Genomic DNA, 53,835 nt, shown 5'->3' with positions numbered 1-53,835 from the left:
AGCTTGTAGAATTGGTGGACGCGCAGCAGCCCCCGCACGTCGCGCCCGGCGCTCCCCGCCTCGCGGCGGAAGCAGGGCGAATAGCCGGCATAGAGGATCGGGAGCTTGTCCGCCTCGATGATCTCGCCGCTGTGCAGCGAGGTGAGCGCGATCTCCCCCGTGCCCGCCAGATAGAGATCGTCGGCGGGCATGTGATAGGCCTCTTCCTCATGGCCCGGGAAATGCCCGGTCGCGACGAAGGCCTGCGGCCGGGCCAGCGCCGGCACGGTCATCAACGTAAAGCCGTCCGCCGCCAGCCTTTGCTGGGCCCAGAGCATCAGCGCCTGTTCGAGCATCGCCAGCCGGCCCTTGAGGCAATATTGCCGCGAACCCGCCACCTGGGTGATCCGCGCCAGGTCCGCCCAGTCGTTCTTCTCGATCAGGGCGACATGGTCGAGCGGCTCGAAGTCGAAGCGTGGGATCGTCCCTTCGGTCCGCACGACGACATTGGCGGTCTCGTCCGGCCCGACCGGCGCCCCCTCCCAGGGGATGTTCGGCACGCGCAGCAGCAGGGCGTCGAGCTCCCCTTGCAGCTCGCCCAGCGCGCCCTCCACCTCGCCGATCTCGGCGCCGATCGCCTTCGCCTTCGCGCCAAGCGCCGGCCGCTCCTCGGGCGCCGCGCTCTTGAAGCCGTCGCTGATCGCGTTGCGCTCGGCCCTGAGGCCGTCCACCCGCGTCTTCAGCCCGCGCACCTCGCCGTCCAGCGCCAGCAAAGCGTCGAGATCGAGCGCCACGTTCTTCTGCGCGATGGCGGTGCGGACGGCGTCGGGATTGTCACGGATGAAGGCAAGGCTCAGCATGCGCTTCGCGTAGCCGCCATTCGTCCGCCTGCCAACAGCGCGAAACCGTGCGCGCTTGGTTGAACGATCCGAAACTGCCTTATATAGGCCGTGGCTCTGGCCATCTTCCGGAGACGTGGGTGAGTGGCTGAAACCAGCGGTTTGCTAAACCGCCGTAGGGGGATTACTCCTACCGAGGGTTCGAATCCCTCCGTCTCCGCCAGCATTCCGCTCCCCTGAATCCCGCAAAAATTGCCTCCGCGGACTCGCTCTGGCGCGTGATCGACTCGTCTCGCCGCCGATTCATGGACTGGCAAGGTTCGCCGGCGCTAATTTGGCGCGGAGAGCGAGTGGGGGTTTTGCCATGTTGAAATCGCTGATGAATCTGGCCGCGGCCGGTGCGTTGTTCGCGCTTGTCGGGCCGGCGACCGCGCAGGAGATCCGCGAGGTCGATCCGAGCGCGCCCAGCAGCTGGAACAATCCGGAGACACCGGACAGCAATGCGCCCGCCGCAGCGGAAACCGCCGGCGAACCCACCAGCGATGCGCCCGAATGGACGCCGACCGAGGGCCAGGCGCCCGCCGAGGCCGATGCGGCGGCGACGCCCGCAATCACCGACATCAACTCCGTCCCGGTCACCGGCCGCGCCGGCACCGTGCCGCGGCGCGACGTGTTCAACGCCGCCGAGGGCGTGTTCGGCCGCGGCGCCCGCGGCCTCGCCGGCATCCTCGAGAACATCCTGCGCGACCAGGGCGAGCCGATCGCCTACATCGCCGGGCAGGAGGCGAGCGGCGCCTTCATCTTCGGCGTCCGCTACGGCTCGGGCGTCATGCACCATTCGATCGAGGGCGCGCGCGACGTCTACTGGACGGGCCCGTCGCTCGGCTTCGACTTCGGCGGCGACGTCAACAAGGTGTTCGTGCTGGTCTACAACCTGCACGACAGCCAGCAGCTCTTCCGCCGCTATCCGGGCGGCGAGGGCCATGCCTATTTCGTCGGCGGCTTCTCGGCCACCTATCTGCGCCGCGGCGACGTCGTGCTGATCCCGGTCCGCCTGGGCGGCGGCCTCAGGCTCGGCGTCAACGTCAACTACATGCGCTTCTCGGAGCGCAATCGCTGGCTTCCCTTCTGACCGAAGCGGGGCGCAAGCCCCGCCGGTTGCCCGCAATCCGGCGCGTCGCCGCGCTTGCGCTGCTGCTGGCCAGCGCGGCGCCGGCGCTCGCGCAGATTCCGTTCCGCACGCCGCATGCGGGCTCGCAGCACATCCTGATCGAGGGCGAGCTCGGCGGGCGCGGCCCGTTCACGCTGCTGCTCGATACCGGTTATGTCGCGCCCTTCACCATCGCCCTGTCGCAGGGCGCGGCCGAGCGCGCCGGCGCCCGTCCGGCCGGAGGCGAGCCGTTCATCTCGCGCGCGGCGGTGGGCGGTCCCGTCCGGCTGGACCGCTATTCGCTGCCGCGGCTCGCGCTCGGCCCGGTGCGCGTCGCCAATCCGACTGTCGGCGTCACGGAGGCGATCGACATCGTCTCGCGCGCCTTCGGCGTCCGGATCGACGGAATCGTCGGCCATGACTTTCTCCGCGGCCGGGTGATCGCGATCGACTATGCCTGCCGCAACGTCGACCTCGAGGCGGCAGCGCCCAATGCACCGCCGACCGCGGCCTTCACGATCGCGCCGGTCCGGCCGGTGATCCTGGTCCGGGCCCGCATCAACGGCCGCGGCCCCTATCAGCTCGTGCTCGACACCGGCGCCGGCCACACCATCCTCTCGCCCGGCGCCGCGGCCGCGGCGGCGGTCGCGACCGGCGGGCCCACCTCGCTCACGGGCGCCGGCGGTGAGGAGGGCGGGGCCTGGCACGGCCGCGCCGAGGTCGCGGTCGGCAGCGCCCCGGCCCGCCGGATCGCCCTGATCGTCGCACCTTTGGTCGACCGCGTCGCCCGCGAGGCCGGAACCAGGATCGACGGCATCGCCGGCACCAATTTGTTCGGCCAGGGCCGCCTGGTCCTCGATTATCCCGGCCGCCGCGCCTGGCTGCAGCCGGCGCGGCCCTGCGCCGCTCGCTAGCGCCTCAAAACGGGTCTCGCTCCTTGTGCTCCTGCGAAGGCAGGAGCGTTGCGAGTTTCGTCCGGCCAGGTGGCCAGGGCTCCTGCCTTCGCAGGAGCACAAGGGTCAGGCGACGAACCGCCAGCTCAGCGTCTCGCCGGCCTGAAAGGGGATAAGGCTGGTGCCGGCGGCGGGCAGGCGGTCCGGCACGACGGTCCCGGACCGCTCCAGCGTCACCGTCCCCTCGTTGAGCGGCAGCCCGTAGAAACGCGGCCCGTGCTCGGAGGCGAAGCCCTCGAGCCGGTCGAGCGCGTCCTCCGCCTCGAACACGCCGGCATAGGCCTCCAGCGCATAGGGCGCGTTGAAGATGCCGGCGCAGCCGCAGGCCCCCTCCTTCTTCTCCACGGCGTGCGGCGCGCTGTCCGTGCCGAGGAAGAATTTGGGCGAGCCCGACACCGCCGCCCGCCGGACTGCCAACCGGTGCCGCTCGCGCTTCGCGACGGGCAGGCAATAAGCATGCGGCCGGATCCCGTCCGCGAAGATCGCGTTGCGGTTGAGGAGCAGATGCTGGGGAGTCACCGTCGCGGCGACATTCGGGCCGGCGCCCTCGACGAAGGCGACCGCCTCCGCCGTGGTGATATGCTCGAACACGATCTTCAGCGCCGGGAAATCGCGCACCACGCCGGCCAGCACGCGCTCGATGAACACGGCCTCGCGGTCGAAAATATCCACCTCCGGGTCGGTGACCTCGCCATGGACGAGCAGGGGCATGCCGATCCTCTGCATCGCCTCCAGCGCCGGGCGGAGCGTCCTGATCTCGGTGACGCCATAAGCGCTGTTGGTCGTCGCATGGGCGGGATAGAGCTTGGCCGCCGCCCAGGCGCCGCTCTCGAAGCCGCGCACCAGCTCGGCCGGCTCGGCGCGGTCGATCAGATAGCAGGTCATCAAGGGCGTGAAGTCCGACCCGGTCGGCAGAGCGGAGAGAATGCGGGTGCGATAGGCCTCGGCGGAGGCGACGCTGATGATCGGCGGCGCCAGGTTCGGCATCACGATGGCGCGGGCGAACTGGCGCGCGGTATAGGATGCCACCGCCTCCAGCATGTCGCCGTCGCGCAGATGCACGTGCCAGTCGTCGGGGCGGCGGATCGTCAGGCGGGTTGGCGCGGTCACGCCGACTCCCTAACTGGAGTATATGGCCGGCACCACCCTTCCCGAACGCGCCTTGCTCCGTCTGTCCGGCGAGGATGTGACCGGCTTCCTGCAGGGGCTGGTCACGAACGACGTCGCCTTGCTGGCGCCGGACAAGCCGCTCTGGGCCGGTTTGCTCACCGCGCAGGGCAAGGCCCTGTTCGACTTCATCCTCTGGGCGCCCGAAGGTCCCGACCGTGCCGATGACATCCTCATCGATTGCGAGGCCGACCAGGCCGGGGCGCTCGCCCGCCGCCTCTCCCTCTATCGCCTGCGCAGGCAGATCAGCATCGCCCCCGAGGCGAGCCTCGCGGTGCACTGGCGTGCTCCGGCGAAGGCCGGAGCGCCGGACGAAGGGGTGCCCGATCCACGGCTGCCGGAACTCGGCAAACGCTGGCTCGCCCCGGCCGGCGACGCCGCTGCCGGCTGGTTGGAGCACCGTCTTCGCCTCGGCGTCACCGAAGGGATCGCGGAGCTCGGCAGCGACAAGACGCTCTGGCTCGAATGCAATGCCGCCGAATTGCAGGGCGTCAGCTTCGGCAAGGGCTGCTATGTCGGCCAGGAGAATACGGCGCGGATGAACTGGCGGAACAAGGTCAACCGCCGGCTGGTCGTGGTCCCCGCCGACGCGCCCGGCCCCCGGGCCCGCATCCACTATCCGGACCTCGGCCTGGCGGTCGAGCATCGCCGCACCGACGATCTGGCGGACGCGCTGATTCCCTCCTGGCTCGCCGACGCCCTTGCCTGATCGCCCGCGCGCCGGATAGGCTCGCCCCCGGGGCATTGGGGGGAAAGCTCATGGCAGGCGGCAAGACCGATCATCCGCTGGAGCGGCTGGTCTTCTTCTCGGACGCGGTGTTCGCGATCGCGATCACCCTGCTGGTCATCGAGATCCACCCGCCGCATCTGGAGCAGGACGGCGCCCGCCCGACGCTGGAGGCGCTGGCCCGGCTGATCCCGAGCTTCATCGGCTTCGTGATCAGCTTCGCGGTGATCGGCGCCTTCTGGTCCGGCCACCACCGCGCCTTCAGCCTCGCCGCCCGGCTCGGCCCCGGCATCCTCGTCTGGAACCTGCTGCTGCTCGGCACGATCGCCTTCATGCCCTTCGTCACCGGCTTCATGAGCGGCAATTACGGCAAGGTCGGCCCCGCCGTCTTCTACTGGTCCTGGCTGGTGCTGACCGCCCTGCTCAACCTCAGGGTCAACCGTATCGCGACCGGCCCGGCGATGCGCGCCGACGGGGTGAGCGAGACGGAGGCCGCGACGGTCCCGCGCCGCAGCCTCGCCGTCCTGTTCGGGGCAATCACCGCGCTCGCGCTCAGCTTTTTCGTGCCGCTCTACGCGCCGGTCGGGATGGCGACGATCCCGCTCTGGCTGCTGCTGTTCAGGCTGCGGGGTTCGGCGGCCTGACCGCCAGTTTCGCCATCGCCGCCGCCCGCCGCTCGAGGCTCGCCGCCGGCCAGAGCGCGGCGCTGTCATAATAGGCCTCGAAGGCGGGCACGCCGTCCGGCAGCTGTACCCATGGCAGCTTCGAGCGCGTGTAGATATGGACGTCGGGCGGCAGCGAAGCGGGCGCGTCGAGCGTGCCGATCCGGACGAAGCGGAGCACGTCCACCGCCCCGCCATAATTGCTCCAGAGCGCCACCTTGCAGTCCGGGCAGCGCCAGACCTGCTGCCCGCGCCCGCTTTCCGAGGGAGTCAGCACCGGCTCCGGCGCGCCCTGCAATGTCTCGACCCGCTCGCTCTCGAGCAAGGCGTTGAGCACGAAGGCCGACCCCGTCTCGGTCTGGCAGCAGGTGCAATGGCAGCAATGGACGAACATCGGCGCGTCGTTGAGCCGGTAGCGCACGCCGCCGCACGCGCAACCCCCTTCGAGTCCCGTCATGGCCATGCTCCGTTCATTTCCCGCGGCCCAGTCTGCCACAGGCGTGACGGCAGGAAAACGGGCCCCCGCGAAAACAATGGCCTTGACCATGGACCCGCCGGCCCCGCCGCTCGTTGCGCCCCCGTCAGGGAAATGATGCGATCAGGGAGATTGACCCGATGAGGATCCTGAAGCTTGCCATCGCCGCCGCCATCGCCTGCACCGGCCTGGCCGCGGCCAGCGCGCCGGCCGCCGCGACTGCGGCCGCCGCCACCGCCGACCAGCGCGGCGACCGCTGGGATCGCGACGACCGCCGCGACCGCCGCTGGCGCGGCCAGCGCAGCCGCCGCGACCGCTGGCGGGGCCATCGCGGCCGCTACGGCTACAACCGCAGCTGGAACCGCGGCCGCCACCACGGCTGGAACCGCGGCCGCCACCGGGTGTGCCAGTGGCGCTGGCGCTACGGCGCAAGGCGGCGGGTGTGCTGGTATACCGGGCGGCGGTGGCGCTGAGCCCGCCGAGCCGATGAGCGCCGGCGTGCAGCGCCGCCGTTCATCGGCGTAGAGCCGGGCGAAGCCGGACGGCCTGCGCTCCGGGACTCGTCCCGGGGCGACAGGACCAACGTCACGAATTTACTTCGTGACGGCCCCTATCTCGTCATTGCGAGGAGCCCGGCGAAAGCCGGGGGACGAAGCAATCCAGTGAGCCCCGGAAGCAATCTGGCTTGCTTCGCTCCGCTCGCAATGACGGTCGAGTGCACATCTCACCCCCAGGCCCAATCCCTCCAATCCCGACCAATCCCCGCCTTGCAATGTAGGATAATAAGCTATTCCTGACTCGCTCCCTTCGCCCCCGAAAGGAGCGCCCCGATGCCTGAACCCATCCCCGTCATCTGCGACCGCTGCGCCGCCCGCGGCCGCATCGGCGACGAGCTCTACGCCACGTTCCGCGACCTGGTCGACTTCAAGCCCGTCCCGCGCAAGCAGCCGCGCGCCGACGGCTGGACCCCCGAAGTCCAGCGCTTCTACGTCGCCGCCCTGGCCCTCACCGGCTCGGAGCGCCAGGCCGCCCATGCCGTCGGCAAGGCCCCGTACGGCGTCACCCAGCTGAAGAAGGCGAAGGGCAATGAAGGCTTCCTCGCCGCCTGCGCGAAGGCCATGGCCTTCTTCGGGGAGGAGCAGGGCCGCCGCCTCTCCGAAGGCCTGCTCGCCGCCGCCAGCTATGCCGGCCATCGCCACGCGCCCGTGCCCGCGGCCTGGTCCGGCGCGGCGACGCGCCGGCGCGCCTTGCCCGCCCCCGCCGGGAAGGGCGCGAAGACCCCGGAAGAGGAGGAAAGGGACCGCAAGGAGCTGCTCCGCGTGCTTCTCGTCAAATATTATCGCAAGCTGAAGGCCGAGCGCGAGGCGCGCCTGCGCGGCGAGATCGTCGCCGCCGATTTCTACCTGCGCCAGCTCACCCATATCGAGGTCGCGGTGGACGTGGTCACCCAGGGCGACGGCATGGCCATCCTCAGCGAGGCCCGCCTCGACGGCCACGACCTGCTCCGCATCGCCGAGACCAATATGTCGCGGCTGCTCGACAAGGCCCGCCACCTCTACTGGATCCGGCAGGGCGACCCGCCCCGCCCGGACGTCCCGCCCCACCATCTGCTCCAGGAGCATGACGGCTTCGCCACCGAATATGGCGAGAACGACCCCGGGCTGCGGCCGGGGCATGAGGAGAAAAGGCGGGAGATTACGGAGCAGATGGAGCGGGATGCGGAGGCTCAGGTGAAGTGGGAAGCGCTGGCGCGCCAAGATTACGAGCGCCGACGCGACAGCGACGCCGCATCGTAATCGGAGAGCCGGGCCGAGCCGGACGGCCTGCGCCCTCGAGGGCGACAGGACCGACGTCACGGATTCACTCCGTGATGGCTGCCGATGCCTCGCCGGAAACACGCAGACGCGTGAACTGTCCCAGCCTTTGAGCCGAGGCCCGCCGAGACTATGAGGCCCGACGCGATAGCGGCGCGGCCTCATAGGCGAAGAGCCGGGCTCGGCCGGCCAGCCTGCGCCCGACGGGTGACAGGACTGACGTCACGGGACAATGGTCCCGCGGCGGCCCCCGGGTTCCAACGACAGGGCACTGAACTCCGCACCTCTCAAGCGTTCGGAGGCGCGGCGGGATTACGAGCGCCGACGCGACAGCGATGGTTCGTCGTAGTCGGAGAGCCGCGCCGATCCGGACGGTCTGCGGCCGCTAGACTAATATTGATGCGCCACCTACGATTCGCGCCATTGAGACGCGGGGCTTCTGTTTGATAAATCTCCTTGAACCCATTCTTGGAAAACTCACGCAAGGGGTCATTTTTTCATGTGCCCTCGCGGAGCGATATCCGAATGATCCCGCATACGGGTTGGTCATTACAGCTCGGTGTGATGTCGCTCAAGATAAGGCGCCTGTCCTGAATTATGTCCCAATCGTGCCGCTAACTGCGTGGCTTCATTGCGATGGCTTGCAAGTGCTGCTCGATAGAGCCCGAAGGGATGTCGATGGCCGCCTATCAAGTTCATTACGAGCCGCCGGTCTTCCTCAGAGTCTTCTATTTGCTCAAAGCCCGAGAGCGATCCTAGAGAGGATCTACCGAGCACCCGACGCTCCTAGAGCGCTCAGTAAAGCTGAGCCGAAATTTGCAGCGTCGGTCGACTTATGTGAGGCGCTTCACAACCCGACAGACGGACCGGAAACCCTGCTGGAGTTTCTGTGCGCCAATTTCTCAGGTCTGAAGTCTGGCCTTCTCCGCGAGCTTCTGGCCGGCGCACTTCTAGGTTATTATTTCTTACCGAGGGTGCATCATGATGAGGCGCCGCTCGGATATGTGGCACTCTTGCGAGAAGTATCGCGCCTCCCCAGCTCTCTAGGTCAGCGTGTTGCGTCGGGCGTTGAGGAAAGCGAACTGTATGGTGAGGTAGCGCAGGCGACGCAGCACCTTAGCTTTGCGTGCAATAAATTTGCCATGCCCGTCGGTGAGGTGCCGTCCCCGCAGATTGAGCACATCATGCAGGCTCTCTCTAATCTCTTTGGCCGGATTGGTCTAAGAGATTACCGACAAGAATATATCGACGAAATCTGCGCCTTTATGCCCGAGGGGGTTAAGCAATGAGATATATCTCAATTGAAATGAGCGCGGTTGATGAAATTGTCTCGAACAGACTACTTCAATCCGTTGACTTTGAGCACGGGAAATCACTTACATTGCTAATAACAGGCGGAATTAAGACCGCCACACTTTCCCCAAATCTCGTTCTCACCTGGATTGGAGACGGCCTATTTATAACCGGTACTGAAGTGCCTAATGATGCGCGTTTTTTTGTAATCGATATTGAGCAATCTGCGATGTTCACAGGTCTCACGGAAACTGAGGCTTTGATGGCATTTCAGAAATCCGTGCGGTTTGCCAAGAAGCTGTGGCAGGGAATGTCGTTTACGTTTTCGGAATTGATGATTAGTGGCTCTACTAAAGCAGTTTTGTTTCCTTTCCGCGCATACAGACCAACCCCGTACAAACTTGTAATTGAGCGCGAACCGATGGCGGATCGCTTGAGCAAGAGGGGACATGCAGGTCGCTTCCTGCTTCTCTACAAGTCTGGTCAGGAACAAGGGGACGCCAAGCGAGAGGAGGCTGGTCTCACCAATTTTCGTAAGGCTTACGACGCGGTTAACGACGTTCGAAAAATGGTCCGAGAGGCGCATACGCCGGCGGAGCGCAGCGCCGGAACCGAGCAGTTGCAGGTTACGGAACTCAGAGAGGACGGATTCTCGGGATCCCTTTATCGCAGGTATGAGGACTGGCTTCCCCTTCTTACCACCCAGCAACTCAAGTTTGTCCAGGCCGGAATCTCGGGACCCGTGCGAATTGAAGGGGCCGCGGGCACCGGCAAAACACTCTGTCTCATGCTTAAGGCGGTTCATGCCCTTAGGTTTGCAAAACAGGAGGGATGGGCCAGCCACGTCGTATTCATCACCCATAGCGACGCAACAAAGCGCGCAGTCCATGAGGTACTGTCGGTGATGGATTCCGATGGCTTTGTCGATGCCGACAGGACCCTATCTTTGCACTCCCTCAAAGTTTGTACGCTTAGTGAGTTATGTGCAGAGCACCTTCGCCAATCAATTAGCGAAAGTGAATTTATCGACCGAGACGCGATGGAATCCAAAGAACTCCAATTGCTCTATATTAGCGAGGCACTAGAGCGCACTAACCGGGACGATCTCTCGGCTCACTCGCGATTCCTGAGTGCGGAGTTTCTTGAATTTCTACGCACAGAGGACAGCTGGAAAATCGTAGAAATGCTACAGCACGAGTTCAGTGTACTGATAAAGGGGCGCGCAGCGGAGAATTTTGATAACTACAAAAAGGCTAAATCGATAACCTATGGACTTCCTGTAATAAACGACGCTGATAAGGGGTATGTATTTACAATCTTCCGCGCATATCAGCAGCAATTAGGAGACGCGGGGCAATTTGACACGGACGATGTCGTGCTTACAACGATTGGCCAGTTGGATACGCCAATTTGGAGACGTCGTCGTCTTCGTGACGGATATGATGGCGTTTTCATTGATGAAACACATCTGTTCAACATAAATGAACTTCACCTGTTTCATTATTTTACTAGATCAGAAGGCCCCTATCCCATCATATATTCCGTGGACCGGTCTCAGGCTGTGGGCGACCGAGGTTGGACCTCCCAAGAAATCTCCGAAACACTGGAGGGGCATGCTGCCGGGGGCGGAATTGCTCGACAGAAAGTAAACACCGTCTTTCGGTCTTCTCCCGACATTGTGAATCTTTCCTTTTCCATTCTCACATCCGGCGCCACGTTGTTCACTAACTTTGACAACCCGATGGAAGCAGCGTCATCCGGCTTCACGGAAGAAGACGAAAGGCTTGCCTGCCCACCAGTCTATATTGAGGTGCCGAACGAGGCAGCGCTGATTGAGGAGGCGTTCGATCGTGCTGAAGCCCTTCATCGAGACATGGAATGCCGGCGAAGCGACATATTATTGGTGGCGCTTGATCCCGTGATCGTGGCCCAGCTTCATAGCTATGCTACTGAACGCAATAAGGCGGTGGTACTCCTGAAGCGACGAGGGGACCTACAGGCGGTTGAAGCTGCGCGCCAATCGGGCCAGCTTGTGATAGGGCATGCGGACTATGTAGGTGGTCTGGAATTCGCCGCCGTTGTCTTGGTCGGGATAGATGCAGGGAGAGTTCCGCCAAGCGGCATTGACAAGAATGAAAGCAGCAAGAATTTTCTTCTCTATGCTGCCCACAATCGACTCTACGTGGCTGTCAGCCGCGCCAAATATAGAGTGGAGATTATGGGTGAGAAGGCTCGAGGGCCAAGTCGACTGATTGTGCCCGCAATGGAAGCCGGCTTGCTCCAACGAAGTGGAGAGACTCTCGGAAACTAAGCATTTCCTTCGGCCCCGACGCTCATCGCGGGCCAGGTTGGCGCCGATAGCAACTTTGTTGAGACAAGCGACGCTTCTCAGTAGTGAGAGGCGCCGGTGGCGCAAGCTGCCGGGAAATCTCCCTACTCCTCCCCCATCCGAAGCGCCGCGATAAACGCCTCCTGCGGGATGCTGACCGAGCCATACTCTCTCATCCGCTTCTTCCCCTCCTTCTGCTTCTCCAGCAGCTTGCGCTTGCGGGTGATGTCGCCGCCGTAGCATTTGGCGGTGACGTCCTTGCGGAGGGCGGCGATGGTTTCGCGGGCGATGATCTTGCCGCCGATCGCGGCCTGGATCGGGACCTTGAACATGTGGCGGGGGATGAGGTCCTTGAGCCGCTCGCAGAGCTGGCGGCCGCGGGCCTCCGCGGCGCCGCGGTGGACGATCATCGACAGCGCGTCGACGGGCTCCGCATTGACGAGGATGTTCATCTTGACGAGGTCGCCCTCGCGGTGGCCGATCTGGTGATAGTCGAAGCTCGCATAGCCGCGCGAGATGCTCTTCAGCCGGTCGTAGAAATCGAACACCACCTCGTTCAGCGGCAGCTCGTAGGTGACCTGCGCCCGCCCCGCGACATAGGTCAGATTCTTCTGGATGCCGCGCCGGTCCTGGCAGAGCTTGAGGATCGGCCCGAGATGCTCGTCCGGCACGTAGATGGTCGCCTCGATCCACGGCTCCTCGACCGCCGCGATGCGGTTCTGGTCCGGCCAGTCGGCGGGATTGTGGATCTCGATCACCTCGAGCCCGGCCGCGTCCGTCCCCACCTTGCGCTGCGAGCCGACCGAGGCGGTGGCGTCCTTCGATTTGGTGAGATGCACCTCGTAGACGACGGACGGCGCGGTGGTGATCAGGTCGAGGTCGTACTCGCGGGTCAGCCGCTCCTGGATGATCTCGAGGTGCAAGAGGCCGAGAAAGCCGCAGCGGAAGCCGAAGCCGAGCGCGGCGCTGGTCTCCATCTCGAAGGAGAAGCTGGCATCGTTCAGCCGCAGCTTGGCGAGCGAATCCCGGAGCTTCTCGAAATCATTGGCGTCGGCGGGGAACAGCCCGCAGAACACCACCGGCTGCACCTCCTTGAAGCCCGGCAGCGCCGCGGCCGCCGGCCGCTTCGCGTCGGTGATCGTGTCGCCGACCCTGGTCTCGCCGATATCCTTGATCTGCGCGGTGATGAAGCCGATCTCGCCGGGGCCGAGCTGGCCCATCTGCTCGATCTTCGGCCGGAACACGCCGACCCGGTCGACCAGGTGGCGCGTGCCCGCCTGCATGAAGGCGATCTCCTGGCCCTTGCGGATGCTGCCGTCGATCACGCGGATCAGGATGACGACGCCGAGATAGGGGTCGTACCAGCTGTCGACGAGCATCGCCTTGAGCGGCGCCGCGGGATCGCCTCTGGGCGGCGGGATCCGCGCCACGATCGCCTCCAGCACCTCGCTTATGCCGATGCCCGACTTGGCGCTGGTCAGCACGGCGTCGTCCGCGGGCAGGCCGACAATGTCCTCGATCTCGCGCCGCACCTTCTCGACGTCGGCCGCCGGCAGGTCGATCTTGTTGATCACCGGCACGATCTCATGGTCGTGCTCGATCGACTGGTAGACGTTGGCGAGGGTCTGCGCCTCCACCCCCTGCGCCGCATCGACGACCAGCAGCGCCCCCTCGCAGGCGGCCAGCGAGCGCGAGACCTCATAGGCGAAGTCGACATGCCCCGGCGTGTCCATCAGGTTCAGGACATAATCCTGCCCGTCCGCGGCGCGGTAATCGAGCCGCACCGTCTGCGCCTTGATCGTGATCCCCCGCTCCTGCTCGAGCTCCATATTGTCGAGCACCTGCCCGTGCGTCATCTCCCGCGCGGAGAGCCCGCCCGTGGCCTGGATCAGCCGGTCGGCGAGGGTCGACTTGCCATGATCGATGTGAGCTATAATGCTGAAGTTGCGGAGTTTTTTCAGGTCAGTCATGTTTGGCGTTTCTGCGGGTACGGGCGCGCCCTAGCAGGGGCGGCCGGCGGTGGCAAAGGCGGCAGGCAGCCGGTGGCCTGTCGGCGCGGGGGATGTGCCGCCACAACCCGCAACGGATCAATAAGCACTTTCAGGTTTGTGGCTCGTTTCAGTCCGTTGTTTGCTGATGGTCACGTTGGCGGTATGTCGACCCAGCCACATTTCAGATTCTGGGGTGAGCACATGAAGCCCGGGATGAAGCTGACCACTCACGATGCTCTCGTCGTCGCGGCAATCTACGTCATCATTTTGATCGCTGGGGCCACCGCTTGGTTCCATGTCTTTCGCCAAGGTCAGGCGGCTCCATCCGTTGATTTGCTGACCTCGGTGCTGACGGCTGTCTGCGCTGCCGCTGCGTTCTGCGGTCTGTTTTACATCCGCAAGCTGTACAAAGACGTCTTCGCCTCCCTGTCGCCTGAGCATGACGACGCAAGGACTTCGCGAGCTGCAACTTACATTTATTACCGACGTTTATCTAGTTAGGCCGTGAAGGACTCTCACCGGCCACGACTTCCCCCAGCGCGATTGCCCGCGGACCCTCCTTCTCCGGAGTCGACGGAGTATGCTGACCCCGGCCCCTGCCGGGGCAGGCCCAAGTTTGGCTGGAGGGAAGGTGGGCCTGAGGCGAGGGGAAAGGACGTCACGGACCATTGTCCGTGACGTCGATCCGGTCACTGGCGCGCCGGTCGGCCGGCCTTTCGCGGCTCTTCGCCTACAACGGCGCCGCTGCGCGCCGGCGCCGTTAGGCTCGGCGCTCAGGCGTCAAACTCCACCACCCGCCACCATTTCCCCAGCGCGATCGCCTGCGGTGGCTCCCCCGCCCGGAACCGGCCGACCGTGCCGACGAAATACATGTCGGCGAAGCGGGCGGACTCGAGGATGGCGAGCACCGGATCGCCTTTCGCCCCATTCGGCAGGTCCTCGCCGACGGTGAAATAGGGCTCCGGCTCCTCGTCGTCTTGGTCCCACCAGACAATGCCTTTGATGCGGCGGTCGGTGACCGGGCGGCCGAGCCTTTCGAGTTGCAGCCGGATCAGGCCGCGGAACGTTGCCGCGGTGCGGCGAAAGCTGGCCTCGTCGGATGTCATCACGCCCGCACCCGGCGGGCGCCGCTGGCGGTGCCTTCGCTGTCGTCGAAGTCCACGATCCGCCAGAGCGGGTCGAGCCGGATCATGCGGGGCGCCTTTTCCGTCAGCATGTCGCAGAGCGTGACGACGTGGACGAGGTCCGGCTCGTCCGCATCCTCGAGGATGAGCAGCACCGGACAGTCCCGGCCATCCTGACAATCGCGGACGCTGGCCCCGACGAGGATGATTTCATCCTGCTCGCCATCGTCCCAGACCAGCGCCCGGATGCGGCGCGCCGTGAAGGCGCGGCCGTGCGCGGCGAGGCGCTCCTCGATCATCAGCAGGAGCAGGTCGGCCTGTTCGTTGAGCCGCGGGTCGGGGACGTAGAAGTTCATGGCGCCGGGTCCGGGTCGTTGTCGTTACCGGGCGCCCCGGCCTCCCGCCGGGCCCTGTCCTCCCACTCGCGCTGCGCCTCGGCCGCCAGCCGGCGCTGCTCCTCCCGTCGCCGCTCCCACTCCTTCCGGTCCCCGTCCCGCTCAGGATCGTAATCGTCGCGGCCGGTGGCGAAGCGCTCGTTGTGCCGGCCGAGCGGGGCCGGGGGCGGGCGGTCGGCTTCGCCTCTTTCCTGCCAGAGGGCGCGGCGGCGCTTCTCGAGCAGGACGCTGCCGGGCGTGGCGCTGACCTGGAGCAGGTCGACGCCTTTCGGGCTGAGGGCGGCGAGCAGCTCCCGGGTGCGGCCGCCAATGTCGAGGATGAGCTCGATGAAGGTGAGCTGGCGGACATAATAATCCGCCTCGACGATCCGCCCCTCCAGCCGGGAGATGCGCTCGGCCTGGAGCTTGATCAGATAGCGCCTGAAGATCTCGTCGAGCAGCCCGTTCTTCTCCGCCTCGTCGAGGTCGGGTTCGTTCGCGGCCTGGCGGGCACGGGCCTCGCGCAGCTCGCGCGGGTGGCGCGGTTCGGGGCGGGGCGGATCGGGACGGACGGGCGCGCGCAGGAGGGGCGGCGGATCGGCGGCAACGCGGCGCATGTGGTAAAGCGCGAGCGCCCGGTCCCACGCGGCGGTGAACTCGCCCGGCTCGTCGGAATTGCGCAGCGACCAGGCGCCGCTCTCCCTTTTGCCGACGGCGCGGGCGGCGACCGGAACCTTTCCCCTGACCGCGAGCCAGGCGATGAAGCCGCGCTGGATGTGCGGGTGCCAGCCGTCGTGGCGGACGGTCTTGCGGACCACCGGCGTGAAGTTCAGCAGTGCGGCGATTTCGGGGTCGTCCGCGGCCCAGTCGGGTTCCTCGTCCATCGACCAGCCTAGACGATACGAACTCCTACATTGCAAGGCTGCGGCGGCGGGGAGATTGATCCGTTCTGGAGGGAGTCTCGTCATTGCGAGCGGAGCGCGGCAAACCAGTGCTGCCTCTGCGGTCCGCTGGGTTGCCGCGTCCCCCGGCCTATGCCGGGGTCCTCGCAATGACGGGGAAGGGGCTGGATACGGGGTTTCATCCGTCTGGCGCAGGCCCGGGCGGCGGCGCTATGAAAGGGGCCGCAGCAAAAGGGGACCGGGATGCGCAGGCCGACCGCTCCATATATGCCCGAACCGTCCGCGCCCGCGGAGGCGCCGGAGACATTCCCCAACGCGCCGGACCCGCTCGCCGATTTCCTGCCCTGGGCGAAACGGCTGCACGACGAATGGTCGGTGTTCCGGCGGACCGTCGAGGCGGGCTCGATCCGGATGTGGGAGCATGGCCATGAGCGCACGCAGGAGTGGCGGGACGTGCTCGAGGCGCGGATCGCCGAGTGCGAGGCCCTGATCAGGAAATGGGAGAGGTAGGCAGGGCAGGCCGTCACGGTACCATTGTGCCGTGACGTCAGTCCTGTCGCCCGATGGGCGCAGGCTGGCCGGCCGATCCCGGCTCTTCGCCCAGGCGCGGCGCCGCTTTCGCGTCGGCGCGCTCAGGCTCGGCGGGATTCGGCTTTACCCCGGCCCGCCCGGAATTGGCGGCGGACCTGCCGGCTGCTGCTGCTGTTGCACGCGCGGGCCCTGGCCGGGCGGGCGGAAGCTCCAGGTGAGGGAGAGCTGGATGCGCTGCGGCGAGGGCGGGGCGAAGAGGTCGCGGGACTGGGTGAAGAGGCCGGTGGTGATCTGCTCGCGGCCCTTCACGAAGCGGAGGTTCTGGACGGTGAGCACGCCCGACAGCCGGTCGGTGATCTGGTGCGACCAGGTGAAGGTGCCGAGCGAGAAGGCGTTCACCCGGGTGAAGCCAGTGTCGGTCGGGCCGAAATAGCGGAAGGTGAAGTTGATCCGGTCGGACCCCGCCCGGCCGTCCTGGCCGTCGCGATATTCGAGCTGGGCGGTGCCCGACCAGGTGGCGCTGTGCCGGCTCGGCAGCGGGCCGCCGGCATCCTCGTCGAGGCTCTGGTCGGAGACGTTGGCGGTGAGCACGTAGCGCAGGCCGTTCAGGACCGGGCCGCGCGCCGAGAGCTCGGCGCCGGTCAGCGCCTGCGAGCCGAAGTTGAACGGCCGCGTGACCAGCACGCCGTCGGCATTGACCTCGCCGCGGAACGACCAGATGTCGGTGGTCGTCCGCCGGTAGGCGGTGAGCTCCAGATTGTGGCGCGCGACCTGGCCGCGCAGGCGGACCTCGTAGCTGTCGGTGAATTGCGGCTCGAGCGCCGGATTGCCGGCCTGGGCGGTGGTCGCGTCCTGGAAGGTCAGCGCCGGGTTGAGCTGCTGGATCGGCGGATAGGTGATCCGCCGCGAATAGCTGGCGGTGCCGGTCAGCCAGGGCGCGAGCTGGCGCTCGGCATGGAAGCTCGGGAAGAGGTTGGTGGTCTTGAGGTCGGGCACGCCGGTGGTGCCGCCGAGATCATATTCGCGGCCCTCGAGGCGCAGGCCGGGCATGATCGTGAAGCCGGCCAGCTCGAACTGCCAGGTGACGTAGCCCGCATATTCGAACCAGGAACCGTCGACCAAAGTGGTGGTGGCGAACGGAGCGCCATTGGGGAGGGTGCCGGTCGCGGCCTGGAACAGCCGGTTGCTGGTGGTGACGAGCTGGGCGCCGACCGAGAGCCTGTTGGCCCCGCCGAACGGGCGCACATAATCCACCTTCCCGGTCCAGTTCTCGTCGGACATGGTCTGCAGCTGGGCGAAGATGTTGGCCGGGCCGCCGACCGGATCGGTTGAGAACATCCGGTCGAAATCGCCCGAGAAGCGCGCCCATTTCACCGAGGCGGTCAGCAGCTCGCCCTGGCGGGCGGTGGTGCCGCGATAGTCGAGGCCGAGGTCGCGATAGTTGAAGTTCGCCGCGTTGGACGAGAAGATGTCGGCGCTGCCGCCGGGCACGGCCGCCGCGGTCAGCACCGAATCCCTCGTGCCGAGGAAGTCGGTATGGGCGAGGGTGCCGGAGAGGGTGATCGTGCGCCTGTCGTCCGGCCGGTAGCTGGCCGAGCCGTTGCCGTAATAATAGCGGCCCTGGTCGATCTGCTCCCCGTCCTCGGAGGAGAGGAGCAGGGGGCCGCCGGGCTGCAGCAGGAAGCGGTCGCGCTCGAAATCGGCATGCTGCTCGAAGCGGCCATGGCCGACATTGGCCTGGAAGGTCCAGTTGCCGGCGCCGTAGGTCGGCGAGACGCGGACGTCGTAGCTGCCATAGGAGCCGACGCTCGCCGTCGCCGAGCCGCCGAGGCCGTTCTGGGTGTTGCGCCGGGTGATGATGTTGACGATCCCCCCCGTCCCCTGCGCCGGAAATTGCGCGCCGGGGTTGGTCAGCACCTCGATCCGCTCGATCTGGTTGCCCGTCATGTTGCGGAGCTGGGTCTGCGGATCGGCGACGCGCCGGCCGTCAATCAGGATCGTCGCCTGGCCGGCGCCGATCAGCCGGACGCTGCCGTCCGCCTGCACCTCGACGGAGGGAATCCGGCCGAGAATGTCAGTCGTCGTCGTGCTGCGCGCCTCGGGCGTGTCGCGGACGATATAGGTCTGCCGGTCGATCGAGCTCTGCTGGGTCGGCGCGGTGACGACGATGTCGTCCTGGCCGGGCTGCGGCTCGGGCTCGGCCTCAGCCTCGGGGGCCGGCGTCGGTGCGGGCGCGGGCGCCGGTGCGGGCGCAGGCGGCGGGGTTGGCGTCGGCGGCGGCGCCCCCTGCGCCCAGGCGGCCGCCTCAGGCGCCAGCAGGCCGAGCGCCACGCCGGCGCACAGCATCATCTTGCGGTTCTTCCCCCACCCCTTGGTCACGCTTTTACTACCTACTCAGTTGGAAACTGATCCAGCTGTATCAGCGGAGCAATACACCCGCAATTGATTTGTCTTGCGCAAAACGGAGGAAAGAATGTGCAGGACGGATGGAGAAGCTGTGCAGGGCGGACGGGAAGGCCGTCACGGGACCATTGTCCCGTGACGTCGATCCGGTCGCTGACGCGCCGGTCGGCCGGCCTTCGCGCTCTCTTCGCGCAGCAGCGGCGCTGCTGCGCTCGGGCGCTCAGGCGTAGCGCGAGCTGCTGCAGGGGCTCGTCGCCCCGCGGCCGTCGGCGCCCCATTTGCGGAAGCCGTTCGAATCCACGTGGAAGCGCTCCCCGTTGTAGAAGCCGAGCCCGGTATTATAGGCGCGGCCGTCGCGGGCATGGGCGGCGCAGACCTGGCGGATCATCTGGGCACGGGTCACGCGCGGGTTCACCGGCGCAAGGTCCAGCGCGAAGAAGTTGCGGTGGGCGCTCTGCGGGGCGCCGGCCGAGCAGCGGTTGAGGCGGTCGTTGCGATAGCCGGAGACGGCCTCGACGTCGCCGAGCGCGGGCTCCACCTCATCGCGGATGAAGCGCAGGGTGGTCGTGATATGCGCCCACTTGTCGCGCGGCGCCACCTCGAAGCGGTCGGCATTGCAGGCGCGCCAGGACGAGGAGGTCCGGACCAGCTGCCAGATCGGCACGACATTATCGAGCCCCTGGGCGGCGAGATGGGCGCGGAACGCCTCAACCTCGGCCCGGTGGCGCGGATTGCCGGCGAGCCAGGCATAATAATCGGCGCGCGACTGGCCGGGGGCCATGTCGCCGCGCGTCTCCGGAGCCGGCGCGGCCACGGTCGGCACCGCCGGGCGAGACGGCAATTCGCGGGCCTCCAGCGCGGTGCGCGGGGCACCGGCCGGGGTCCCCGCGGGCGCAGCCGGAACCGGGATGTCGAGACGGGCATGGGCCGAAATCGGCACGAAAAGGAGCATCGCCGCAATCGCGGCCGCTCGAACAAATTGTCGCATGGGGGCCACGTGGCGGCGGCGGCTGGCGGGATCAACCCGAGTCCATGCTGCAGCGCGGTAAGTCGAGGCCAACGCAGGTTAAATCGAGGAACGTTCAGGCAGATTCGCACGCCCCCGTCCCTTTCGGCCCCGGCCGGCATCACTCCCTGGGAAGAGGACGAAATGGGGCCCTGCGGCGAGCCGGACGTCAGGGGCGGTGAGCCGTTTTCGGCGCTTCGGGCTTTGGCGATTCGGGCGCGGGAACCGGCGCGGAGGCAGGCGGGAGGGCCGGCTGCGTCAGGACCGGAGTGACTGGCGGCGGCAGCGGCGGGGCCTCCGGGTCGCCGCCGCGTTCCAGCACCGCGCAGGGGCTCTCGTTGCCGGCCGGGCCGGCGCTGCCCCAGCGGCGGAAACTGCGCGCGTCGATATGGAAGCGGGTGAAGGAATAGAAGCCGAGCCCGATCCCGCCCGCTGCGCCCCACCGGCTGTGCGCCGGGCAGATTTCCTCGAACAATTGCCGGCGCGTGGTGGGCCTGAGCGGGATCAGGTCGAGCGCGAAGAAATCGAGATGCGAGCTGCGGCCGGCGCCGCGCGCGCAGGCGTTCAGCGCCGGGTTGCGATAGCCCGAAACCGCCTGGACCGGGCCGACCGCGGGGATCACCCGGTCGCGGATGAAGCGCAGGGTCTTCACCATGCCGGGCCAGAAGGTGAAGGGCGGCACCTCGAACGGCTCGCCATGGCATTCGCGCCACATCGAGGCGGTGCGGATCACCTGCCAGGTGGGCAGCACGCCCTTGACCCCGGTCACCTCCTGCCAGTTCTCGAAGGACAGGACCTGCGCGCGCCGCCCCGGTCCCCCGGCGGCGAGCCAGCGAACGTAATCGGCCTCGTCCTGCCCGACGGGGATTTCCTGGGCGTGGAGCGAGGTCGCAAACCCCCCCGTCATTGCGAGGAGCGAAGCGACGAAGCAAACCAGCCGGCGCCGGTGTTTCCCTCTGGATTGCCGTGCTACGCTCGCAATGACGGACTGACTCATAGTCCCTTCATATAAGCAAGATCGATAAGTGACAGCCCCGCCCGCCGCCGGTTACCCTCGGGCGAGGAGACTGCCCATGAAGCTGCCCTTCGCGCTCGCCGCCGCCCTGCTGCTCGCCGGGCCCGCCGCCGCGCAGACGCTGCTGATCGGCAACAAGGGCGAGAATACGCTTTCCTTCGTCGACCTGCGCACGGGGCGGGAGCTGGGGCGGACGCCGACCGGCGCCATGCCCCACGAAATCGCGGTCTCGCCCGACGGGCGGCAGGCGGCGGTGGTCGCCTATGGCGGGCGCACGATCGACATTTTCGACGTGGCGACGCGGTCCAGGCTCCGCACGATCGATCTCGCGCCGAACCAGGGGCCGCACGGCCTGATCTGGCTGCCGGACGGGCGGATCCTGGCGACGACCGAGCGCAGCCGCTCGCTGACCATCGTCGACACGCGCGCGGGCGACCGGGTCTCGGCGATCGAGACCGCGCAGGAGGGCACGCACATGGTCGCGGTGACCCCGGACCGGCGCCGCGCCTTCACCGCCAATATCGGCTCGGGCACGGTCAGTGTGCTCGACCTCGCCGCGGGGCGGAAGCTGTCGGACATCGCCGTCGGTGGGCAGCCCGAGGGCATCGCCTTGACCCCGGACGGGCGCACGCTCTGGGTCGGCGACCTGCAGGGCGCGCGGGTGCAGGCCTATGACGCCCGGACGCTTCAGCGGCTGGCGGAGGTGCGCACCGGCGCGGTGCCGATCCGGGTGCTCGCCAGCCCGGACGGACGCTGGATCGTCACCTCCAATCTCGGCGACGGCTCGCTCTCCGTGATCGACGCGCGGAGCCGGCAGGTTGCGCGCACGATCAGCGTCAGCGGCGACCGCGCGGCTGGTCAGGTCACCATCCTCTTCTCCGCCGACGGGCGCCGGCTCTACGCCGCCGAGACCGGGCGCAACCAGGTCGCCGAGATCGACCTGGCGAGCGGGCGGGTGCTGCGCCGGCTGCCGGCCGGGGCCCAGGGAGACGGGCTCGCCATCGCCCCCTGAGCCTGCGCCGCGCCGCAGGGGCGATGTAAAGGCCGTGGCAAGGATGATCGGCCGTTAACCATATGCCTTGGGCGAAGATTAGCTTTGATCTGACATGAGCGAGCCTTCGAAGAGTCCCCGTGGGGGCCTGGAGGACCAGAAGCATGTTCGGATTTGGCCGCAGGAAAGCCGCGAATTCGCGTCGCGGCGGAGGTTTCCTGAGCAGGCTCGCCCGCGATTCGCGCGGCAACACGCTCGCCATAGTCGGTGCCGCCCTGATCCCGCTCGCCGCGATGATCGGCTCGGGCGTCGACATGAGCCGCGCCTATATGGCGAAGACGCGCCTGCAGATGGCCTGCGACGCCGCCGCACTCGCCGGCCGACGGGTGATGCAGAACGACCAGATGTCGAGCGAGGTCACCACCGAGGCGACACGCTTCTTCAACTACAATTTCAACCAGGGCCAATATGGCACCGCCGCCTTCACGCCCGCGGTCTCGCGGCCATCTTCGGGCACGGTGCGGGTCAGCGCCTCGACGACGATCCCGACGACGGTCATGAAGATGTTCGGGTTCACCAGCCTGCCGCTCAGCGTCACCTGCGACGCCCAGCTGAGCTTTGTGAACACCGACGTGATGCTGGTGCTCGACGTCACCGGCTCGATGGACCAGTTTATCGATGGCACCAAGAAGATCGTCTCGCTGCGCGAGGCGGTGATGGCGCTCTATGACGAGCTCTCGCCGATCCAGACCCAGCTCGAGGCCAATGGCATGCGGCTGCGCTACGGCATCGTGCCCTATTCGACGACGGTCAATGTCGGCGCGCTGATCCGCGCGGTGAACTCCGATTATCTGGTCAACACGATGACCTACAATTCGCGCGTCGCCAATTTCGACCGGCAGGTCGCCGAATATACGTCAACGCCGCAGCCCCCGGAGGCGCCGGTCACCCAGACCTTCGGCAGCTCCATCTCGCAGTCAAATTGCGACAGATATGGCCGCAACGTCAGCTTCTCCGGCTTCACGCCGAGCGCGACGGCGGGCGGCGGGCCGCCGCCGGCCGCGACCTGGACGCGCACCTACTCGAACAACGAGAGCGCCGGCGTGGACTGGGGCTGGTCCGGCGCGTCCGACACGAGCGGCGACAACCGCTCCTGCCGGCGCCGCTATGTCGAGACCGACACGACCTATGTGGTCTCGGGCTATCATTATGAATCGTCGGGCTGGATCTACCAGGAAGAGCCGCTGGACGTGAGCCAGTACAAGATGGGCAACACGATCAGCTATGCGACCTCGATCCCGCGCCACGACCAGTCCGGCTCGGCCGAGGCCGAGACGGGCGGCACCTATGACATGATCGAGGCGGTCGCCAACAACGTGAGCGGCATCTCGACCACCAACATCACGTGGAACGGCTGCATTCAGGAGCGCGACACGGTCAACACGATCACCGCCAGCTCGGGCTATACGATCCCGGCCGACGCCTATGACCTCAACATCAACCTGATCCCCCATAACGACGCCACGCGCTGGCGGCCGATGCTTCCGCAGCTCTACTGGCGGGCGGACAACCACGCCAATATCGGCAGCGCGCCCTGCCCCTGGGCCTCGCAGCGCCTGACGGCCATGAACCGCGGTCAGATGGAGAGCTATGTCCAGATGCTGACGCCGACGGGCAACACCTATCACGACATCGGCATGATCTGGGGCGCCCGCCTGCTCTCCAACCAGGGCATCTTCTCGGCCGACAATCCGGACACGTTCAACGGCATGCCGGTGTCACGCCACATCATCTTCATGACCGACGGCGAGATGGACACCGAGAACGACCTGATGGCCTTCCAGGGGGTCGAGGGCGACGAGCACCGGATCGGCGGTACGCCGACGCCGTCGGACAACGATACCGGACTCTCCAACCCGTCCAGCATGGAAAGCCGGCACGTCCAGCGGATGCGCATGGTCTGCAATGCCGCCAAGGCGCAGGGCTTCTCGATCTGGGTGATCGCCTTCGGCACGGCGCTCCAGCCGCACCTGCTGGAATGCGCGAGCAACGCCAACCAGGCGTCGGTGGCGAGCAACCGCACCCAGCTGATCGAGCGCTTCCGCGAGATCGGCTCCAACATCGGCGCCCTGAGGCTGACGCAATGAGGCGGCTCATGACCTTCTCCCTGCTCCGCCGCCTGGGGCGCGACAGCAAGGCCGTCACGATCGTCGAGTTCGCGATGGTGGCGCCGGTGATGCTGCTGCTGCTGCTCGGCCTGTTCGATCTCGGCTACCGTGCCTACGCCTCGTCGGTGCTGCAGGGCTCGCTGCACGACGCGGCGCGCATGGCGACGGTCGGCGGCTACAGCATGAACCAGATCGACAGCAGGGTGAAGACCCGGCTGTCGAACTTCGCGACGCGCTCCACGGTGACCACGGCGGCGGCCAGCTATTACGAATTTTCGGGGGTTTCCCAGCCCGAGAAGATCGTCGGCGATACCGTGCCGCTCAACAGCTACAATAGCGGCGATTGCTTCGAGGACGTGAACGGCAACAACGCCTATGACACCGACCGCGGCCGCAGCGGCACCGGGAATGCGGACGACATCGTCCGCTACCGGGTGACGATCAGCTTCCCGCGCATCTTCCCGCTCGGCTACCTGATGGGCTGGCCCAGCACGCAGACGCTGAGCCAGGAGACGGTGCTGCGCAACCAGCCCTATGCCGGCCGCAACATGACGACGAACCGGATCAGCGTCGCAGTCAACGGAACGGTGACCCAATGCTGAAGCCCTCGCCGCTTGCCCTCCGCTTCGCCGGCTCGCTCCGCGATTGCCGCAGCGGCGTCGCCTTCCTGGAGTTCGCCTTCGCGCTGCCGGTCGTGCTGGCGCTCGGCCTGCTCGGGCTCGAGACCGCCAATTATGCGATGTCCAACCTGCGCGTCAGCAACATCGCGATGCTGACCGCCGACAATGCCGCGCGCGTGCGCGAGTCGATCGACGAGGGCGACATCGTCGAGCTGATGACCGGCGCGAAGATGAGCGGCAGCAACATCAATTTCGCGCAGAACGGGCGGATCATCCTGACCGACCTGGAGCGGCACTCCACCGCGAACCTCCAGTGGGTCCGCTGGCAGCGCTGCGACGGCGCGCTCAACCACACCGCCACGCCGGCGGCGCTGCGGCCGATGACCTCTGGCGGCACCGTGATCAGCAACGGCACCGAAATCTACAATAGCGACCGCTTCACGGCGTCGAGCAACCCGAGCAGCGAGGCCAAGGCGTCGCTGACCCAGGTCGGCAGCGGCAGCAACGTGATCTCCGCCGCCGCCGGCACCGCGGTGATGGTCGTCGAGGTCGCCTACAACTACCAGCCGGTCATCCCGAACAGCTTCCTGACGGGCCGGCGGATCACCTATGTGAGCGCGTTCAACGTGCGCCAGCGGACCGACCAGACCCTGCGCAACATCAACCGCATCACGCCGAAGAGCTGCAACACCTTCGCCGCCTGACATCGGGCGCGGCCTCGGCTAGGCTGGCCGCATGAGCCAGCCGATCAGCGTCGACGTGCCCCACAATCTCGGCGCCGCCGAGGCGCGACGGCGCATCCAGGCCAATCTCCACAAGCTGGAGGGCAAGCTGCCGGCCGGCGCGACCGTGACTCCGGCCTGGGAGGGCGAGCGGCTGCGGCTCGACGTCGCGATGCTCGGCCAGCAGGTTCAGGCGAACCTGGAGGTCTTCGACACGCGCGTCACCATCACCGTCCTGCTCCCGCCCGCGCTCGCTTTCTTCGGCGAGGCGATCAGGGCAGGGCTGCGCCAGTCCGGCGCCGCCCTGCTCGAGGACCGGACGAGGACGGACTAGCGTCGACGGCGCGGGGGCGGGCCCTCGGCGCGGGTCAGCGAGCTGATCCGGCAGCGCTCGCCGCTGCCGACGATCAGGGTCGACGTATTGTCCAGCGTGCTGCCGTTGAAGCGCGTGTCGAAGCCGATCCTGAGCGCGGCCGGCAGGCTGATGCAGGGGCCGTTCAGCTCGGCCCGGTACCAGCGCCGGTGGGTGCCCTGCAGATAGACGACATCGTCGCCGACGGGGCGGAAATTGCGGATCGTCCCGAAGGACGCGAACGGAATGCGGACCTGCTCGGCCTGCGCGTTCGGCGCGGAGACGCGCTGCGCTTCCAGGGGATGCGCCGTGGCCGGTACGGCGGCGGCGAGCAGAGCGGCGGTGAGAGGCAGAAACAGACCCTTCATGGCGCATTCCTCCTGCAATGGTAGCCTTGCCTGGACGGGCCGGGCTGAACGGCGGCTGACCGAGGCTTGCCACGCCCGGGCGGGGCGCTAACCTCCCGCCGTCCTAGGAGAGGAAGCGGATGCGCCATATTGCGGTGATCGGGTCCGGGCCGGCCGGCTATTACAGCGCCGAGGCCCTGCAGAAGCTCTATGGCGACGAGGTCCGCATCGACGTGATCGATCGCATGCCCGTGCCCTATGGCCTGATCCGCTTCGGGGTCGCCCCGGACCACCAGTCGATCAAGGCTGTGCAGAAGCGTTACGAGAAGGTCGCGCTCTCGGACAATGTCCGCTTCTGCGGCAACGTGCTGGTCGGCCGCGACGTCTCCATCCCCGAGCTGCTCTCGCTCTACGACGCGGTGATCCTCGCCACCGGCGCGCCGGCCGATGCGCCGCTTGAGATACCGGGCGGGGACCTGCCCGGGGTGATCGGCTCGGCCGGCTTCGTCGGCTGGTATAACGGCCATCCGGAATTTGCCGGCCTCGCCCCGCCGCTCCATGTCGAGACGGCGGTGGTGGTCGGCAATGGCAATGTCGCGCTCGACGTCGCCCGGATCCTGTCCAAGACGCCGGCCGAGTTCGTCGGCTCGGACATCGTCGCCCATGCCTTCGAGACGCTGGGCAATGCCTCGATCCGCACGATCCACATCCTCGGCCGGCGCGGCCCGCACCAGATCGCGATGACCCCGAAGGAGCTGGGCGAGCTCGGCCATCTCGAGGCGGCGGCGCCGCAGGTCGACCTCGAGGACTTCCCGCCCGAGATGGACGATGCCCTGCTCGAGCCGGGGCAGCGCAAGTCCGTCACCCATTTGCGCGAATTCGCCTCGCTGCCCCGGGACAAGCCCAAGACGGTGATCTTCGACTTCTTCGCCAGGCCGGTTCGGGTCGAGGGCGACGGCCGGGTCGAGCGGATCGTGGTCGAGAAGACGCGGCTCGACGAGCGCGGCGCGGCGGTCGGCACCGGCGAAACCTACGAGATTCCCTGCGGCCTGATCGTCACCTGCATCGGCTACAAGACGCCGCCGATCGAGGGCGTGCCCTATGAGAAGGATCGCGGCCGCTTCGCCAATCATGAGGGCGTCGTCGGCGGCGGCCTCTATGCGGTCGGCTGGGCGCGGCGCGGGCCCTCGGGCACGATCGGCACCAACCGGCCGGACGGCTACGAGGTGGCGGAGAAGATCCAGGCCGATCTCGCCAGCGTCACCGGCCGCAAGGAGGGCCGGGCGGGGCTCGACAAATTGCTCGCCGCGCGCAATGTCGATCTCGTCACCTTCAGGGACTGGCAGAAGATCGAGGCGGCCGAGGCGGCGCGCGCCCGCGAGGGCAGCCCGCGCGAGAAGTTCGTCGCGATCGAGGACATGCTCGGCGCCCGCAACGGATAGGACATAAATGAGCACCGAACCGACCAAGACCCCGTCCGCCCCGTCCTCCGGTCCGCAAGGGCTGCTGATGGGCGGCGTCATCCTCGTTCTCGTCGCGCTGGGCGCCATCGTCTGGCTGATCGTCAGCGGAACGGGCGCCTCGCCGGCGAACAATACGGCCGAGGCCGCCACCAACGGCGCCGCCCCCGCCGCCAGCGCCATGCCGAACCGCGGCCGGCTGCTGCCCTCGGGCCTCAGGATCGAGACGATCCGCGAGGGCAGCGGGCCGCTCGTCACGCGCACCGATACGCCGCTCGTCCGCTACGAGCTGCGCGTCGCCGGCCGCGACCAGGTGATCGAGAGCAATTTCGATCAGCCGCAGCCCATCCCGATGCCGCTCGACGCGGTCATCCCGGGCTTCGCCGAGGCGCTGACCCAGATGCGCCCGGGCGGCGAGGCGCGCTTCTGGGTGCCGCCGAACCTCGGCTATGGCGCCAATACCCAGCCCGGCGCGCCGTTCGGGCCGAACGACGTGCTGGAGTTCCGGGTCCGGGTCGAGGGGCTCGCTCCTGCCGGAGGGCGGAGCGGCACGCCTGCGCCGACCGGGAATGTTGCGGAGGCGCCGCCGGCCGGCAACAGCGCCCGTTAGGGCCGGGGCAGATCGGCATTGCCAAACGTTTCTTGGCGAAAGATAGTCGTCGCGCTTGGTCTTTCCGGGGGGGCGACGAAGTGCGCGGGGGATCAGTTCGGTTTTTTACTTCAGCTTTTGCTGTTGATCCGCGAGGCGGCGCGTGAGCACTGTACCGCCGCCCAATCTCGGTCCGCTGGCGAAGCCGATCCGGAACTGGGGCAATGACGATCTGCTGCTGAGCGACGAGGCGCTGCAGGCCTTCAGCCGGGAGCATCCATCGGCCGTCCCCGTGTTCAGCTGGCAGGCCCTGCGGGATCTGTTCAGCGAGCATGAGAAGGTCGCCAACAGCTTCCGCACGAAGAACCGGGCGCGGGGGCTGATCGGCGCCGCCTGCGGCTTTTCGAGCCTGCTGATCACGGCCCTCACTCCGGTGGTCGCCACCCAGGATGGGCGTGCTGCCTGGGGGCTGGGCCTGGCTGCAATCATCCTCGCCCTGGCCGGCGGCGTCATTGGCTATTCCGGCGTGCTGATCGGGCGCAGCAAATGGACCTGGCTCAGCCATCGCTTTCTGACGGAGCGGAGCCGCCAGCTCCACTTCCAGTTCATCGTCAACAATATCGGGCTCGCGGCACAGGTCGTGGCCGGCGATACGGCGGCCAGGACGGCATGGGACGATCTGCGCGCCGACACGATGAGGCGGTTCATGCAGCGCGTGAGCCGGGACCGGGAGATGTCCCTCGAGCGCATGCGGGAGGACATAGCCGAGGACAATCCCTGGCTGGAGCCGAACTGGGCGACTCCCTCCCGCGTGCCGCCAAAGTCGGCTGCGCTGGACAAGGTCTTCGCGCTGCTGGACCAGCAGCGTTTCGGCATCCAGATCGACTATACGCAGCGCAAATTGCCAAGAAGAAGCATCCACTCCCCGCGCATCCGGCTCACGGTCCTGCGCTGGACGATGGAGGCGCTGACCGTCTCGGCGCTGGCGCTGGCCGTCGCTCTCGGCGTGCTGCTGCTGGGTGGTGCGATGCCGTCGACCGAGGCGGTGCGCATCATCGTCGCGATCAGCGGCGGCATGACCGCCGCGGTGATGACGTTGAGGATGCTGGAGGAGGGGCTGCAGCTGCGGGCCGAGGCCGAGCGCTACGAATGGTATCTGGCCGCAGTGAAGCTGCTCGAGGGTCGCTATGATGTCGCTTCGACAGCGCGGAAGGTGGAGCTGCTGCGCGACATGGAGAGGCTGTCCTACCAGGAGTTGCGCCGATTCACCGACAGCTTCGCCAACGCCCGTTTCGTGATGTGAGGCGGGCCGCCCCAGCCTTGCCAAGCCGGGCCGCCTGCCTATAGCCTTGCCGCCGGCACTATGAGGGGCGCATGGCCGGCCACGTCTTCATCAGTCACGGCTCGGAGAATAGCGACGAGGCCAATGCGCTCTGCGCCTTCATCGAGGCGCGGGGCGTCAAATGCTGGATCGCGCCGCGCGACGTCAGGCCCGGCATCGATTATTCGGAGGAACTGCAGGGGGCGATCGAGAATTGTGCGGCCTTCGTCGTCCTGGTCACCGACATGGCGAACAAATCGCCTTATGTCCGCGCCGAGACCGAGATGGCCTTTTCCTGCCACAAGCCGATCTTCCCGGTGCGGCAGGCGGACATCAAGCCCGCCGCGGGGCTCGCGCTCTTCCTGAAGATCCGCCACTGGACCGACGCCTTCGGCAAGCATCGCGACGCGGCTATGGACCGGCTGGCGCTCGAGCTGCAGACCGTCGTCGGTATCGCCCCCTCGGCGCCGGTGCCGGTGCCCGCTCCGCCACCGATCGCCGCCGCGCCTCCGCCTTTGGCAGCGGCGCCGGCGCAGGAGCGGCCGGCGGCGGCCGGATCGCGGGCGGGGCGACGGCTGACGGGCGGGCAGGCGGTGCTGCTTGCCCTGCTCGCTGTCGTGCTGGTCGGCGGCGCGATTTTCCTGGCGACACGTCCGGGACAGAAGCCGGATCAGAATGTTGTCGCGGAGCAGCCGGTCTCGCCGCGCGTCGGCGACAATCCCGCCGCCAACACGACCCGCATGGCGCCGGTGCAGACCTTCGATCCCGTCGTCCCGAACGGCGAGATCGACGAGCAGGCGATGCGCAACGCGCTGAACGAGGCGCGCAACCTGCTCGAGCAGGGCCGCGATCCGATCGGCGAGGCGCTCTCCGTTCCGAGCCAGTGAGGCGCGCTGCCCCGCCCTCAGCAAAGGCCGCTTGCGCTCCCGGAAACCCCTCCCTATAGACGCCCGGCCCCGCGGGCCTTCATGAGGCCCCGCGTATCGGTCGGGGAGTAGCTCAGCCTGGTAGAGCACTGTCTTCGGGAGGCAGGGGCCGGAGGTTCGAATCCTCTCTCCCCGACCAAATACGTTTTGTCGTTTAATTTCAACGACTTACGATGACAACGAGCGGGGCGACTGTAACAGCTTTCCGTAACAGTCGCGGTGAGCGGCCACGCCCAGAAAAATATCCCGAGGACCGCGCTCCTCGACCTTTCGAAGCGCGTGCTGACGACCTACATGCCGCCCTCCCGATACGCCTTCAACTCGCATGACCTACAAGAAGCTTTCTCCCCGCCGCTTGGCGCACCTTGCCGGTCCGCGCCGAGGGAAACCGCCCGTTCGAGCACAGACCCGGGAGGTCCGTCAGCTGGTCGATGACGAGCACGAGCTGTTGCAATCGCTTATCCGGGACGCGGACGTCAGACGGGCCTTCTGGCGCGGCGCGGGCCGTCAGCTTGAGCCGCTCGTAGTATGGACGGATTTTGACCACACCTATCTTCACACCGAGCTGAACCCGAAACACCTGCGACCATGGGAAGACCTGAGCGAGTATCTGAAGATGCAGCTCGGGTTCCTCGTGTGCATGGAGTTCGGCGGATATAGCTTCACGGTGAACTTGCCGGAACCGTTGGTGGCGGACTGGAAGCAGCATGGTCGGTCTGTCGAACGCATGATCCAACGGCGCCTGGGGGAACAGCTCAAGGCCTCTGGGCTGGTCGAGCTACCCTATGCCTACGCGATTGAAACTCGCTCCAAGAGCACGAAGTCACGGACGCACCTTCATCTCTATGGCTTCTTCCTCGCTGAGGATCCGCTTGTCTCCGTCCGGTTCAAGGTGGCCGCCGAGAATGGTCTGCGCCGCCTCCATGGTCGGCTGGTCGGCAAGGGCTCGGATGTGGATGTCGAGAGGTCCTATGACGTGGACACCGGCGATGGCCGCGGTCGAGGCCGGTGGGTCGGCTACTACCTAAAGAGCGTTGAACGCTGGGACGCTCGGGTTCCCGGCCGCCGGCTATACATGAGCCGACCCCTTACCCAGGCAGCACGCGAGTTCTGGGAGCTGCTGCGCATGGATGTCGTAGTGGAGGTGCCCTGACCGCTGCTGACACGCATGACGGTGGGCAACGCAGTCAACCTAATGAAGCCACCCGCATGCCATCGACCGGGCTGTCAGAACCTCATTATCGTCAACATGAGATCGGGGTTACCGAATGAAACTCTATACCGCTCAAATCAGCGCGACAGGCGAAGAGCTCTGCATCGCAGCGCGCACTATGAACCATGCCGCGGACGTGTTCGTCACCTTCTGGATCGCGCGCACTGGGGACGCGCCCGGCCAGTTCTACATTAGCGATGGGGCTCCCAGTGAATACCAGAACAATGTCGTGGTCGAGGCTGTGGCCCAAGGTGAAGGGTCAGGGGTTATCGTGCGTCAGAATGACGGTTCGATGTTCTTCGACCCGGCGATGGGACGCTGAACATGGGAAAGCGTCGCCAGAAGCGATCGAAGGGCTCGGTGGTCTATAACGTCTACAGGGTCGTCAGCCCTGCCCACGAGACGCAAATCGTGTTTGCTGGGGGTATTTGGGGCGCGGTGGGCGTGTTGCTGCAATGGCGAGCAGCAATGGGGATCGGTGAAGTGCCCTTCACGATTGATCCAAATTGGGCAGCGACGCTCTGCCGGATTGGGCGGCAGCACATCGATGAAGCCCGAGCGGCGTGTCGCGGGCCTTGCCTAGGTGTGCGCTACCGTGCGGATGATGGCTGGGGCCTCGCCGAGCCGCCCTACGACCCCGACGAGGGCCTTTGGGCGCCCGGATGAACGGCCGCTCATTAGGCGTCTCGCGAGAGCCTTGCCTGAAATTGGTATTCCATTTTCGTGCAAGGTGCGCGCTCGCTGGCGAAGCTTGGCGAACCGCGCCTACTACAGGAAGGCAGCGCGCGCGGAGCAATGCGAAAGTCGGCGGATTTCGCTGCTGACATTCTCACCCGCGCTGTTTACGGTGCATTGGAACAAAGAGGGGACGAAATGTCCGCAAGCCTGTCTCCCTTCGCCGCAAAGCGAGTTGGAACGCTCAACAAGTTCTATACGCGGGCCGAGATTGGCGAGCTTCTGGCGACGGAGCTCGGGTCGATCACACCTCGATCTGCGGTTGATCTCGGGGCCGGAGAAGGATCGCTCTCCCTCGCAGTAGTTCGAAGATGGCCACACTTAAACGTCACCACCGTTGACATTGACGACGCCTGCGTTGGTGCCCTTCACGAGCGGCTCCTTAGCGAAGGCGTTCAGTCTCACACGCATCGAAGACTGGACATCCTCGACGACGATTTGCCCGCGCATTTAGATCAGGCTCCGTTTGACATCGCAGTTTGTAATCCGCCCTTCTATCGACCGAAGTGGGACCGGGCGTTCGCGCGCATCCTTCAAGCGGCGGATTTCGCGGAGGCATGCCCTGCGGTCACCGACGTAACTGCGGAAATCCTGTTCTTTGCGCAAAACCTCCGTCTGGTTCGAGAGGGTGGAACACTGGCCCTAATCGTCCCTGCTGGGCTCGCCACAGGCTGGAGCGCGGTCGCATTTCGACGAGCTATCCTCGAGAAGCATACGCTCAGGACAGCCATCCAGCTTCCGCCATACTCCTTCGCGGATACAGAAGCTCACTGCTTCATATTGATCCTCACCAAGGGTCAAGCGGATCCTCAGGAGATCAAGCTCTTGCGGATGGATGACCGCAACGAGGTCTCTGACGCCCTTTGGATTGACCGGCCAGCCGCAGTGAAACGGCTAGACTGGAGCTACCATGCCGCTCACCGTGAATCGCGGGATGCGTCGTTTACCCTCCGTGAGCTAGGTGCGCAGGTTCGTCGAGGATCTATCACTACGGTTGAAAGGAGAGCCGCGAGCTATCCGGTGTTTCACACTGGAGACTTTCCGTCGCCTGGCGAATTGGTTGCCCTGCCTGAGGTCGCTGGGAAGTTCCTAGGCTCGAGGTTAGTGATCGCGCAGACGGGCGACATTTTGATGGCGCGGGTTGACCGAGACCTGCATCAAAAAATTACCATGGCCGCGGCTGGCGAGGCGGCGATCACGGATTGCCTCTACCGGGTCCGTCTCCCCGAGGAACACCGAATGCGCGCTTTCAAGGCATTATCTTCCGCTGACGGAAGGGAACGCATTCGGGCCGTTACAAAAGGTGTTGGAGCGCGCCTGCTTGGCAAAGGCGAATTGCTCGATCTCCCGCTTTTTCCCCAGCCCTAGGGTTCACCGAAATACCCCTTGAGAAACTGGAGCGCCTCGCGCTTGTCGCGCTCGCCAACAGATTGAAGGATCCCCAGCACGTTGATCTTTCCGGTGCCGGAGTCCCAATAGTTCTTCTTCATCACCTGGTGGCGACCGCATAATGCCTGCCAGCAAGCGGGATCATCGGGATCGGCGTTTGGATTGATCGAATGTGGGGTGACGTGATCCGGCGTCAGCTTGACCGTGCCGCCACCGATAGGGTCGCGGTCTCCTTCTCTTAGGCCGCAACGTTGTCCATCCTCAGTCCACTCGCAGGCGTCGCCGGCGCGCTGCAATACCGCGCTCCAACAAGGCCGAGAAGCAACGGTCCGCCTGCTTGCACGTTCGCGTCGTTCAGCGTGAGGCATGACATACTCTTGCGGCGCCAGCTGCTTCCAATCGCGCCAAGATAGAATCGTATATCCCTTGTCCGTTCTGAGTTCAGACAGCCGCTGATGCCAATTTTCAGGAGCGCGGCCGGTCTTCGGATCGATGGCTGCTTTGATTATCTGGTCGCGAGTTACCACCAGGCCGATGTTGTTCAAGAACAGAGCTTCAATACGTTGGCTGACCGTCTTCTGGTCGTAGTGGCCCTCATCATCGCTGTAGACCTTCTCCGCTGGAATCATGCCTAATGTCCTCCGGCCGGAGGGATGGCAGGCGCGGACGTTCAAGTCCATCGCGATAGCGAGCTGGACTCGCACTACCCCTCGAAGGGCCAAACACGCGCCGGGGGTAGGACCATGTCTGTGGAAACTGGGGACATTCCCGTAATCGGCGTTGACCGTGTCGCGCTCGCCATGTAGCAAGTTCTCCAAATGTTCAGGTTCGTGGCGTCGCTCGGCACCCATCTGACATTCCTTCAGGTGAGAGAATATGTCGCTCGCGGGAGAGAAGATCGATACGATGGGCGCTGCAGTCGAGGGGCGCGCGATGTCCATTGCCGATCTATCTGAAGCGGAGTTCGTATCGATCCTTCAGCGGCATTTGTCGCCGAGCAGCCCGATTAACGAGCTACAGCTCTTGAAGGGTCGCGCCGATCAGGTCGAACAGATTAGGCGGGCGTTCCATTCTCCAGGTCGTCAGGTCTTCATCCACGGAGATCGTGGCGTCGGGAAGAGTTCGCTCGCGATTACGATGGGAAACTACTTGTGCGGAGACGCGCGTCGTCCCGTTCAGGTCGCCTGCAACGGCCAGACCTTCTTTAGCCTCATCCGCGACATCGGCAACCAGCTGCTTAACTTTACACCGGCCTCGCCCAGCCGGCTCAGCAGGGGTTCCGTCGGCGTCCAGAGCTTCGGCATATCCGCGACGCTGGAGTCTCAGCTACAGACTCGCGCTGTTCCCGAGCTATCGTCCTTGAACGAAGCTTTATCGGTCATTCGCTATTGCGCCGACCTGTCGTTCGAAGAGCCCGTCATCATCGTCGATGAGTTCGACAAAATCTCAGGCCCTGAGGACCGCGAGATGTTCGCCGACTTTATTAAGCAGCTCGGGGACCAACGTGTTCCGGTCAAGGTCTTCTTCACCGGTATCGGGCAATCGCTGGATGGGCTACTGGCGGACCATCACTCTTGCTACCGATACCTTGCGTCGGTTCACCTGAAGCCGCTGCCTTGGCAAGGTCGTCTCGACATTATCGATGACGCTGCCTTTGCTCTCGGTATCGAGGTGGACCCCGCATCAAGATTTCGGATCGGTGCCCTGAGCGACGGTTTCCCGCATTATATCCATCTCGTCTGCGAGAAGCTTTTTTGGCGCGCGTTCGATGACGAAAGCCAGGTCAAGGCCACGACACCAGACATGTATATCGACGCCGTCCACGACGCCGTCCGAGACATAGAGCCAACGCTGGAGAAACTCTATGAGGAGGCGACGCAGAAGTATAACGACGACTATCAGTCGGTGCTCTGGGCAGTGGCCGACCACCACGAGTTCAAGAGGCGCAGCGTGGACATCTACACGAGCTACTGTGACATCATGGCACAGAAGGGGAGTGAACCGCTCGATCGGACGAAATTCAACGCTCGAATGGCTTACCTGAAACAGCCAAGTCATGGCGAGATTCTGATCGGTTCTCGCCAAGGATGGTATGAGCTCCGCGAGCCGATCCTCAGGGGTTACATTCGGCTCCGTGCCGAGGCTGAAGGCATCGAGCTGGCGCAAGATCATCCACAGCAAGAGGGCGCGCGACGGTTGCGGCTCTACGGTCAGGCCAAGCTTCCCGGCGTCTAATGGACTGCCACCGGTGCGCCGAAACAAGCGGCCGCCTCCTCACATGGGTATACCCCGGCGAGACGCGCAAAGGAGACACCGGCCTCTTACACCGTGTGTCTCGATAGGGTTGACTCCGTCATTTTGGAACAGCATGACGAGATGGTCTAGAAGCTATTGAGACAGGAGTAGGCCATGTTGGTCGGGTATGCGCGAGTCAGTTCGGTCGGTCAGTCGCTTGAGGTTCAGCTTGAAGCGCTCACCGCAGCCGGGTGCGAGAAGCTATTCTCGGAGAAGCGGAGCGGCACCAGCACCGACGGTAGGGACGCTCTGTCCGACGCGCTGTCATTCGTTCGTGATGGAGATACGCTGGTCGTAACGCGCCTCGACCGCCTAGCTCGTTCAGCCGGTGATCTGCACAACATCGTCAAGCAGCTGACTGCGAAGCAGGTCTCGTTCCAATGCCTGCAACAGGCAGGAATGGACACCACCAGCTCGACAGGAAAGCTGCTCCTCGGTGTGCTCGCGTCGATCGCCGAGTTCGAGGCTGACATCCGCCGCGAGCGTCAACGCGAGGGTATCGATCGCGCCAAGGCGGCCGGGGTCTACAAGGGCCGCAAACCCACCGTGGACCCTGCCGCGGTGCGAGCGCTGCGCGACGAAGGTCTAGGGGGCAGCGAGATCGCGAAGCGCCTCGGGATCGGTCGCGCCAGTGTGTATCGAGCATTGGGCGGGTAAGGCCGCGCTCCGCACGCTCTCAGCCGGTTGCAAGAGAAAGTCCTAGACCCCGGCGAGCCCTGCCACCCGGATGGCGCCTAACAGGCGCTCCGCCGCGTGATCACCCATCCACCGGGTCTGATCTGGTTGTAGTTTTGTTGTATGTTTGTTGTGTGAAAACGGCCTCTCTTGCGAGAGCCATTAACCGGGGAATCCCATTTTCCGCAGATTTCCGCCATTTTTCGACGTTGACGAAAATTGACCGTGGTTGACTCATTCAACTAGGTGGGCGTCCGCTTACGACCCATTGCGGACGTTCAGCGAAGAGACGTAAAGTCGCGCCATGTCTGAACCGACAGCTTTGGTGCGATGTGGCGTGATCTCGATTGCGCTTGGGTGCCTTGCTATCGGCGCGACCCCGGCCAACGGCCGCACATGGCCCGGAAGCTGGTGCCAAATGCCCGCTTCTCAGCATCACTGGACAGCCCCACAGGCGCGCGAGCGCGACGACATAAATGTGTCCTATATCAGGAGGAGCGAACTGGCCGGGGCATTGCGGCGGCTGAGCCGGCAATCTGTCATCCGGATTCAACCGCAGGAATTTCGGCGCTTAGCTCGCGACAGTGAGCCTCCTTCCAATCGCTTCCTGTATCTAGCGCGTGCGGGAGTGCAGACGCGGATCGGGATGCCCGAAAATGAGTTCTTCGATGTGGCCGAGAATGCGGGCCACCAGGTTACCGATCGCGGCTTCCCCGACGGCTTCAAGATCGTCTCCTTGATGATGTCAGGATATATCGCGAACCGTAGAAAATACGCGGTGCTGCTTGCCTCACCGGAGCGCATACCTGCTCTAACCGTTCACTGCCTAGGCGGCACATAGTCAGGCTTGGCTGACTGGAGAGATGTCCGCTTTCCACCCTTAGCTGCCGGGCAGCTAACGACCCATTGCAGACGTTGGCTTTGTGACTGTATCCATGCGGCCGCGATGAAGCCAAGGAAGCATCCGGCTCGTGGAGCGGTCAAATGACACCGGAGGGCAAGCGCGCGCGAGCGCGGCGCATTCGAGAGTGCGCTTTAGGCTTCGAAGATGAAATCTCGCGAACCATGATCGAACTGGCCGAGACTCTGGAGGTCGCCGCCGCACAGCAGGAGGCGGCAGAAGCTGACGCGAGAGCGCAGCGCAATCAATCCGGCAAGCAACGTTCCGCCTGAACGATTCCGACCTTTCTCCTCCCCTGCCAGACCTCGATGCGGTGCTTGTGGCCGTCCATGCGTGCCTGTTCTAGTGCCGCTCCATCTGTGTCAGCATCTATATATCCCGGTCCCAAAGAATATGGCCCTCTTCGTTGAGCAGATAAAGTCGATAATCGGGCATGTCGCAGCCTCGCCAGCTGAGTGAACATACCCGTTACAGGGCCGTTGCGATAGCGGTATCACGCTGTCATTCCCCTTCGCTCGGAGGCGCTCGCATCTGCTCAATCTCTTTAGTGCCACGCTGTTCGAGCCCGATCAGAGCGTTGCGAGCCTCACTGTTCGACTTGATCAACTCGTCGAGCTTCACCTGAAGGGCGGCCCCGTCTCGATCTTGAGTCGCCTGGAGCACCGGAAGAAGGAGGAGCGTCACAATACTAATGAGGAGGTTCGCGCCGGCCAGCCATTGGGGGTTTGCGCTGAAATAGGCTGCCACGCCTAGCGCGGCGAGGACTAGACAAATGCCAAACATCGCTATGCTGCCGGCAAAGCGCGCGCAGCCCGTGGTGAAGCGGTCAAACACCCTAACGAAACCTGGCCATGACGCGCTTCACCGTCGCGATTGACGAAGCGGTGATGCCCCGATCGAGAACAGCAACCGGGCTCGCGCGCAACAATGCTAAAGGGCCATCGGCCGGGGGTCCGGCTCTTCCTCGGGAGCTGACACCTTACCAAGGCCCAGATAAGCCGGGTCGAGCCGTGCCACTTGGAGAAGCCTCTGCATATCTGGAATTCGCAGAGTGCGTCCGCCCTGCACGATCAAGCCATCGCGCCTGAGCAGCTGGAGCATCCGATTAACATGGACCGGCGTGAGCCCAACCAATTCTGCCAGGTCGCTCTGCGTTATCAGGAAAGGACAGCTATCATTTTCCGTGTAGCCACGTGCCTGCATCCGCAAGAAGATCTCCGCGAGGACATGCGCGAGACGCTCGTGGGCGGGTTTGGTCCCGATCGCGGTTGTGAGCTGTCGAAGCATTGCCGCCTGAAGCAGTTCCTGCCGCCAGACGGCGCGTGCAAGTGCCGGGTGCCCCTCGGTCAGCCCGTCGAACAGCTCGCGCGGCAGGCAGGCGAGCCGAACCCGAGATAGGGCCATTACGGAATAATCGAGAACGCCCGTGTGCGATACGCCGCTGTCGCAGAGATCGCCCGGCAGGAAGATCGTGTGAAGCTGCCGGGGGCCATGGCTAAGCTGTGTGTATGACGCCGCCCAGCCGTCAATGACCATGGTTACATAAGGAGACCGCTCGCCCTTGCGAAGAATGTCGTGGCGCTGACCCGCGCCGACTTCCTGAGCGGAGCCTCTCGCGGAGCCCTCGAAGAAAGCCTGATAGATCAGCTTGCTTAGCATCGGACCGGTTCAACGAGCACTTTAACATATTGGTTCCGAAACGATCCGGTGGCGCACGCCATGCCCCTCCAAAACTGCGATGATCTTCCTAATCTATGTTGTGGAACATGTGGCCACTAAGCTAAAGCAGTTCCATCGCTGGCACTCACTCGGTAGCCAGCGACTGAGAGACCTGAGCACCCGCCATCGACGGGAGAGCCCATGCCAGATCCGAGGAAGTCCGCGCTGGAACCAATGCTCCGCAAACTCGAATATGGGGCATTCCTGAACGGGGAGGACCGGGATGCGCTGCTCTCGCTCCCGCATATGAACAAGACCGTCGAAGCCCACACTTATATTCTTCGCGAGGGCGATAAGCCGACCCACGCCTGCCTGATGCTGAGCGGCCTCACCTACCGCCACAAGATCGTCGCGAACGGGGCGAGGCAGATCGTCTCTCTCCATATGGCCGGCGATCTTGTCGATCTTCAAAACGCATTGCTTGGAACGGCAGATCATCATGTGCAGGCGCTGACGCGGTCCGACGTGGCGTTCATCCCTTTAGAGGCCATCAAGAATATCGCTTTCGACCGTCCGGCCATCGGTCAGGCTATGTGGTATGACACGCTGGTCGACGGCTCCATCTTCCGCGAGTGGATCGCCAATGTCGGTCGACGCGACGCCCGCACGAGACTGGCCCATCTGTTCTGCGAATATGCCCTGCGAATGGAGGCGGCTGGCCTCGGTGATCATAACGAGTGGGAACTCCCGATGACCCAGGAGGTCCTTGCCGATTGCACGGGTTTAACTCCGGTCCACGTCAACCGCATGTTGAAGAGCCTGGAGCAGGACGGCCTGATCAGCCGCACCCGCAGGTCTGTCACCGTGCGCGATTGGAAGGCCCTTGCCGCCGCTGGCGATTTCCAAAGCGCATATCTCCATTTGCCTGCGCATAAGCTCGCGCTGACTCAATGACTGCTTTCCACTCGCAGCGGCCGGTCAGCTTTCGACCCAAAGCAGACATTCAACTAATCTTCTGAAGATCGTTCAGGAGTGATCGTGCGGCAGTCCCGAGAGGGCGGTTCCGCTGATGAACGACATAAATGGGTATCGATCCGGGCAGGACCGCGGGATCATCTATCGGCAATCGCTTCAGTGCGCCGCTCTTCAGATACTGCTTCACGACGTGGAGCGGCATGGTCGCCCAGCCGAACCCGGCGATCAGGAAGTCCAGCCGCCTCCCCAGATCAACGAACCGCCAGACACGCGGGCTGACGACGCTGTAGCTTGGCCCGCCCTGGTTCTCAGGGTCGGTCAGCACGAGTTGCACATGCTCGGCAAGCACCTCGCGTTCCAGCCGCCGCTTCTCTTGTGCCAGCGGGTGCGAAGGCGCCGCAACCGGCACCAGTTCGATGGACGTGACGGGATAAGCCTGCAGATCCTGCGCCCGGTTCGGCATCAGCAAGCACAGGCCAAGGGTAGCGGCTCCCGACCTCACCCGCCTTTCCGCACCCCCCAAAGCTTCCGTGAACAGGGTGACCGCCAAGTCCGGAAACCGCGCCTGTAATGCCGCGAGGCTCTCAATCACGGGCTCGCTCGGAACCATATTGTCGACGGCGAAGGTGAGTTCCGGCTCCAATCCTTCGGCAATTGCGCTGGCGGTTCGCTCGAAAAGCTCGGCCTGCCAGAGCACCTGGCGCGCCTGGGAAGCGAGCGCGCGTCCCGCCTCTGTCAGCACCGGCGCACGTCCCGATCGATCGAACAGCTGGACCCGCTGCATGTTTTCCAGTGTCTGCACCGCGTGGCTGATGGCTGATTGCGCGCGTTGGAGCTTCCTTCCAGCCGCGGAGAAGCTTCCCGTCTCTTCGATCGTAACCAGCACCCGCAGCTGGTCTAACGTCAATGTCCCGAGCACTACCTATCTCCGTAATAGATGGATCGCATCGATTTTTTATCTCTCACGCAGCATGTCTGTCGAGCCTATCTCCCGTTCAACAAAGAATACGGAGACGTTCGATGACCACCCATTCTACCACCGCCACGGTGCCTACGAGCAACGCCAGCCGCTACCTTCAGCAGCTCTGCAAGCACTGGTCGCACAACCTGGCGGTGACGTTCACGGCTCAAGAGGGGACGATCACCTTCCCCGCGGATGTGCGTGGAAAAAGCTTCCCTGGGGAAGCCACCGTGACCCTTCAAGCGCGCGAGACCGCTTTGGACGTGCTTGTGGAGGCTACGGCTCCCGATCAGCTCGAGGGTCTGAAGGGGGCCGTTGCAAGCCACCTCGACCGCTTCGCCTTTCGTGAAGCGCCGCTCGCTTTCGACTGGTGCTGAACTCCGAGAATTTGGAGAAATATGATGACGACACGTCTGCCCACCTATTTCATCAGTCATGGCGGCGGCCCCTGGCCCTATCTGGATGGCCCGTTCCGCCGCATGTTCGATCAGCTGGAACAGTCGCTGGTCGATATTCGCCGTGAACTCGGCGATGCGCCTCGAGCGGTGCTCGTCATCTCCGGCCATTGGGAGGAGAAAGGCTTTGCCATTTCCTCCAGCCAACAGCCGGGGATGGAATATGATTATTCAGGCTTCCCGCCGCACACCTACCAGATCAAATACAAGGCGCCCGGCTCCCCCGAGCTGGCTGCACGCGTTCAGGAGCTGCTGGCGGACGGTGGCATCCCCGCCCGCCTCGATCCGCAACGCGGCTTCGACCACGGAACTTTCAGCATAATGAAGCCGCTCTATCCGGGCGAGGATATTCCGTTGGTCCAGCTCTCTATCGATGTTGGCTACGATCCCGAAGTTCACCTGCAACTCGGACGGTTGCTGACGCCGCTGCGGGACGAAGGTGTGCTGATCATCGGAAGCGGCCTCAGCTATCATAATCTGACGGATGCGAGGAGCAGCGAAGGCATGGAGCCGTCACGCCAGTTCGATCAGTGGCTTCGGGAAACCTTGGTTCGCTCATCTTCTGAAGAGCGAACTGACCGGCTCATGAAATGGGAGCAAGCGCCCCTCGCCAGAGCTGCTCACCCGCGAGAGGATCATCTTATCCCGCTGATGGCCGTGGTCGGTGCTGCCGAGGATGAGCCTGGTGCGGTCGTATACCACCAGAAGGATTTGTTCGGCGGCATCACTGCCTCAAGCTTCCGCTTCGGCAATGTCCCGACCGCTCACTGAAACAACGGAAACAGGAGAAACAAAAATGTCCAAGCTCGACAAATGGTCTCCGTATGCTCTCGCGGCTCTACGGATCATGACCGCCTTGCTGATGCTCCAGCATGCTTTCATGAAGTTCTTCGCCTTCCCCGCCCCCATGCCCATGCCAGGCCCTCTTCCAGGCATCATCGTCGCATCAGGGGTAATCGAGCTGGTGACCGGAACGCTCATTGCTTTGGGCCTGTTCACCCGGCCTGCCGCCTTCCTGGCCTCGGGGACCATGGCCGCCGCTTACTTCATGGGCCACGCCACGCAGGGCTTTTGGCCGGTGCTCAACCAGGGGGAGACAGCCATCATGTTCTGCTTCGCTTTCTTCTACCTAATCTTCGCCGGCCCCGGCGCATGGAGCCTCGATGCGCTCCGCAACCACCGCAACAGCGACACGGCGGCCGCCTGAACCACCTCTCCCCAACCCGGATCGAAAAGGATCATGACAATGAAGATCGCAATCATCGGTGCAGGCAATGTCGGCACAGCATTGAAGACCGGCCTCTCCCGCACCGGGCACGACGTCGGCACCGTCGGCCGGGACGATAACGCCGCTCACGCCGCTCAGGCCGCAGAGCTGATCATCCTCGCCGTTCCGTTCGCAGAAGTCGGCAATGTGGCCAGTCAGCTCGGTAGCGCAGCATCTGGCAAGATCGTCATCGATGCCACGAACGCGCTCTCGCCGGCAATGGAGCTCGCGGTCGATACCTCGACCACCAGCGGTGCCGAGGAGCTTCAGAAGAAGCTACCTGAGGCGAGAGTGGTGAAGGCGTTCAACACCACGTTCGCGACCGCGATGGCAACAGGCCAGATCAACGGTGAAAAACTCGCAGGTCTGGTCGCTGCTGACGATGCTGAAGCCAAGGCGGCGGTGCTGGGTCTGGTGCAGGAGCTCGGTTTCGATCCGATCGACGCAGGTCCCCTGTCGGCAGCGAGACTTCTGGAACCGCTCGCGCTGCTCAACATCAAGCTGGGGTTCGTCCAAGGCTACGGCCCTGCCAGCGGTTTTCGCCTCGTCCACTAGGGCCAGTCTCTTCAAGGATAGCAGGATGAAAGTTGAAGGAATCACCTGGCACGCCGTTACGCTCGACGAGGGTGCCTTCGCCGCCTCAAAGAAGCTTTACACGGAGACCTTCGGCCTCACGCCGATGATGGAAATGGAAGGCGTTGCCGTTTTCCAGATGCCAAGCGGGTCGCTACTGGAGCTTTATCTCCCCACAACGGTCCCGCCTTACGGCTATAATGACAGCCTGGCCTTCGGATTCCGCGTAGACGATATCGAGGCTGCCTCTGCGGAGATTGAAGCAGCAGGCGGTGAGCTTCTCGGCCAGATCACCCGCGTTGAAGAGATGGGTTACGCTTACCGGCACTTCCGCGGTCCAGATGGCCGCGTCTACGGCCTGAACGAGCAGAAGTAGATTAGTCGGACTGAGTGTTCGCGGTGGAACCGCAGACACTCGCCCGCTCCCTGCGTGTGAATATTGAGATGAATGTCTGCCTTCCACCCATAGCGGACGTGGCAGCACTCGACTCTCCGCTCGCCCGTCATACTGGCTAATGGCGCAGCCGGCGGCTTACCTACCTCGGATGAAGGCGTCCGTGTTGACCGTCATTTCGCAATGCTGGTCGCGGCCGATTAGCTGCCAGCATCCCGGATAAATTCGGTCGTAGGCGCGCTTCTGCTCCAAAATGCCAGGAACGAACGCTGCCATGAGACCGGCCACAACAATCGCTACGGCGAGGATCCATGTCTGTTTTCGGCGAGACTGCCCCTCGCCGGTCGGCTGGGTCAATGCTTTTCGTTCCCGGGTCACCTGCGATGCATTTTCTTCCACGAGTCACTCCCCAAAATATGGAAAAGTGTCATATGGAATAACCACATATACTTCAATGGCGCATGCCGAAGACGATCTTCTCAGGCGCCAATCAGGTGGTCGTCGAAGCGCTTCGGCAAGTTCGTCGCGATGCTGGGCTCACCCAGAAGCAGCTCGCCGACCGCGTGCATCGAGATCAGAGCTGGGTCAGTCTCATCGAAGGTTCGCAGCGTCGAGTGGACGTCGTGGAGTTCATCGACATAGCGAGGGCTATGGGTGTCGATCCTTCCGAGCTGCTGACTCAGATCGCTGAGAAAATGCCGCCGAGCCGGCCCGGCTAGGTAGCGACGCTCGGCACAATAGGCGAAGCAAATGCCAACCGGGAAAGGTCACTCGTCGAGGAGACGGAGAGCTATCGCAGCCGATGCGGTAGGCTGGATTTACAACAGCAAGGCTGTTCATTCGGTCCCATGGACGCCCCAATACGTGAGCGAGTCGATCGCGGCGCGACGTTCATTGAGGTTGCCAACGTCGAGCGTCCCGTAATGACCTGTAATCGAGTTGTCGGCATGCCCGAGCAGGGCCTTCAGGACGTCCTTGTTGACCCCCTTTCGGCGGCACTCGTCGGCGAATGAATGTCGGAAGCTGTGCAAAGCCAGACCGCGTCGCTTAACTTTGATCCGGTCGAGATAGCGCTGCCAGAAGCGCGAGGGCCGATAGCTCATGTCACCACGCGGGCCGGGCTTGATCTCGGGAAAGAGCTGTGTGTGGCCGAACTGGCACGTCTGGTTGCGATAGTCGATCAACCCAAGCTCGATCAAAGTGCGATGCACAGGCACCACGCGGCGGGATGAGCTGGTCTTGAGGCTCTTCGTGACTACGCCAGCATCTTCATTGAAATCGAAGACCCAAACGCCCTCCTCTTGCCGGAGGTCCGTGCAAGTCAATTGGGCAATTTCTCCGGCGCGCGCGCCTGAATACAGGGCACAGAGCGGCAGCCAGTAGCGCCAGTCTCGCACTCGGTGATGGCCAGCGACATGCTCCTTTTGCTCATGGCACGAAGCGAAGAGCGGGCTGGAGAAGACGGCGCTCAGTTCGGCCTGAGTATAGGGCGGGTATTTCGCCTTCGCCTTGTCAATTTTGGGAAAGAACCCCCGCGTGGGATTGTCCTCGACGTATGCGTTCTCGATCATCCACACGAAGAGCGAGCTGACCGCGGAAAGCTCGCGCGCGACTGTGCGAAGCGAGCGAACGTCTCCACCGATTTGCTGCCACCGTGCAGCCGCTTCGGCGAGCGTCAATCCCTCCAGTTCTGGGCGCGTGACCCACCGATGCGGAATCTGCGACAGCACTCTCTTGAAGTCACGAATGTCCGCGCGACCGATCTCGGCGACCGCACGCTGTTGACCAACAAAACCTGCAAACTGCTCAATCACTTTGCGTTCGGTGGCGAGCGTGTCGCAGTTCTTGCCCGCGCGCTCCATGTCCGTCTGATAGAGCGCGAATAGGTCAAGTAGGGCCTCCCCAGGCTTCGCTCGCTTCAGCCGGCCGCCGCCAATGCGCTCCAACACCACCTCGCGGCTGGTGGCCACCGGACGACCATCTAGCGTCTGCGCGATCGTCCCTCGCGCGTGCTGGACGGCCTTGGTCACGAAGACGACCAATTCGCCCCACAGCTCGCCTCTGACGCCTTCAACGGGCGCAAGATCCCACTGCATCTTGCGGCACACCGCGGCGGCCAGCCGCTCCATGTCTGCCACGTCTTGCTCACTGGGGAGAAGCTCGACCTGGGCGATCTTTCCAAGCCGAAGCCGCGCCTCACTGGCGGCATCGAGGCCCTGCGACAGCTTCTGGCTCAGGGCTCGCCGGTGGACCTGCACGAAACGATCATGCACGAAATCAATGACGGCCTCCGCCAAGTCGAAAGAGCTTGGCAGGGCCGCGACAGGCGTGACACTCGATCTGATGGAGTCCCATTCCCGGTGCTGCTCAGCGCGGGCGCTCACCAAACGTGCAGCTGCGACGCGCCTGTCTGGCGTTCCCAGCGACAGCCACACCTCCCGCGGAGCGTGACCCGCCCTACCGACCAGGATCGATCGCACATCGCCCGGTGTGCTCTCGCGATAATACCAATTGACCGAGCCCCTCCGCTGCGCCAGATACTGCAAAACCGCGACCTCTCGTAACACGTTGCCGTAGCAGCTCGTGCTTCGAAAGCTCCTGAAAATCAATAGCATATTGCGATCAGAGCGTTAGATCAGCTTTGAGTTCGTATCCTCTCTCCCCGACCAGTTACGCTTGAAAAGGACGCGGGGCGTCCTTTTCACCGTAACTCCGCCGGAGGCCACCACCACAAATCCCCCCTAGCGACACTACCAACGAATCCGCTTGCGCCAAGTGGATTAGTGTATTAATACACTGAGTCGGTTATGTAGACAGGGAGGGGACCATGCCTGGCTCGATCCGCATTCGCTCATCCTTATTTCTCGCGCTGCTCGCCCTGGTGCTTTTCACCGGCTTCGCGGCCACGTCGCGCGCCCAGACCCCCGCCACGCACGGCGTCGAATATCGCGGCGGCCGCTGGTTCGACGGCACCCGCTTCGTGCCGCGGACTGTCTATGTGGTGGACGGGCTCTTCCGCAGCCGCGCGCCGGCCCGGGTGGATCGGGTGGTCGATCTCGCGGGCGGCTTTGTGGTGCCGCCCTTCGCCGACGCGCACCAGCATCTCTACGCGCCGATCGAGCCCACCATCCGCGCCTATCTTCGCGACGGCATCTTCTACGTGAAGGACCAGGCCAATGCCCCGCTCGGCCGGCAGGCCATCCATGCGGCGCTCAACCGGCCGACCTCGTTCGACTATCTCAGCGCCAACCAGGGCTGGACCTCGCCCGGCGGGCATCCGGTCGAGGTGATCCTGCGCGCCGCACCGGCGGGCACGCCGATGGGCGACATGATCCGGCAGCGCATGGATCCCGATTTCGCGATGCTGGTCGACACGCCGGCGGACGTCGCGCGCCATTGGCCGCTGTTCATGGCCGGCACGCCCAGGCCGGATTTCGTGAAGGTCTTCCTGTTCTATTCGGAGGATCATGCCCGTCGGCGTGCGGATGCGCGCTTCGAGGGGAATCGGGGGATGGATCCGGCGCTGGTGCCGGTGATCGTGCGGCTCGCGCACCGGGCCGGGCTGCAGGTCTCCGCCCATGTCTATACCGCCGCCGATTTCCGCGCCGCGGTCGAGGGCGGGGTGGACCAGATCGCGCACCTTCCCGGCGGCCATCTCTCTCCCGACGCCACCTTCCTGCTCACCGACGCGGATGCGCGGCGCGCCGCGCGGCGCGGCGTAACGGTGATCACCACCATTACCCAGCATGGCGACGCCGCGCTCACCGACCGGCTGGTCCGCAACCAGTTCGCGCACAACATCCGGCTGCTGCGCCGGGCCGGCGTGCCGCTGCTGCTCGGCAGCGACCGCTTCGGCGACACCGCCGTCACCGAGGCCGCCGCGCTGGCGCGCTCCGGCCTGTTCACCAACCTCGAGCTGCTGCGTCTGTGGAGCGTGACCACGCCGCGGGCCATCTTCCCCAGCCGGCGGATCGGGCGCCTGGCGGACGGCTACGAGGCCAGCTTCCTGGTCCTCGGCGGCGACCCGCTCGCCGATTTCGCCAATACGCGCCGGATCGTGCGCCGCGTCCGGCAGGGTGTCGAGCTGCCGCCCGCGCGCTAGCTGTGGCGATGAATTATTGAATTTTATTAGGGCGCCCCGGTAAAACCCGCAGGACTATGCTAACCACGTCTTGAAACCATGCGGGCTATTGCCGTCATCACCGGGTGGTTTCTGGTCCGACCTGGCGGCGGCGGGTCTCGCATATGCGGGCCCGCCGCTTTTCATTCGGCCCGTCGCATTTACGCAAGAGACCGAAATGGACGATCCGGTCCTTATCCGGTCCATCTCAAGTAGATATGAGAATTAACCAAATTAATACAGTAATATAGGTAGGTTGACTTGCCGACGGCCGCGGCCTTTCTTCCTTTCGTCTTCGATCCGAAGACAAATGAAGGGAGGAAGCAATGCGGAAAATTGCCTTGTCCTTTATCGCGCTGGTTATGGCCCTGGCGATGCCGGTCATGCGGGCCGAGGCCCAGCAAACCTGTCAGCCAGGCATGGACTATATCGTCTACCAGCATGACGGTCCCCCGCCGGGCGGGCCGATCGTCGGCTATTATGTCGTGTGGTGCAACGGCAGTTCCCAGCTTTATGGCGCCTGGGGCACGCACGAGGACTTCCAATGGTGCGGGTGCCCGGCCTGACCGTCACGGGGCTCCTCCGCCCCCGGCGGGGGAGCCCCTCAGGCCAGCAGATGCTTCTGGATCTTGCCCGCGGAGGTGCGCGGGAATTCGGCGACGAAGTCGAAGCGGCGCGGCACCTTGTAGGGCGCCAGCCGGGCGCGGCAGAAGGCGTCGAGCGCCGCGCCGTCCGGGCGGGCGCCGTTCGGGGCGAGCTGGACGAAGGCGCGGCCGACCTCGCCCCATTTCGGGTCCGCCTCGGCCAGCACCGCCGCATCAAGGACGTCGGGATGGGCGGAAAGGACGTTCTCGACCTCGGCCGGATAGACATTCTCGCCGCCCGAGATGAACATCTCCTTCCGCCGCCCGGCGATCCAGTAAAAGCCGTCCGCGTCGCGCCGGGCCAGATCGCCCGAGCGCAGCCAGCCGTCGGCGGTGAAGGCGGCGCGCGTCGCCTCCTCGTTGCGCCAGTAGCCGGGCGTGATTCCGGGCCCGGCGAACTGCAGGTCGCCGACGGTGCCATCGGGCAGCGGCCGGTCCTGCTCGTCGACGATGCGGGCACTGCACAATAATTGCGGGGTGCCGACCGAGCCGATCCGCTCCCAGGCGTCGGCCGGGTCGACGAGGAAGGCGGTGGGCCCGGTCTCGGTCATGCCCATGCCGTTGCAGACGCGTACGCCGAGGTCGCGGCAGCGGACCGCCAGCGCATCGGGCAGCGGCGCGCCGCCGCAGCCCCAGTGGCGGACATGGCCCAGGGGCGCCGCCGCGAAGCGCGGATGGTCGAGCAGACTCTGATAGACGGTCGGCACGGCGAAGAGCGTGTCCAGCCGCCGCGCCTCCAGCAGCGCGATCATGGCGTCGCCGTCATAGCCATGCATGACGATCACCCGCCCGCCCGCGATCAGAGTGGGCAAGGCGTGGAGGTTGATCCCGGCGGTGTGGAAATTGGGCAGGAAGCTCAAGGTCGTGTCGGTCGAGGCGAGGCCGATGGCCGCGCCGATATTGACGTAGTTCGCGACGGCCATGCGGTAGGTGTAGATCACGCCCTTGGGCCGCCCGGTCGTGCCCGACGTATAGATCAGATACCAGGTCTCCGCGGCGGGCCAGAGTCCGCGCCAAGTCCCCGCCGGCGCGGCTTCGAGCGCCGCCGGATAGTCGCGGTCGAGATGCACGGCGGGCGGCGGCGCGGCGAGGCCGGCGGCGGCTTCTTCCTCCTCCGCGCCGTGGAACAGCAGGCTCGGCCCGGCATCCGCGATCAGGCCGTCCAGCTCCGCCGGCGGCATCCGCCAGTTGAGCGGCACCAGGATCGCGCCGAGCCTGGCGCAGCCGAACAGCAATTCGAAAAACTCGAGGCGGTTGCGGCTGAGGATCGCAACCCGGTCGCCCTTGCCGACGCCGCGCGCCGCCAGCAGCGCGGCGGCACGGGCGGCGCGCGCGTCCAGCGCGGCATAAGTGAGCGTCCGCCCCGTTGCTGCATCCTCGAGCGCGACCTTGTCTGCGCTCAGCGAGGCGCGCTTGGCGATCAAATCGGGGATGTCGACGATCATCCGGGCCGCCTCCGGAGCCCGTCCGATACCAGGTCGATGGCGCCGTCGGCGACCTCGGCGGGCGTCATGTCCTCGTTCCAGATGCCGTAGCGCATGCCGAGGAACACGCTCATCCCGATCAGGGCCCAGGCGCGCAGCTCGTCCGGCCCCTCGACGATCTGCCCCTTCGCCGCGGCGCCGGCGAGGCCCTCGCGATAGCCGTCGACGAAGGTCAGGTAATGCTCCCGGTAGACGTCCTCGGCGACGAACTGCGCCTCCTCGATGATCCGGTAGAGCTCGGGATGTTTGCGGGTGAAGGCGATGAAGGCCGCGAGCCCGATGCGCTCGGCCGCGAGCCGGTCCGGCGCGCCGCGCACCGCCTCGGCGACATGGGCGCGGGTCGCCTGGCTCATGTCGCGGACGAGGGCCCGGAACAATTCCTCCTTGCTCTCGAAATAGGTGTAGAAGGTGCCGAGCGCGACGCCGGCGCGCTGCGTGATGCCGGTGATCGCCGCCTCGTGGAACCCGCGCCGGCCGAATTCCTGCGCCGCCGCCTCCAGCAGCTTGCGCACGGTCCGTCGCCCGCGCTCCGTGCGCGGCGCCTTGTCCGCCGATACCGCGGCCTGGCCGAGATCGTTCATGCACCCCTCCGAAGCGGGAAATTGAACCGCCTTTCAACTCAGCGCAAGCGGCCTTTGAAAGCGCCTCGTTTTTCCCTTATTCATATTGGCCCGATTGCGGTGGAGGTGGTGATGCGACTCCTGACCTATCTGCTGCTTCCCGCTCTGGCCCTCGTCGCCGCCATGCCCGCGTCTGCGCAGACGCAGGATCCGATGCAGATCATCGCCGCCTTCCGCGAGGCGACCGGCGGTGCCGCCTGGGACGGAATGGAGGGCGTGCAGCGCACCGACACGCACAGCGGGAACACGGTGCTGACCTGGGTCGACCTTCGCCGCCCCGCCTTGCGGACGGAAAGCCAGGACAGCCAGGACCGGCATGTCGAAGCCTATAACGGGCGCGACGTCTGGTCGCGCGGCGGTCCGGTCGAGGGCGGCGTCGAGGTGAGTCGCGGCCTGCTCGATCAATATCAGGCGGCCACCGACGCCTTCATCGCCGCCCAGGGCTATTTCTTCCCGGACCGCTTCCCCTTCGCCGCGCGCTGGGTGCGCGAGGAGCGCGACGGCAGCGCCGTCCTCGACGTGGTCGAGCTGGCGCCCGACCGCGGCTTCGTGCGCGATTACTGGTTCGACCGGGCGAGCGGGCTGCTTGTCCGGATCACCGTCCCGGACGATCCCTATGCGACGCGAATCGAGCTGGGCGACTATCGCCCGGTCGGGCCGGTGCGCGTCGCCCACAGCCGGACCGTCCGGTCCTGGCGTGGCGGCGTGCTCGATCGCGGCCGGCTGCAGCGGCTCGAATTCCGGCCGATCCCGGCGCGGATGTTCGAGCCTGGCGCGGCACCCTGAGAGGAATGAGGATGAAGATGATTTGGGCCCGGTACCTGGTATTCTGTGCAGTGGCGCTGGCCGCCACGCCCGCGCAGGCGCAGCGGAATGGCTCGTCCGCCGCATTGAGCTGGCAAAACCCCATCGAGGCCGGCTCCTGGGGCGGCATCGTCCGCAACGGCCCGGGCCAGAGTCATGCCCGCCTCGCCTCGCTTCGTGAAGGCGAGCGAGTCACCCTGCTGGCCAATACCGGGGTGGTCTGGAACGACTATCCGTGGTTCCTGATCCGCTTCCGCGACGGCCAGCTCGGCTTCATGTGGGGCGGCATATTGTGCAGCCGCGGCCCGCAGGTCGAGGGGACCTACCAGCGCTGCGGACGCTAGGCGATCCTCTCCTGCACCTGCAGGGGAGGATCCTCAGGCCTCAGTCATCGTCATAACCGTTGCTCTCGGTCGCGGTAGTCGCCGCGGTCGCGCCCGGGCCGTCCACTTCCCAGAAATAAGGCTGGCGCTGGCGGTTGCCGGTGACGGTCTCGTTCAGCGTCGCGGCCTCGTAGAGCCGGCCGTTCAGCATCACCCGGTCGATCTGCTCGGTGTTGCGGATGTTCTGGGTGGGGTCGGCGTTCAGGATGACGAGATCGGCGAGCTTGCCCGGCTCCAGCGTGCCGAGATCGCGGAAGCCGTAGATCCGGGCCGCGTCCACGGTGCCGTGGCGCAGCGCCTGGACCGGCGTCGCACCGCCACGGACGAAGGACCAGAGCTCCCAATGCTCGGCCATGCCGGGCTGCTGGCCGTGGCCGCCGATCGAGACGCGCACGCCGCGCGCCGCCAGCCGCTCCGCCTCGCGGGCATTATATTGATCGACCCACTGGTCGGCAGGGGCGGTGCGGTTGCGCACCCGGCCGGCCAGCGCCGCGGGCGGCGTGTGGCGGGTGAGCAAAGGATGGTTCCAGACCTCGGTCGCCTGGCTCCAATAGGGATCGCCGGCAAGCCCGCCATAGGTGACGACCAGAGTCGGGTTGTAGCCGACCTGGGTCTGCGACCAGAGGCTGACCACGTCGTCATAGAGCCGGCGCTGCGGGATATTGTGCTCCAGCGTCGAATTGCCGTCCTGGATCAGGGTGATGTCCATCTGGAAGAGCGAGCCGCCTTCCGGAACGACCAGGATATTCTCGGCCCGGGCGGCGGCGGCGACCTGCTGGCGCTGGTTGCGGCGCGGCTGGTTGTAATTCTTGATCGAATGCGCGCCCTCCAGCCGCAGCCGGCGGACATGGCCCAACGCGTCGGCATAGGAATCGATCAGCGCGTAGCGACCCGGGCTGCGCGCGCCGTAGACGATCTCGCCCGAGGAATAGGTGCGTGGCGCGAGGATGATGCCGGCGCGCTGCATCTCGCTGGACGGGAAGATCTCCGAGGCCGCGCTCGACGGATCGTGGACCGTGGTGACGCCCATGGCGAGGTGGGCCATGGCCGACCAGTTCTGCTGCGGGATGATGTCGTCGTCGCCCTGGGCGCCATGGGCATGGCCGTCAATCAGCCCGGGGATGATGGTCTTGCCGGAGACGTCGACGGTGCGCGCGCCGGCCGGGATGGCGACCGAGGCACGCGGGCCGACCTGACGGATGCGGTTGCCCTCGATCAGGATCACCGCGTCGTCGATGATCCCGCCGGCCTCGTTGGCCATGGTGACGACGCGCGCGCCGACCAGGGCGGTCCAGCCGGTCGGCACGTCGGCGGGGACCGTGATGGCGAGCGACGTGCCCGTGGTCGGAGCGGTATAGGCCGGGCCGCCCGGGACCGGGGTCGCGCTGAACAGGGTGGGGCCCATCGTCCAGCTCAGCCGGTTGCCGGCCCATGCCGGATAATTGGCGCCGCCGGTGCTGACGCGCACCAGCGGCAGCTGCGAGGCGCGGGCCGACAGCTCGAGCATCCGGTTGGCGCCGAAGAAGGGCAGGGCATAGAGATTGTAATTCTCGCGGAAGGCGAGGGTGCGGCCGTCCGGCGACAGCTCATAGCCCGTCACCATCTCGCCCTGCGCATGGTCGCGCCGGTTGCCGCCATTGAGGTCCACGCTGACCAGCTTCAATTTCTGCTGCTCGTTGACCTCGACGAACAGCCGGTCGGAGGCGCTGCCGAATTGCGGGTTGCCGCCGTCGGCGAGGATGCGCGTCGCCGCGCCGCCATTGACGGGGATGCGGAAGATGCCGGTCTCGGCCGACCAGCGGTTGGAGGTCAGGCCCTGGCTGCCGCCCGCCTCGTAGACGATCAGCGCGCCGTCCGGCGAGAAGCGCGGGCGCCGGTAATGGCCCGGATTCTGCGTGACCGTGCGCATGTTCGAGCCGTCGGCATTGACCGTCCTGACCTCGCCGAGGCGGCGGTCGTTCCAGGAGACGAAGACGATCCGGCTGCCGTCGCGCGACCAGGAGGGGAAGAGCTGGAAGTCGCCATCCGGCGGGGTCACCTGGCGCGGCGTGCCGCCGG

General features: G+C 65.3%; 57 protein-coding genes and 2 tRNA genes (2 of these 59 running past the window's edge). 39 read left to right on the top strand and 20 right to left on the bottom strand.

Translation table 11 applies throughout. The features are described from left to right. Window positions 1-839, bottom strand: the 5' portion of a protein-coding gene (gene serS / locus VEC11_RS15210) for a serine--tRNA ligase (protein WP_464133366.1). The gene continues 421 nt to the left of window position 1, outside the view; 839 of the gene's 1,260 nt are visible here — the first part of the coding sequence; the start codon lies at window positions 837-839; the stop codon falls past the left edge of the window. A gap of 109 nt (window positions 840-948) precedes the next feature. Here serS and VEC11_RS15205 point away from each other — a divergent pair. The 3 genes from VEC11_RS15205 (at window position 949) to VEC11_RS15195 (ending at window position 2,882) form a co-directional block, all read left to right on the top strand. Next, a tRNA-Ser gene (locus VEC11_RS15205) sits at window positions 949-1,041 on the top strand. Between the two features lie 141 nt (window positions 1,042-1,182). Beyond that, entirely contained in the window at window positions 1,183-1,950 is a 768-nt protein-coding gene (locus VEC11_RS15200; protein WP_464133362.1) for a DUF1134 domain-containing protein, read from the top strand. Window positions 1,951-1,976: 26 nt separating this feature from the next. After that, window positions 1,977-2,882 (top strand): retropepsin-like aspartic protease, encoded by a 906-nt coding sequence (locus VEC11_RS15195; protein ID WP_464133356.1) that lies wholly within the window; start codon window positions 1,977-1,979, stop codon window positions 2,880-2,882. A 105-nt stretch (window positions 2,883-2,987) separates the two neighbouring features. Here the strand turns inward: VEC11_RS15195 and pyrC are convergent, their stop codons facing one another. Beyond that, the gene (pyrC, locus tag VEC11_RS15190) at window positions 2,988-4,031 is read right to left on the bottom strand and encodes a dihydroorotase (RefSeq protein ID WP_464133351.1); all 1,044 of its coding nucleotides are present in this window, start codon (window positions 4,029-4,031) and stop codon (window positions 2,988-2,990) included. A 22-nt stretch (window positions 4,032-4,053) separates the two neighbouring features. Here pyrC and ygfZ point away from each other — a divergent pair, with 22 nt between their 5' ends. Next, window positions 4,054-4,797 (top strand): CAF17-like 4Fe-4S cluster assembly/insertion protein YgfZ, encoded by a 744-nt coding sequence (ygfZ, locus tag VEC11_RS15185; protein ID WP_464133346.1) that lies wholly within the window; start codon window positions 4,054-4,056, stop codon window positions 4,795-4,797. Between the two features lie 50 nt (window positions 4,798-4,847). Beyond that, complete coding sequence (locus VEC11_RS15180; RefSeq protein WP_464133340.1) at window positions 4,848-5,459, top strand: TMEM175 family protein; 612 nt, start codon at window positions 4,848-4,850, stop codon at window positions 5,457-5,459. On the opposite strand, the gene VEC11_RS15175 is transcribed toward VEC11_RS15180, so the two are convergent. Beyond that, on the bottom strand, window positions 5,434-5,934 hold the full coding sequence (locus VEC11_RS15175; protein WP_464133336.1) for a GFA family protein: 501 nt from the start codon (window positions 5,932-5,934) through the stop codon (window positions 5,434-5,436). The genes VEC11_RS15180 and VEC11_RS15175 overlap by 26 nt on opposite strands. 158 nt (window positions 5,935-6,092) lie before the next feature. Here VEC11_RS15175 and VEC11_RS15170 point away from each other — a divergent pair, with 158 nt between their 5' ends. The 4 genes from VEC11_RS15170 (at window position 6,093) to VEC11_RS15155 (ending at window position 11,370) form a co-directional block, all read left to right on the top strand. Further along, complete coding sequence (locus tag VEC11_RS15170; RefSeq protein ID WP_464133331.1) at window positions 6,093-6,425, top strand: hypothetical protein; 333 nt, start codon at window positions 6,093-6,095, stop codon at window positions 6,423-6,425. 357 nt (window positions 6,426-6,782) lie between these two features. Next, the gene (locus VEC11_RS15165; RefSeq protein WP_464133326.1) at window positions 6,783-7,748 is read left to right on the top strand and encodes a hypothetical protein; all 966 of its coding nucleotides are present in this window, start codon (window positions 6,783-6,785) and stop codon (window positions 7,746-7,748) included. 659 nt (window positions 7,749-8,407) lie between these two features. Then, a complete protein-coding gene (locus VEC11_RS15160; protein ID WP_464133321.1) occupies window positions 8,408-9,055 on the top strand; it encodes a hypothetical protein in 648 nt (215 codons plus the stop codon). Between the two features lie 17 nt (window positions 9,056-9,072). Next, a complete protein-coding gene (locus VEC11_RS15155) occupies window positions 9,073-11,370 on the top strand; it encodes a UvrD-helicase domain-containing protein (protein WP_464133317.1) in 2,298 nt (765 codons plus the stop codon). A 122-nt stretch (window positions 11,371-11,492) separates the two neighbouring features. Here the strand turns inward: VEC11_RS15155 and lepA are convergent, their stop codons facing one another. Beyond that, window positions 11,493-13,358, bottom strand: a complete 1,866-nt coding sequence (lepA, locus tag VEC11_RS15150) for a translation elongation factor 4 (RefSeq protein WP_464133313.1) — start codon at window positions 13,356-13,358, stop codon at window positions 11,493-11,495. A gap of 234 nt (window positions 13,359-13,592) precedes the next feature. Between lepA and VEC11_RS15145 the strand changes: the two genes are divergently transcribed. Continuing rightward, complete coding sequence (locus VEC11_RS15145) at window positions 13,593-13,880, top strand: hypothetical protein (protein ID WP_464133308.1); 288 nt, start codon at window positions 13,593-13,595, stop codon at window positions 13,878-13,880. A 272-nt stretch (window positions 13,881-14,152) separates the two neighbouring features. On the opposite strand, the gene VEC11_RS15140 is transcribed toward VEC11_RS15145, so the two are convergent. The 3 genes from VEC11_RS15140 to VEC11_RS15130 are packed head-to-tail and all read right to left on the bottom strand — an operon-like array spanning window position 14,153 to window position 15,761. After that, window positions 14,153-14,485, bottom strand: coding sequence for a hypothetical protein (locus VEC11_RS15140; protein ID WP_464133299.1), 333 nt, complete (start codon window positions 14,483-14,485; stop codon window positions 14,153-14,155). After that, the gene (locus VEC11_RS15135; RefSeq protein WP_464133294.1) at window positions 14,485-14,859 is read right to left on the bottom strand and encodes a hypothetical protein; all 375 of its coding nucleotides are present in this window, start codon (window positions 14,857-14,859) and stop codon (window positions 14,485-14,487) included. Before VEC11_RS15135 ends, VEC11_RS15140 begins: the two co-directional genes overlap by 1 nt. Continuing rightward, on the bottom strand, window positions 14,856-15,761 hold the full coding sequence (locus VEC11_RS15130; protein WP_464133288.1) for a hypothetical protein: 906 nt from the start codon (window positions 15,759-15,761) through the stop codon (window positions 14,856-14,858). Before VEC11_RS15130 ends, VEC11_RS15135 begins: the two co-directional genes overlap by 4 nt. A gap of 285 nt (window positions 15,762-16,046) precedes the next feature. Between VEC11_RS15130 and VEC11_RS15125 the strand changes: the two genes are divergently transcribed. Next, on the top strand, window positions 16,047-16,289 hold the full coding sequence (locus tag VEC11_RS15125) for a hypothetical protein (RefSeq protein ID WP_464133282.1): 243 nt from the start codon (window positions 16,047-16,049) through the stop codon (window positions 16,287-16,289). 144 nt (window positions 16,290-16,433) lie between these two features. Here the strand turns inward: VEC11_RS15125 and VEC11_RS15120 are convergent, their stop codons facing one another. The 3 genes from VEC11_RS15120 to VEC11_RS15110 form a co-directional block, all read right to left on the bottom strand. Next, a complete protein-coding gene (locus VEC11_RS15120; RefSeq protein WP_464133278.1) occupies window positions 16,434-18,659 on the bottom strand; it encodes a TonB-dependent receptor plug domain-containing protein in 2,226 nt (741 codons plus the stop codon). Window positions 18,660-18,933: 274 nt separating this feature from the next. Next, on the bottom strand, window positions 18,934-19,653 hold the full coding sequence (locus tag VEC11_RS15115) for a D-Ala-D-Ala carboxypeptidase family metallohydrolase (RefSeq protein ID WP_464133273.1): 720 nt from the start codon (window positions 19,651-19,653) through the stop codon (window positions 18,934-18,936). 235 nt (window positions 19,654-19,888) lie between these two features. Next, window positions 19,889-20,626, bottom strand: a complete 738-nt coding sequence (locus VEC11_RS15110; protein WP_464133266.1) for a hypothetical protein — start codon at window positions 20,624-20,626, stop codon at window positions 19,889-19,891. A gap of 166 nt (window positions 20,627-20,792) precedes the next feature. Between VEC11_RS15110 and VEC11_RS15105 the strand changes: the two genes are divergently transcribed. From VEC11_RS15105 to VEC11_RS15085, 5 genes are all read left to right on the top strand, one after another. After that, complete coding sequence (locus VEC11_RS15105) at window positions 20,793-21,746, top strand: YncE family protein (RefSeq protein ID WP_464133261.1); 954 nt, start codon at window positions 20,793-20,795, stop codon at window positions 21,744-21,746. 143 nt (window positions 21,747-21,889) lie between these two features. Next, window positions 21,890-23,872, top strand: coding sequence for a pilus assembly protein (locus VEC11_RS15100; RefSeq protein ID WP_464133256.1), 1,983 nt, complete (start codon window positions 21,890-21,892; stop codon window positions 23,870-23,872). Further along, window positions 23,869-24,495, top strand: a complete 627-nt coding sequence (locus tag VEC11_RS15095; RefSeq protein ID WP_464133251.1) for a TadE/TadG family type IV pilus assembly protein — start codon at window positions 23,869-23,871, stop codon at window positions 24,493-24,495. The genes VEC11_RS15100 and VEC11_RS15095 overlap by 4 nt, the downstream gene beginning before the upstream one ends. Next, window positions 24,489-25,217 (top strand): TadE/TadG family type IV pilus assembly protein, encoded by a 729-nt coding sequence (locus VEC11_RS15090; RefSeq protein ID WP_464133247.1) that lies wholly within the window; start codon window positions 24,489-24,491, stop codon window positions 25,215-25,217. The genes VEC11_RS15095 and VEC11_RS15090 overlap by 7 nt, the downstream gene beginning before the upstream one ends. A 31-nt stretch (window positions 25,218-25,248) precedes the next feature. Continuing rightward, window positions 25,249-25,569 (top strand): polyhydroxyalkanoic acid system family protein, encoded by a 321-nt coding sequence (locus tag VEC11_RS15085; protein WP_464133242.1) that lies wholly within the window; start codon window positions 25,249-25,251, stop codon window positions 25,567-25,569. On the opposite strand, the gene VEC11_RS15080 is transcribed toward VEC11_RS15085, so the two are convergent. Next, window positions 25,566-25,955 (bottom strand): DUF6491 family protein, encoded by a 390-nt coding sequence (locus tag VEC11_RS15080; RefSeq protein WP_464133238.1) that lies wholly within the window; start codon window positions 25,953-25,955, stop codon window positions 25,566-25,568. The two genes, VEC11_RS15085 and VEC11_RS15080, sit on opposite strands and share 4 nt — an antisense overlap. A gap of 119 nt (window positions 25,956-26,074) precedes the next feature. Here VEC11_RS15080 and VEC11_RS15075 point away from each other — a divergent pair, with 119 nt between their 5' ends. From VEC11_RS15075 to VEC11_RS15040, 8 genes are all read left to right on the top strand, one after another. Further along, window positions 26,075-27,376: an FAD-dependent oxidoreductase gene (locus VEC11_RS15075; RefSeq protein ID WP_464133234.1), complete on the top strand. Its 1,302-nt coding sequence runs from the start codon at window positions 26,075-26,077 to the stop codon at window positions 27,374-27,376. 7 nt (window positions 27,377-27,383) lie between these two features. Next, on the top strand, window positions 27,384-28,004 hold the full coding sequence (locus tag VEC11_RS15070) for an FKBP-type peptidyl-prolyl cis-trans isomerase (protein WP_464133230.1): 621 nt from the start codon (window positions 27,384-27,386) through the stop codon (window positions 28,002-28,004). 142 nt (window positions 28,005-28,146) lie between these two features. Beyond that, the gene (locus VEC11_RS15065) at window positions 28,147-29,286 is read left to right on the top strand and encodes a hypothetical protein (protein ID WP_464133225.1); all 1,140 of its coding nucleotides are present in this window, start codon (window positions 28,147-28,149) and stop codon (window positions 29,284-29,286) included. A gap of 71 nt (window positions 29,287-29,357) precedes the next feature. Beyond that, window positions 29,358-30,191 (top strand): toll/interleukin-1 receptor domain-containing protein, encoded by an 834-nt coding sequence (locus VEC11_RS15060; RefSeq protein ID WP_464133220.1) that lies wholly within the window; start codon window positions 29,358-29,360, stop codon window positions 30,189-30,191. Window positions 30,192-30,292: 101 nt separating this feature from the next. Further along, window positions 30,293-30,369 (top strand) — tRNA-Pro (locus tag VEC11_RS15055). 186 nt (window positions 30,370-30,555) lie between these two features. Then, window positions 30,556-31,383: a hypothetical protein gene (locus tag VEC11_RS15050; RefSeq protein WP_464133215.1), complete on the top strand. Its 828-nt coding sequence runs from the start codon at window positions 30,556-30,558 to the stop codon at window positions 31,381-31,383. 115 nt (window positions 31,384-31,498) lie between these two features. Then, window positions 31,499-31,765, top strand: a complete 267-nt coding sequence (locus VEC11_RS15045) for a hypothetical protein (protein ID WP_464133209.1) — start codon at window positions 31,499-31,501, stop codon at window positions 31,763-31,765. 401 nt (window positions 31,766-32,166) lie between these two features. After that, entirely contained in the window at window positions 32,167-33,546 is a 1,380-nt protein-coding gene (locus VEC11_RS15040) for an N-6 DNA methylase (RefSeq protein WP_464133204.1), read from the top strand. Here VEC11_RS15040 and VEC11_RS15035 read toward each other — a convergent pair. Beyond that, window positions 33,543-34,508, bottom strand: coding sequence for a hypothetical protein (locus tag VEC11_RS15035; RefSeq protein ID WP_464133198.1), 966 nt, complete (start codon window positions 34,506-34,508; stop codon window positions 33,543-33,545). The genes VEC11_RS15040 and VEC11_RS15035 overlap by 4 nt on opposite strands. Here VEC11_RS15035 and VEC11_RS15030 point away from each other — a divergent pair. From VEC11_RS15030 to VEC11_RS15015, 4 genes are all read left to right on the top strand, one after another. Then, the gene (locus VEC11_RS15030; protein WP_464133192.1) at window positions 34,501-35,802 is read left to right on the top strand and encodes an AAA family ATPase; all 1,302 of its coding nucleotides are present in this window, start codon (window positions 34,501-34,503) and stop codon (window positions 35,800-35,802) included. The genes VEC11_RS15035 and VEC11_RS15030 overlap by 8 nt on opposite strands. 174 nt (window positions 35,803-35,976) lie before the next feature. Continuing rightward, the gene (locus VEC11_RS15025) at window positions 35,977-36,519 is read left to right on the top strand and encodes a recombinase family protein (protein ID WP_464133187.1); all 543 of its coding nucleotides are present in this window, start codon (window positions 35,977-35,979) and stop codon (window positions 36,517-36,519) included. Window positions 36,520-36,841: 322 nt separating this feature from the next. Further along, window positions 36,842-37,378 (top strand): hypothetical protein, encoded by a 537-nt coding sequence (locus VEC11_RS15020; RefSeq protein WP_464133182.1) that lies wholly within the window; start codon window positions 36,842-36,844, stop codon window positions 37,376-37,378. 143 nt (window positions 37,379-37,521) lie between these two features. Continuing rightward, entirely contained in the window at window positions 37,522-37,710 is a 189-nt protein-coding gene (locus VEC11_RS15015) for a hypothetical protein (RefSeq protein ID WP_464133178.1), read from the top strand. Between the two features lie 229 nt (window positions 37,711-37,939). On the opposite strand, the gene VEC11_RS15010 is transcribed toward VEC11_RS15015, so the two are convergent. Together VEC11_RS15010 and VEC11_RS15005 are read right to left on the bottom strand one after the other, a co-directional pair. After that, window positions 37,940-38,272, bottom strand: coding sequence for a low affinity iron permease family protein (locus tag VEC11_RS15010; protein WP_464133173.1), 333 nt, complete (start codon window positions 38,270-38,272; stop codon window positions 37,940-37,942). A gap of 96 nt (window positions 38,273-38,368) precedes the next feature. Continuing rightward, window positions 38,369-39,097 carry a Crp/Fnr family transcriptional regulator gene (locus tag VEC11_RS15005; RefSeq protein WP_464133168.1) on the bottom strand — a complete coding sequence of 243 codons (729 nt, stop codon included), beginning with the start codon at window positions 39,095-39,097 and terminating at the stop codon, window positions 38,369-38,371. A gap of 234 nt (window positions 39,098-39,331) precedes the next feature. Between VEC11_RS15005 and VEC11_RS15000 the strand changes: the two genes are divergently transcribed. Further along, the gene (locus VEC11_RS15000) at window positions 39,332-40,051 is read left to right on the top strand and encodes a Crp/Fnr family transcriptional regulator (protein ID WP_464133163.1); all 720 of its coding nucleotides are present in this window, start codon (window positions 39,332-39,334) and stop codon (window positions 40,049-40,051) included. A 49-nt stretch (window positions 40,052-40,100) separates the two neighbouring features. Here the strand turns inward: VEC11_RS15000 and VEC11_RS14995 are convergent, their stop codons facing one another. Then, window positions 40,101-40,991 carry a LysR family transcriptional regulator gene (locus VEC11_RS14995; RefSeq protein ID WP_464133158.1) on the bottom strand — a complete coding sequence of 297 codons (891 nt, stop codon included), beginning with the start codon at window positions 40,989-40,991 and terminating at the stop codon, window positions 40,101-40,103. A gap of 101 nt (window positions 40,992-41,092) precedes the next feature. On the opposite strand from VEC11_RS14995, the gene VEC11_RS14990 reads away from it, so the two are divergent. From VEC11_RS14990 to VEC11_RS14970, 5 genes are read left to right on the top strand one after another with little or no spacing between them, the layout of a single operon-like run. Beyond that, window positions 41,093-41,410: a DUF2218 domain-containing protein gene (locus VEC11_RS14990; protein ID WP_464133153.1), complete on the top strand. Its 318-nt coding sequence runs from the start codon at window positions 41,093-41,095 to the stop codon at window positions 41,408-41,410. A gap of 24 nt (window positions 41,411-41,434) precedes the next feature. Further along, window positions 41,435-42,259, top strand: coding sequence for a DODA-type extradiol aromatic ring-opening family dioxygenase (locus VEC11_RS14985; RefSeq protein ID WP_464133148.1), 825 nt, complete (start codon window positions 41,435-41,437; stop codon window positions 42,257-42,259). Window positions 42,260-42,284: 25 nt separating this feature from the next. After that, window positions 42,285-42,695, top strand: a complete 411-nt coding sequence (locus tag VEC11_RS14980) for a DoxX family protein (protein ID WP_464133142.1) — start codon at window positions 42,285-42,287, stop codon at window positions 42,693-42,695. A 39-nt stretch (window positions 42,696-42,734) separates the two neighbouring features. Next, entirely contained in the window at window positions 42,735-43,310 is a 576-nt protein-coding gene (locus tag VEC11_RS14975) for an NADPH-dependent F420 reductase (protein WP_464133138.1), read from the top strand. Between the two features lie 25 nt (window positions 43,311-43,335). After that, the gene (locus VEC11_RS14970; protein WP_464133134.1) at window positions 43,336-43,704 is read left to right on the top strand and encodes a VOC family protein; all 369 of its coding nucleotides are present in this window, start codon (window positions 43,336-43,338) and stop codon (window positions 43,702-43,704) included. A 156-nt stretch (window positions 43,705-43,860) separates the two neighbouring features. Here VEC11_RS14970 and VEC11_RS14965 read toward each other — a convergent pair whose 3' ends face one another. Then, complete coding sequence (locus VEC11_RS14965) at window positions 43,861-44,121, bottom strand: hypothetical protein (protein WP_464133130.1); 261 nt, start codon at window positions 44,119-44,121, stop codon at window positions 43,861-43,863. A 62-nt stretch (window positions 44,122-44,183) separates the two neighbouring features. On the opposite strand from VEC11_RS14965, the gene VEC11_RS14960 reads away from it, so the two are divergent. Next, window positions 44,184-44,441, top strand: a complete 258-nt coding sequence (locus VEC11_RS14960) for a helix-turn-helix domain-containing protein (protein WP_464133126.1) — start codon at window positions 44,184-44,186, stop codon at window positions 44,439-44,441. 117 nt (window positions 44,442-44,558) lie between these two features. Here the strand turns inward: VEC11_RS14960 and VEC11_RS14955 are convergent, their stop codons facing one another. Further along, window positions 44,559-46,337 (bottom strand): tyrosine-type recombinase/integrase, encoded by a 1,779-nt coding sequence (locus VEC11_RS14955; RefSeq protein ID WP_464133122.1) that lies wholly within the window; start codon window positions 46,335-46,337, stop codon window positions 44,559-44,561. Between the two features lie 212 nt (window positions 46,338-46,549). On the opposite strand from VEC11_RS14955, the gene VEC11_RS14950 reads away from it, so the two are divergent. Further along, window positions 46,550-47,824: an amidohydrolase family protein gene (locus tag VEC11_RS14950; protein ID WP_464133117.1), complete on the top strand. Its 1,275-nt coding sequence runs from the start codon at window positions 46,550-46,552 to the stop codon at window positions 47,822-47,824. 380 nt (window positions 47,825-48,204) lie between these two features. Next, window positions 48,205-48,408, top strand: a complete 204-nt coding sequence (locus VEC11_RS14945) for a hypothetical protein (protein ID WP_464133112.1) — start codon at window positions 48,205-48,207, stop codon at window positions 48,406-48,408. A 38-nt stretch (window positions 48,409-48,446) separates the two neighbouring features. Here the strand turns inward: VEC11_RS14945 and VEC11_RS14940 are convergent, their stop codons facing one another. Further along, a complete protein-coding gene (locus VEC11_RS14940; RefSeq protein ID WP_464133107.1) occupies window positions 48,447-49,931 on the bottom strand; it encodes a class I adenylate-forming enzyme family protein in 1,485 nt (494 codons plus the stop codon). Beyond that, complete coding sequence (locus VEC11_RS14935; RefSeq protein WP_464133103.1) at window positions 49,928-50,551, bottom strand: TetR/AcrR family transcriptional regulator; 624 nt, start codon at window positions 50,549-50,551, stop codon at window positions 49,928-49,930. The genes VEC11_RS14940 and VEC11_RS14935 overlap by 4 nt, the downstream gene beginning before the upstream one ends. A gap of 111 nt (window positions 50,552-50,662) precedes the next feature. Here VEC11_RS14935 and VEC11_RS14930 point away from each other — a divergent pair, with 111 nt between their 5' ends. Together VEC11_RS14930 and VEC11_RS14925 are read left to right on the top strand one after the other, a co-directional pair. Then, complete coding sequence (locus tag VEC11_RS14930; RefSeq protein ID WP_464133097.1) at window positions 50,663-51,376, top strand: hypothetical protein; 714 nt, start codon at window positions 50,663-50,665, stop codon at window positions 51,374-51,376. Window positions 51,377-51,387: 11 nt separating this feature from the next. After that, window positions 51,388-51,738: an SH3 domain-containing protein gene (locus tag VEC11_RS14925; protein ID WP_464133091.1), complete on the top strand. Its 351-nt coding sequence runs from the start codon at window positions 51,388-51,390 to the stop codon at window positions 51,736-51,738. Window positions 51,739-51,778: 40 nt separating this feature from the next. Here VEC11_RS14925 and VEC11_RS14920 read toward each other — a convergent pair whose 3' ends face one another. After that, window positions 51,779-53,835 carry the 3' portion of an amidohydrolase family protein gene (locus tag VEC11_RS14920; protein WP_464133087.1) on the bottom strand. It continues 1,201 nt past the right edge of the window, so only the last 2,057 of its 3,258 coding nucleotides appear in the window; its start codon lies off the right edge, out of view; its stop codon occupies window positions 51,779-51,781.

Source organism: Allosphingosinicella sp. (assembly GCF_035626655.1).
Taxonomy (GTDB): domain Bacteria; phylum Pseudomonadota; class Alphaproteobacteria; order Sphingomonadales; family Sphingomonadaceae; genus Allosphingosinicella.
Note: the sequence above shows the minus strand (reverse complement) of the source record. Positions and strands in the feature narration are given on the sequence as shown.

What these genes read in the sequence shown, in the direction of transcription:
- VEC11_RS15200 (WP_464133362.1), top strand. Translation starts at nt 1,183, where the DNA reads ATGTTGAAATCGCTGATGAATCTGGCCGCGGCCGGTGCGTTGTTCGCG.
- ygfZ (WP_464133346.1), top strand. Translation starts at nt 4,054, where the DNA reads ATGGCCGGCACCACCCTTCCCGAACGCGCCTTGCTCCGTCTGTCCGGC.
- VEC11_RS15180 (WP_464133340.1), top strand. Translation starts at nt 4,848, where the DNA reads ATGGCAGGCGGCAAGACCGATCATCCGCTGGAGCGGCTGGTCTTCTTC.
- VEC11_RS15175 (WP_464133336.1), bottom strand. Translation starts at nt 5,934, where the DNA reads ATGACGGGACTCGAAGGGGGTTGCGCGTGCGGCGGCGTGCGCTACCGG.
- VEC11_RS15170 (WP_464133331.1), top strand. Translation starts at nt 6,093, where the DNA reads ATGAGGATCCTGAAGCTTGCCATCGCCGCCGCCATCGCCTGCACCGGC.
- VEC11_RS15165 (WP_464133326.1), top strand. Translation starts at nt 6,783, where the DNA reads ATGCCTGAACCCATCCCCGTCATCTGCGACCGCTGCGCCGCCCGCGGC.
- VEC11_RS15155 (WP_464133317.1), top strand. Translation starts at nt 9,073, where the DNA reads ATGAGCGCGGTTGATGAAATTGTCTCGAACAGACTACTTCAATCCGTT.
- lepA (WP_464133313.1), bottom strand. Translation starts at nt 13,358, where the DNA reads ATGACTGACCTGAAAAAACTCCGCAACTTCAGCATTATAGCTCACATC.
- VEC11_RS15145 (WP_464133308.1), top strand. Translation starts at nt 13,593, where the DNA reads ATGAAGCTGACCACTCACGATGCTCTCGTCGTCGCGGCAATCTACGTC.
- VEC11_RS15140 (WP_464133299.1), bottom strand. Translation starts at nt 14,485, where the DNA reads ATGACATCCGACGAGGCCAGCTTTCGCCGCACCGCGGCAACGTTCCGC.
- VEC11_RS15135 (WP_464133294.1), bottom strand. Translation starts at nt 14,859, where the DNA reads ATGAACTTCTACGTCCCCGACCCGCGGCTCAACGAACAGGCCGACCTG.
- VEC11_RS15130 (WP_464133288.1), bottom strand. Translation starts at nt 15,761, where the DNA reads ATGGACGAGGAACCCGACTGGGCCGCGGACGACCCCGAAATCGCCGCA.
- VEC11_RS15125 (WP_464133282.1), top strand. Translation starts at nt 16,047, where the DNA reads ATGCCCGAACCGTCCGCGCCCGCGGAGGCGCCGGAGACATTCCCCAAC.
- VEC11_RS15120 (WP_464133278.1), bottom strand. Translation starts at nt 18,659, where the DNA reads ATGATGCTGTGCGCCGGCGTGGCGCTCGGCCTGCTGGCGCCTGAGGCG.
- VEC11_RS15110 (WP_464133266.1), bottom strand. Translation starts at nt 20,626, where the DNA reads ATGACGGGGGGGTTTGCGACCTCGCTCCACGCCCAGGAAATCCCCGTC.
- VEC11_RS15105 (WP_464133261.1), top strand. Translation starts at nt 20,793, where the DNA reads ATGAAGCTGCCCTTCGCGCTCGCCGCCGCCCTGCTGCTCGCCGGGCCC.
- VEC11_RS15100 (WP_464133256.1), top strand. Translation starts at nt 21,890, where the DNA reads ATGTTCGGATTTGGCCGCAGGAAAGCCGCGAATTCGCGTCGCGGCGGA.
- VEC11_RS15095 (WP_464133251.1), top strand. Translation starts at nt 23,869, where the DNA reads ATGAGGCGGCTCATGACCTTCTCCCTGCTCCGCCGCCTGGGGCGCGAC.
- VEC11_RS15090 (WP_464133247.1), top strand. Translation starts at nt 24,489, where the DNA reads ATGCTGAAGCCCTCGCCGCTTGCCCTCCGCTTCGCCGGCTCGCTCCGC.
- VEC11_RS15085 (WP_464133242.1), top strand. Translation starts at nt 25,249, where the DNA reads ATGAGCCAGCCGATCAGCGTCGACGTGCCCCACAATCTCGGCGCCGCC.
- VEC11_RS15080 (WP_464133238.1), bottom strand. Translation starts at nt 25,955, where the DNA reads ATGAAGGGTCTGTTTCTGCCTCTCACCGCCGCTCTGCTCGCCGCCGCC.
- VEC11_RS15075 (WP_464133234.1), top strand. Translation starts at nt 26,075, where the DNA reads ATGCGCCATATTGCGGTGATCGGGTCCGGGCCGGCCGGCTATTACAGC.
- VEC11_RS15070 (WP_464133230.1), top strand. Translation starts at nt 27,384, where the DNA reads ATGAGCACCGAACCGACCAAGACCCCGTCCGCCCCGTCCTCCGGTCCG.
- VEC11_RS15060 (WP_464133220.1), top strand. Translation starts at nt 29,358, where the DNA reads ATGGCCGGCCACGTCTTCATCAGTCACGGCTCGGAGAATAGCGACGAG.
- VEC11_RS15050 (WP_464133215.1), top strand. Translation starts at nt 30,556, where the DNA reads ATGACCTACAAGAAGCTTTCTCCCCGCCGCTTGGCGCACCTTGCCGGT.
- VEC11_RS15045 (WP_464133209.1), top strand. Translation starts at nt 31,499, where the DNA reads ATGAAACTCTATACCGCTCAAATCAGCGCGACAGGCGAAGAGCTCTGC.
- VEC11_RS15030 (WP_464133192.1), top strand. Translation starts at nt 34,501, where the DNA reads ATGTCCATTGCCGATCTATCTGAAGCGGAGTTCGTATCGATCCTTCAG.
- VEC11_RS15035 (WP_464133198.1), bottom strand. Translation starts at nt 34,508, where the DNA reads ATGGACATCGCGCGCCCCTCGACTGCAGCGCCCATCGTATCGATCTTC.
- VEC11_RS15025 (WP_464133187.1), top strand. Translation starts at nt 35,977, where the DNA reads ATGTTGGTCGGGTATGCGCGAGTCAGTTCGGTCGGTCAGTCGCTTGAG.
- VEC11_RS15020 (WP_464133182.1), top strand. Translation starts at nt 36,842, where the DNA reads ATGTCTGAACCGACAGCTTTGGTGCGATGTGGCGTGATCTCGATTGCG.
- VEC11_RS15015 (WP_464133178.1), top strand. Translation starts at nt 37,522, where the DNA reads ATGACACCGGAGGGCAAGCGCGCGCGAGCGCGGCGCATTCGAGAGTGC.
- VEC11_RS15005 (WP_464133168.1), bottom strand. Translation starts at nt 39,097, where the DNA reads ATGCTAAGCAAGCTGATCTATCAGGCTTTCTTCGAGGGCTCCGCGAGA.
- VEC11_RS15000 (WP_464133163.1), top strand. Translation starts at nt 39,332, where the DNA reads ATGCTCCGCAAACTCGAATATGGGGCATTCCTGAACGGGGAGGACCGG.
- VEC11_RS14990 (WP_464133153.1), top strand. Translation starts at nt 41,093, where the DNA reads ATGACCACCCATTCTACCACCGCCACGGTGCCTACGAGCAACGCCAGC.
- VEC11_RS14985 (WP_464133148.1), top strand. Translation starts at nt 41,435, where the DNA reads ATGACGACACGTCTGCCCACCTATTTCATCAGTCATGGCGGCGGCCCC.
- VEC11_RS14980 (WP_464133142.1), top strand. Translation starts at nt 42,285, where the DNA reads ATGTCCAAGCTCGACAAATGGTCTCCGTATGCTCTCGCGGCTCTACGG.
- VEC11_RS14975 (WP_464133138.1), top strand. Translation starts at nt 42,735, where the DNA reads ATGAAGATCGCAATCATCGGTGCAGGCAATGTCGGCACAGCATTGAAG.
- VEC11_RS14970 (WP_464133134.1), top strand. Translation starts at nt 43,336, where the DNA reads ATGAAAGTTGAAGGAATCACCTGGCACGCCGTTACGCTCGACGAGGGT.
- VEC11_RS14960 (WP_464133126.1), top strand. Translation starts at nt 44,184, where the DNA reads ATGCCGAAGACGATCTTCTCAGGCGCCAATCAGGTGGTCGTCGAAGCG.
- VEC11_RS14955 (WP_464133122.1), bottom strand. Translation starts at nt 46,337, where the DNA reads ATGCTATTGATTTTCAGGAGCTTTCGAAGCACGAGCTGCTACGGCAAC.
- VEC11_RS14950 (WP_464133117.1), top strand. Translation starts at nt 46,550, where the DNA reads ATGCCTGGCTCGATCCGCATTCGCTCATCCTTATTTCTCGCGCTGCTC.
- VEC11_RS14945 (WP_464133112.1), top strand. Translation starts at nt 48,205, where the DNA reads ATGGCCCTGGCGATGCCGGTCATGCGGGCCGAGGCCCAGCAAACCTGT.
- VEC11_RS14940 (WP_464133107.1), bottom strand. Translation starts at nt 49,931, where the DNA reads ATGATCGTCGACATCCCCGATTTGATCGCCAAGCGCGCCTCGCTGAGC.
- VEC11_RS14935 (WP_464133103.1), bottom strand. Translation starts at nt 50,551, where the DNA reads ATGAACGATCTCGGCCAGGCCGCGGTATCGGCGGACAAGGCGCCGCGC.
- VEC11_RS14930 (WP_464133097.1), top strand. Translation starts at nt 50,663, where the DNA reads ATGCGACTCCTGACCTATCTGCTGCTTCCCGCTCTGGCCCTCGTCGCC.
- VEC11_RS14925 (WP_464133091.1), top strand. Translation starts at nt 51,388, where the DNA reads ATGAAGATGATTTGGGCCCGGTACCTGGTATTCTGTGCAGTGGCGCTG.